45 protein-coding genes, 2 tRNA genes and 1 riboswitch are annotated in these 51,122 nt (G+C 48.4%); of the genes, 20 read left to right on the plus strand and 27 right to left on the minus strand.

All coding sequences use genetic code 11. The features are described from left to right. The first annotated feature begins 487 nt into the window (after positions 1-487). From KDK15_RS11780 to KDK15_RS11805, 6 genes are all read left to right on the plus strand, one after another. Positions 488-1,084, plus strand: a complete 597-nt coding sequence (locus KDK15_RS11780) for a hypothetical protein (protein ID WP_257295552.1) — start codon at positions 488-490, stop codon at positions 1,082-1,084. 91 nt (positions 1,085-1,175) lie between these two features. Next, positions 1,176-2,480, plus strand: a complete 1,305-nt coding sequence (locus tag KDK15_RS11785; protein WP_257295553.1) for a homoserine dehydrogenase — start codon at positions 1,176-1,178, stop codon at positions 2,478-2,480. A 77-nt stretch (positions 2,481-2,557) separates the two neighbouring features. Beyond that, positions 2,558-3,946 (plus strand): threonine synthase, encoded by a 1,389-nt coding sequence (gene thrC / locus KDK15_RS11790; protein ID WP_257295554.1) that lies wholly within the window; start codon positions 2,558-2,560, stop codon positions 3,944-3,946. A 101-nt stretch (positions 3,947-4,047) separates the two neighbouring features. After that, the gene (locus KDK15_RS11795; RefSeq protein WP_257295555.1) at positions 4,048-5,286 is read left to right on the plus strand and encodes a hypothetical protein; all 1,239 of its coding nucleotides are present in this window, start codon (positions 4,048-4,050) and stop codon (positions 5,284-5,286) included. 99 nt (positions 5,287-5,385) lie between these two features. Then, complete coding sequence (gene recJ, locus KDK15_RS11800; protein ID WP_306800322.1) at positions 5,386-7,122, plus strand: single-stranded-DNA-specific exonuclease RecJ; 1,737 nt, start codon at positions 5,386-5,388, stop codon at positions 7,120-7,122. Between the two features lie 212 nt (positions 7,123-7,334). Continuing rightward, entirely contained in the window at positions 7,335-7,955 is a 621-nt protein-coding gene (locus tag KDK15_RS11805; protein WP_257295556.1) for a paraquat-inducible protein A, read from the plus strand. Here KDK15_RS11805 and dinB read toward each other — a convergent pair. Continuing rightward, complete coding sequence (gene dinB, locus KDK15_RS11810) at positions 7,939-9,066, minus strand: DNA polymerase IV (protein ID WP_257295557.1); 1,128 nt, start codon at positions 9,064-9,066, stop codon at positions 7,939-7,941. The two genes, KDK15_RS11805 and dinB, sit on opposite strands and share 17 nt — an antisense overlap. A 247-nt stretch (positions 9,067-9,313) precedes the next feature. Here dinB and KDK15_RS11815 point away from each other — a divergent pair, with 247 nt between their 5' ends. Further along, positions 9,314-9,556 (plus strand): hypothetical protein, encoded by a 243-nt coding sequence (locus KDK15_RS11815; RefSeq protein WP_257295558.1) that lies wholly within the window; start codon positions 9,314-9,316, stop codon positions 9,554-9,556. A 102-nt stretch (positions 9,557-9,658) separates the two neighbouring features. Here KDK15_RS11815 and KDK15_RS11820 read toward each other — a convergent pair whose 3' ends face one another. After that, on the minus strand, positions 9,659-10,387 hold the full coding sequence (locus KDK15_RS11820; protein ID WP_257295559.1) for a hypothetical protein: 729 nt from the start codon (positions 10,385-10,387) through the stop codon (positions 9,659-9,661). Between the two features lie 169 nt (positions 10,388-10,556). On the opposite strand from KDK15_RS11820, the gene KDK15_RS11825 reads away from it, so the two are divergent. Then, complete coding sequence (locus KDK15_RS11825; RefSeq protein ID WP_257295560.1) at positions 10,557-11,225, plus strand: response regulator transcription factor; 669 nt, start codon at positions 10,557-10,559, stop codon at positions 11,223-11,225. Between the two features lie 5 nt (positions 11,226-11,230). On the opposite strand, the gene KDK15_RS11830 is transcribed toward KDK15_RS11825, so the two are convergent. Further along, the gene (locus KDK15_RS11830) at positions 11,231-14,725 is read right to left on the minus strand and encodes a PAS-domain containing protein (RefSeq protein ID WP_257295561.1); all 3,495 of its coding nucleotides are present in this window, start codon (positions 14,723-14,725) and stop codon (positions 11,231-11,233) included. 13 nt (positions 14,726-14,738) lie between these two features. Here KDK15_RS11830 and KDK15_RS11835 point away from each other — a divergent pair, with 13 nt between their 5' ends. The 7 genes from KDK15_RS11835 (at position 14,739) to KDK15_RS11865 (ending at position 19,734) form a co-directional block, all read left to right on the plus strand. Further along, positions 14,739-14,885 carry a hypothetical protein gene (locus KDK15_RS11835; protein ID WP_257295562.1) on the plus strand — a complete coding sequence of 49 codons (147 nt, stop codon included), beginning with the start codon at positions 14,739-14,741 and terminating at the stop codon, positions 14,883-14,885. A gap of 248 nt (positions 14,886-15,133) precedes the next feature. Then, a complete protein-coding gene (gene acs / locus KDK15_RS11840; protein WP_257295563.1) occupies positions 15,134-17,083 on the plus strand; it encodes an acetate--CoA ligase in 1,950 nt (649 codons plus the stop codon). Between the two features lie 124 nt (positions 17,084-17,207). Continuing rightward, positions 17,208-17,284, plus strand: a tRNA-Met gene (locus tag KDK15_RS11845). A gap of 59 nt (positions 17,285-17,343) precedes the next feature. After that, positions 17,344-17,420 (plus strand) — tRNA-Met (locus KDK15_RS11850). A 36-nt stretch (positions 17,421-17,456) separates the two neighbouring features. Further along, on the plus strand, positions 17,457-18,338 hold the full coding sequence (locus KDK15_RS11855; RefSeq protein WP_257295564.1) for a patatin family protein: 882 nt from the start codon (positions 17,457-17,459) through the stop codon (positions 18,336-18,338). Positions 18,339-18,622: 284 nt separating this feature from the next. Then, on the plus strand, positions 18,623-19,201 hold the full coding sequence (locus tag KDK15_RS11860) for a DJ-1 family glyoxalase III (protein WP_257295565.1): 579 nt from the start codon (positions 18,623-18,625) through the stop codon (positions 19,199-19,201). A gap of 134 nt (positions 19,202-19,335) precedes the next feature. Beyond that, positions 19,336-19,734, plus strand: a complete 399-nt coding sequence (locus KDK15_RS11865) for a hypothetical protein (RefSeq protein WP_257295566.1) — start codon at positions 19,336-19,338, stop codon at positions 19,732-19,734. Between the two features lie 130 nt (positions 19,735-19,864). On the opposite strand, the gene KDK15_RS11870 is transcribed toward KDK15_RS11865, so the two are convergent. Further along, entirely contained in the window at positions 19,865-21,565 is a 1,701-nt protein-coding gene (locus tag KDK15_RS11870; RefSeq protein ID WP_257295567.1) for an AMP-binding protein, read from the minus strand. Between the two features lie 306 nt (positions 21,566-21,871). On the opposite strand from KDK15_RS11870, the gene sctD reads away from it, so the two are divergent. The 4 genes from sctD to KDK15_RS11890 are packed head-to-tail and all read left to right on the plus strand — an operon-like array spanning position 21,872 to position 24,234. Next, positions 21,872-23,308: a type III secretion system inner membrane ring subunit SctD gene (sctD, locus tag KDK15_RS11875; protein WP_257295568.1), complete on the plus strand. Its 1,437-nt coding sequence runs from the start codon at positions 21,872-21,874 to the stop codon at positions 23,306-23,308. Further along, complete coding sequence (locus tag KDK15_RS11880) at positions 23,286-23,546, plus strand: hypothetical protein (protein WP_252025927.1); 261 nt, start codon at positions 23,286-23,288, stop codon at positions 23,544-23,546. Before sctD ends, KDK15_RS11880 begins: the two co-directional genes overlap by 23 nt. A 14-nt stretch (positions 23,547-23,560) precedes the next feature. Continuing rightward, positions 23,561-23,830 (plus strand): EscF/YscF/HrpA family type III secretion system needle major subunit, encoded by a 270-nt coding sequence (locus KDK15_RS11885; protein ID WP_209199608.1) that lies wholly within the window; start codon positions 23,561-23,563, stop codon positions 23,828-23,830. A gap of 29 nt (positions 23,831-23,859) precedes the next feature. Further along, positions 23,860-24,234, plus strand: a complete 375-nt coding sequence (locus tag KDK15_RS11890) for a M48 family metallopeptidase (RefSeq protein ID WP_257295569.1) — start codon at positions 23,860-23,862, stop codon at positions 24,232-24,234. A 1-nt stretch (position 24,235) separates the two neighbouring features. Here the strand turns inward: KDK15_RS11890 and KDK15_RS11895 are convergent, their stop codons facing one another. The 5 genes from KDK15_RS11895 to guaB all read right to left on the minus strand — a co-directional run bounded on the left by KDK15_RS11895 (position 24,236) and on the right by guaB (position 33,418). Then, entirely contained in the window at positions 24,236-27,640 is a 3,405-nt protein-coding gene (locus tag KDK15_RS11895; RefSeq protein WP_257295570.1) for a DUF4135 domain-containing protein, read from the minus strand. 56 nt (positions 27,641-27,696) lie between these two features. Continuing rightward, the gene (locus KDK15_RS11900; RefSeq protein ID WP_257295571.1) at positions 27,697-28,122 is read right to left on the minus strand and encodes a CesT family type III secretion system chaperone; all 426 of its coding nucleotides are present in this window, start codon (positions 28,120-28,122) and stop codon (positions 27,697-27,699) included. 72 nt (positions 28,123-28,194) lie between these two features. Beyond that, a complete protein-coding gene (locus KDK15_RS11905) occupies positions 28,195-29,787 on the minus strand; it encodes a Na+/H+ antiporter NhaC family protein (protein ID WP_257295572.1) in 1,593 nt (530 codons plus the stop codon). A 138-nt stretch (positions 29,788-29,925) separates the two neighbouring features. Continuing rightward, a riboswitch (Lysine riboswitch) is annotated at positions 29,926-30,096 on the minus strand. 144 nt (positions 30,097-30,240) lie between these two features. Then, positions 30,241-31,818 (minus strand): glutamine-hydrolyzing GMP synthase, encoded by a 1,578-nt coding sequence (gene guaA, locus KDK15_RS11910; RefSeq protein ID WP_257295573.1) that lies wholly within the window; start codon positions 31,816-31,818, stop codon positions 30,241-30,243. A 130-nt stretch (positions 31,819-31,948) separates the two neighbouring features. Further along, positions 31,949-33,418, minus strand: a complete 1,470-nt coding sequence (guaB, locus tag KDK15_RS11915; RefSeq protein WP_257295574.1) for an IMP dehydrogenase — start codon at positions 33,416-33,418, stop codon at positions 31,949-31,951. 125 nt (positions 33,419-33,543) lie between these two features. On the opposite strand from guaB, the gene xseA reads away from it, so the two are divergent. Further along, entirely contained in the window at positions 33,544-34,905 is a 1,362-nt protein-coding gene (gene xseA, locus KDK15_RS11920) for an exodeoxyribonuclease VII large subunit (protein WP_257295575.1), read from the plus strand. Here the strand turns inward: xseA and KDK15_RS11925 are convergent. The 18 genes from KDK15_RS11925 to iscR form a co-directional block, all read right to left on the minus strand. Further along, the gene (locus KDK15_RS11925) at positions 34,895-35,218 is read right to left on the minus strand and encodes a cupin domain-containing protein (RefSeq protein WP_257295576.1); all 324 of its coding nucleotides are present in this window, start codon (positions 35,216-35,218) and stop codon (positions 34,895-34,897) included. The two genes, xseA and KDK15_RS11925, sit on opposite strands and share 11 nt — an antisense overlap. Before the next feature lie 25 nt (positions 35,219-35,243). Continuing rightward, positions 35,244-36,668 (minus strand): ribosome biogenesis GTPase Der, encoded by a 1,425-nt coding sequence (gene der, locus KDK15_RS11930; protein WP_257295577.1) that lies wholly within the window; start codon positions 36,666-36,668, stop codon positions 35,244-35,246. Positions 36,669-36,820: 152 nt separating this feature from the next. Beyond that, the gene (gene bamB, locus KDK15_RS11935; RefSeq protein WP_257295578.1) at positions 36,821-37,984 is read right to left on the minus strand and encodes an outer membrane protein assembly factor BamB; all 1,164 of its coding nucleotides are present in this window, start codon (positions 37,982-37,984) and stop codon (positions 36,821-36,823) included. A gap of 4 nt (positions 37,985-37,988) precedes the next feature. Further along, positions 37,989-38,690: a tetratricopeptide repeat protein gene (locus KDK15_RS11940; protein WP_257295579.1), complete on the minus strand. Its 702-nt coding sequence runs from the start codon at positions 38,688-38,690 to the stop codon at positions 37,989-37,991. A 77-nt stretch (positions 38,691-38,767) separates the two neighbouring features. Continuing rightward, positions 38,768-40,060, minus strand: coding sequence for a histidine--tRNA ligase (gene hisS / locus KDK15_RS11945; protein ID WP_257295580.1), 1,293 nt, complete (start codon positions 40,058-40,060; stop codon positions 38,768-38,770). Between the two features lie 199 nt (positions 40,061-40,259). Further along, positions 40,260-41,225 (minus strand): RodZ domain-containing protein, encoded by a 966-nt coding sequence (locus KDK15_RS11950; RefSeq protein WP_257295581.1) that lies wholly within the window; start codon positions 41,223-41,225, stop codon positions 40,260-40,262. Further along, positions 41,218-41,979 (minus strand): type IV pilus biogenesis/stability protein PilW, encoded by a 762-nt coding sequence (gene pilW / locus KDK15_RS11955; protein WP_257295582.1) that lies wholly within the window; start codon positions 41,977-41,979, stop codon positions 41,218-41,220. Before pilW ends, KDK15_RS11950 begins: the two co-directional genes overlap by 8 nt. A 98-nt stretch (positions 41,980-42,077) precedes the next feature. Further along, on the minus strand, positions 42,078-43,241 hold the full coding sequence (rlmN, locus tag KDK15_RS11960) for a 23S rRNA (adenine(2503)-C(2))-methyltransferase RlmN (protein WP_257295583.1): 1,164 nt from the start codon (positions 43,239-43,241) through the stop codon (positions 42,078-42,080). A gap of 117 nt (positions 43,242-43,358) precedes the next feature. Continuing rightward, entirely contained in the window at positions 43,359-43,790 is a 432-nt protein-coding gene (ndk, locus tag KDK15_RS11965; RefSeq protein WP_257295584.1) for a nucleoside-diphosphate kinase, read from the minus strand. Positions 43,791-43,965: 175 nt separating this feature from the next. Further along, entirely contained in the window at positions 43,966-44,169 is a 204-nt protein-coding gene (iscX, locus tag KDK15_RS11970; protein WP_257295585.1) for a Fe-S cluster assembly protein IscX, read from the minus strand. A 76-nt stretch (positions 44,170-44,245) separates the two neighbouring features. Continuing rightward, a complete protein-coding gene (fdx, locus tag KDK15_RS11975; protein ID WP_257295586.1) occupies positions 44,246-44,584 on the minus strand; it encodes an ISC system 2Fe-2S type ferredoxin in 339 nt (112 codons plus the stop codon). Positions 44,585-44,586: 2 nt separating this feature from the next. Further along, complete coding sequence (hscA, locus tag KDK15_RS11980; protein ID WP_257295587.1) at positions 44,587-46,464, minus strand: Fe-S protein assembly chaperone HscA; 1,878 nt, start codon at positions 46,462-46,464, stop codon at positions 44,587-44,589. A 21-nt stretch (positions 46,465-46,485) separates the two neighbouring features. Then, on the minus strand, positions 46,486-47,028 hold the full coding sequence (gene hscB, locus KDK15_RS11985) for a Fe-S protein assembly co-chaperone HscB (protein ID WP_257295588.1): 543 nt from the start codon (positions 47,026-47,028) through the stop codon (positions 46,486-46,488). Positions 47,029-47,207: 179 nt separating this feature from the next. Further along, a complete protein-coding gene (gene iscA, locus KDK15_RS11990) occupies positions 47,208-47,543 on the minus strand; it encodes an iron-sulfur cluster assembly protein IscA (RefSeq protein WP_257295589.1) in 336 nt (111 codons plus the stop codon). A gap of 157 nt (positions 47,544-47,700) precedes the next feature. Then, positions 47,701-48,360: a porin family protein gene (locus tag KDK15_RS11995; RefSeq protein WP_257295590.1), complete on the minus strand. Its 660-nt coding sequence runs from the start codon at positions 48,358-48,360 to the stop codon at positions 47,701-47,703. Positions 48,361-48,488: 128 nt separating this feature from the next. Further along, complete coding sequence (gene iscU, locus KDK15_RS12000; protein WP_066016291.1) at positions 48,489-48,893, minus strand: Fe-S cluster assembly scaffold IscU; 405 nt, start codon at positions 48,891-48,893, stop codon at positions 48,489-48,491. 46 nt (positions 48,894-48,939) lie between these two features. Then, positions 48,940-50,154, minus strand: coding sequence for an IscS subfamily cysteine desulfurase (locus KDK15_RS12005; RefSeq protein WP_257295591.1), 1,215 nt, complete (start codon positions 50,152-50,154; stop codon positions 48,940-48,942). Between the two features lie 110 nt (positions 50,155-50,264). Then, the gene (iscR, locus tag KDK15_RS12010) at positions 50,265-50,735 is read right to left on the minus strand and encodes a Fe-S cluster assembly transcriptional regulator IscR (protein ID WP_257295592.1); all 471 of its coding nucleotides are present in this window, start codon (positions 50,733-50,735) and stop codon (positions 50,265-50,267) included. Between the last annotated feature and the right edge of the window lie 387 nt (positions 50,736-51,122).

The following is a 51,122-nucleotide window of genomic DNA, read 5'->3' on the forward strand; positions in this document are numbered from 1 at the left end:
ACTGGCATAAAGGCAGCTTGAGCCTTGGATCATAACAACGAATGTTGCGCTCGTTTCGGTTTTAATCAAGAGCACCTACTACACAAACTATCCCCAGACAAATGACCGAGCCGAAAGTCTGCTGCGATGGAAGTTTCCTTTGCGGGTTTGATACTGGCGCGGGTTTGGGTATTTTCACAGGGGTCAAAGTCACTGCCTGCACTTGCACAAATTTTGTCAAAGACTGTTGCTGCTGTCTTGGAAATCTGAAAAAAGCAGACTGCTGTTTCAAATTCAGTTCAATGACGGGCAAATTATGCGCTGTCTACGGCATATCCGCAGGAATGGCAGGAGTCGGCGGTCTGGCAGGGGCATTGACTCTGGGCTCTTTGGGGTATACGTGTGCAAATCAGGGACAGCGATCACGCTACCTTTATGATCCAATAGTCATGACTGACAGCGCATACACTGCCTGTTGTTTTTAAAACCGTTAAATGGAGTAAATCGAATGCTGAATGCACCCACTGCACAAACCATCACCAGATCCATCACCGACCCGGAAGTCAGCTGCCGTGCAGGCTCGACCTGCGGGGCCGCAGCAGGCCTTGGCTTTGGTATTTTCCAGGGTATGAAAGTCACTGGCTGCAGCGGTGCACAATGCATGTACTGCATTCAATTTGGAAATGTAACTGATTGCAACAACTGCCTTGCAGCAACAACCCTCTGTTCTCTAACCTCCCTGGGAATAACAATTGCCGGTGGGTTAACCCTCGGTGTTACGGGATATATGTGCGCGAAACAAATGCAGCGATCATCATGTCTTGCTAATAATGGCTCCATGGAAGCCAATATGCCACCTGATCAGGGCGATCCAACACCTGCCAGAGAGATTACCTGCACAACAGACCAGAAAATAACAGCCCCGGTTACTAACTCTGAAGTGATTGACAGGAAGCCCTTGCCTTACGATGCTCATTTGACTGCATCTACGGACTCAATGGCTACCCCTTCCAATCCACCGCCAACCTACGAAAAACTGTACCACGCGCCGCCGCCCACTTATGAAGAAGCTATTAAATTACTACGCGACGGTGCCCGTGAATGACACCGCCCATATCGCATCAAAAACCTGTTTAAGGTTATAATCCCCACCGGTATTACCGGGAATGATCATAACAATGAATGTGGGGAACAGTTTGAAACCGGTCAAAGTAGGTATCTGTGGACTTGGCACTGTCGGTGGTGGCACTTTCAATGTCCTTCAACGTAACGCCAGAATTATCACTGCCCGGGCCGGTCGTCCTGTGATCATTGAGCAGGTTGGCGCCCGCCGGGATAATCCTGACTGCGACACCGGGAACATCAGCGTTGCCCGGGATATTTTTGCAGTCGCTCACAACCCTGAGATTGATATTCTGGTTGAAACCATTGGTGGCTATGATGTTGCCAAAGAGCTGATTCTGACGGCAATCGAGCAGGGAAAACATGTTGTCACTGCCAACAAGGCCCTGATTGCCGAACATGGTAACCAAATCTTCGAGGCTGCCCGCAATAAAAATGTCATTGTCGCCTATGAGGCGGCCGTTGCCGGTGGCATTCCCATCATCAAGTGTCTGAGGGAAGGCCTGTCGGCGAACAGCATCAGCTGGCTGGCGGGTATTATTAATGGCACCGGCAACTATATCCTGACGGAAATGGGCGACCATAATCGTCCGTTTCAAGATGTTTTGAAAGAAGCACAAGCATTGGGTTATGCAGAAGCTGATCCAACGTTTGATGTCGAAGGTATTGATGCCTGCCACAAGCTGACCATTATGGCGTCAATCGCTTTTGGTATTCCTCTGCAATTCAACAAAGCCTATACCGAAGGCATCAGCAAAATAACGCCCAGTGACATCCAGTATGCCGCTTCTCTTGGCTTTAGGATCAAACACCTTGGTGTTGCCCGCAAGGCAGCCAATGGCATTGAACTGCGGGTTCACCCGACCCTGATTCCTTCCGATCGCCCACTGGCCAACATCAATAGTGTGATGAACTCTGTTGTGGTTCAGGGGGATGGAGTTGGCCAGACCATGTACAGTGGCCCCGGGGCTGGTGCTGAACCCACGGCATCTTCTGTCATTGCCGATATCGTCGATATTGCCAGAACCATTGACGCTCCAGACGCTGCCGTGAATGCCTTGGGCTTCTCAGCGGACAGCCTGAGCGACACAGTTCCGGTACTGCCGATTACCGAGACGGTGTGCAGCTTCTATCTGCGCATCCACGCCGACGATCACCCCGGAGTAATGAATGCCGTTACCCGGGTGCTGAGCAGCCACGGCATTAATATCGATGCTATTACCCAGAAAGTTACTCGCGAAGATGATGGCTGTGCGGATATCGTTATCCTTACCCACCGTACTCTTGAAGGCACCATGGACAAGGCCATATCGGAACTCGAAGCGTTGGAGGATATTAAATCCCCCATCACCCGAATTCGCGTTGAAACCATGACCTGAAGCTATTCGCCCACCCGCTTACCCTATGGCTGGTAAGCGATGCTGTCAGAGTAATAAACAGATATACGGAATTCCCAGTGAAATACATCAGTACCCGAGGACAGGGACACACCAAAGATTTTCAGGATGTTCTGCTGGCCGGGCTGGCGGATGACGGTGGTCTTTACGTACCAGAAACCCTGCCACAGTTCAGCGCTGAGACTATCCGGTCGCTGAAGGGACTCCCCTATAATCAGCTCGCCTTCGAAGTCATCCAGCCTTTTGTCGGCAGAACCATCCCGGACGACAAACTCAGGCAGATGATTGATGACAGTTACACCGGGTTCAGGCATCAGGCTGTCGCACCACTTCATCAACTCGGTGCCAACCAGTGGGTTATGGAACTTTTCCACGGCCCAACCCTGGCCTTCAAGGACTTTGCACTGCAACTGCTTGGTCGCCTTCTGGACCACACGCTGACTGAGCGTAATGAAAAGGCGATAGTACTGGGCGCAACTTCTGGTGATACAGGATCTGCAGCCATAGAAGGCTGTCGCCATAGCGATCATCTGGAAATATTTATTCTTCACCCTTATCAACGGGTATCAGAAGTTCAGCGTCGTCAGATGACCACGGTTCTGGACAGCAATGTTCACAACATTGCCATACAGGGCAATTTTGATGACTGTCAGGATATGGTGAAAAGATGTTTCGCCGACCAGTCGTTCCTGCCAGAAAACACCCGACTCGTTGCCGTTAACTCCATCAACTGGGCCAGAATCATGGCCCAGATTGTCTATTATTTTTACGCGGCCCTGGCTCTTGGTGCGCCGGATCAGCCTGTCAGCTTTGCAGTGCCTACTGGCAACTTTGGTGATATCTTCGCAGGCTATATCGCCCGGGGAATGGGCCTACCCATAGAAAAACTGATTGTTGCCACCAACCACAATGACATTCTCCACCGTTTCTTCCAGAACAATGACTACCGCAAGGAAGCACTGCAGCAGACACTGTCGCCCAGTATGGACATCATGGTTTCCAGTAACTTTGAACGCCTGCTGTTTGATATGCATAACCGTAATGGCGACGCTTTGGCGGAATTGATGTCTGGTTTCCGGGAAACGGGAAATATTCGTGTTGATCATGGCCCATGGCAGGCCATCAAAGAACTGTTCGATAGCAGCCGTTCTGATGATCAGCAAGTCTGCGACACGATCAGTGCCCTGTATAATAACGCCGGCTATCTTGCTGACCCCCATACAGCAACCGGTATCCGGGCAACAGAAGAAATTGAGCTGGCCAGAGAAACGCCAGTGGTAACCCTGGCAACAGCCCACCCGGTGAAATTCCCTGATGCGATCATCAAAGCGGGCCTGGACGCACCAGCACTGCCAGCTCATATGGCTGATTTGTTTGAACGGCAAGAGCGTTACGATATTCTTGACAACGAACTCTCGTCTCTCAAGACTTTCATCCAAAGCACCTGAAGTTCAAAACCATCATGCCAGCCAGCTGCAGGCTGGTTTCGACTACAATCAGTTGTGATTTTGCCGATCCAGAACAGGGAGTACCCTGGAGACTGTCCGCAATGAAACCCAATAAAACTGCCTCCTCCACAAATTCACCCTCTTCATCATACACTTCGACGAAAGAACCCAAAGGGTACCACCAGGGGCGCCAGGTAAAACGGTCTCTTGGCCAAAAGTTTACTCAGTGGATGTCATCATTAAAGATGAACTTCAAGGAAGGAATAGGATTACTCCAGCGATCAATATACCAAATTTCTCCAGCAACCCTGCCATTGATGAAGGGGCGTTACTGGGATCAAGTTCCTTTGCCCAATAACCCGGAGCAACTAAGAGAGCTGGCGATCGACTCAGCCATTGCCCAAATCCCGTACAAACTCAACCATGACCCGATCCGTTGCTGGGAAATAATCAGGGAAGCGGAAAACATTCTGACCGATAGTACTGATAACGACAGGCCAGAAGCATTGCACCATAAAGTTGAGCCCCGTTTTTTCGAAGAAATCCTTAGTTGTGCAAAAGAAGATCGTTGGTCAGAACAAAAAAAGAGTTCGCTTACCCCTGAGCAGCAAAACATGGCAAACAGTGAATGCTTCCGGAATATAACCCTGCTGCCCTCTGGCATGATCATAGATCATACGACAGGGCTGATTGCGGTTATGGCGATTAATCAAGCCACCCACAAAATAACACTGGTTTTTGGTGGAACCAATTCAGCCAATGGCGCAAGCAAACTGCTTGATGAAAACGGCCTGGAAATAGGAAAAAAACCAGGCCGACTACGAGCCCAACTAAAAGCTGACTGGCAAAACCTGGCAGGACATAAGATCCCGGACTGCTACCTTCAGGCATCCAAACTGGTGGAGTTAATCAAGAGTATGACCCATTCCAAAACAACGCTGAAAGCCATGGGGCTTGATGACTCTCTGGGTATGCTGTTTTTAGCCGGGCACTCCCTGGGTGGCGGTCTGGTTCAATACAGCGCAGCGAAAAACAAGGTACCGGGTCGAACATTCAACCCGGTAGCGCTAGGCCGCAGAGCAATGGAGGACCTGACAATAGACGAAAAGGAGCAGGCCAAAAACGGACTGATTGACAACTATCTGGTTCACCATGACCTGGTTAACACACCCTTTGGCTATCAGCGATGGCATAAGCGCCTGGCTCCAACCATCCTTGGTCGACGGACAATAATTCACGCTCATAAAGCCACGGGAAAAAATACCCTGTATGGCCGTCACAGTCGGTCACATGTGCATTATATGGCTGAACTGAAACGAAAGATAAACGCGACAAAGTAATCATTCCGGGACTTTACACGCTCTCCATTATCGCCCCCGCTAACCGGAAACTGTGTTAATCTGACACTTTATTTCTGTTCATCACCTGTTATTCCATTTATGCCCGTCAATATAATCCGCCGAACCTACAACCTCTCAACCTGTTGCTTCACGCCAGAGATGGATCCTCTGCTGGCCAGAATTTACAGTGCCCGAGGCGTTAAAACTCAGGATGAACTGCCACGTCAGCTGCAACAGTTAAGCGACTACCGGCAACTCAAGGATATCGATAAAGCCGCTGACATTCTGGCCGAGGCTATTATCAACCAGCAACGCATGTTAATTGTTGGAGACTTCGATTGTGATGGTGCCACCAGCAGTGCTCTCGCGGTTCTGGCCCTGAAAAGCATGGGTGGCCATGCCGATTTTCTGGTACCCAACCGCTTTGACTATGGTTATGGTCTGACTCCTGAAATTGTTGAAGCCACCTTGCCCTTTCAACCCGATGTATTAATCACCGTTGATAATGGCATCTCCAGCATTGCCGGTGTACTGGCAGCAAAAAACAGAGGAATGAAAGTTGTGGTTACCGATCACCATCTGGCTGGCCGCGAACTGCCTGAAGCCGATGCGATTGTTAACCCTAATCAACCAGACTGCCCGTTTCCCGGCAAAAATACCGCCGGGGTAGGCGTTATTTTCTACCTGATGTGTGCCTTGCGAACCCTGTTGCGGTCACGGGGTTATTTTCAGGAGAAAACAGAGCCCAATCTGGCCGAACTTCTCGACCTTGTTGCCCTCGGCACAGTGGCTGATGTGGTCAAGCTGGACAGCAATAACCGCATACTGGTATTCCAGGGGCTTGCCCGTATCCGCTCCGGCCGCTGCCGACCGGGCATTACAGCGCTGATTGAGGTATCCGGTAGAAATGCTGGAAAGCTGGTCGCTTCAGACCTCGGCTTTGCCCTTGGCCCAAGGCTGAATGCGGCTGGACGTCTGGATGATATGTCGATTGGTATCGAATTACTCCTTTGTGACGATATGAACCAGGCAAGGGAGTTAGCCGTTGAGCTGGACGGTCTTAACCGTGACCGAAAAGCCATTGAGGGCAGTATGCACAGCCAGGCCATGGCAGAACTGGAGAAAATCCGGTTTAACCAGCAAACAGATCTGCCATGGGGCGTCAGTTTGTTTCAGGAAAGCTGGCACCAGGGCGTGGTTGGCATTCTGGCTTCCCGGGTAAAAGAGAAACTGAACCGCCCGGTGATCGCTTTTGCGCAAGCCGATAACCTTGAGGGAGAGCCAGAACTGAAAGGTTCTGCCAGGTCGATTCAGGGACTGCATATGCGTGATGCACTGGACACTATTGCCAGAAATAACCCCGGACTTATCATTAAATTTGGTGGTCACGCCATGGCCGCAGGGCTATCCATACCAAAAGCAAAATTCAGCGCATTTCAAGCGGCTTTTGATCTTGAAGTCAGAAAACTATTGACCGCCGAGGACCTTCAGGCAGAAATGCATACTGACGGTGAACTGATGCCCGGTCAGGTAACCATGGCAACCGCTTATACCCTTCGCGAGGGCGGCCCGTGGGGACAAAGTTTTCCTGAGCCCTGCTTTGATGGCCAATTTCAAATTATTCAGCAGAAACTGGTGGGAGAGAAGCACCTCAAAATGGTACTCAAGATACCCGGCAGCGAGTTATGGCTGGATGCTATTGCCTTCAATATCGATAACCGGGTGTGGCCAGATCCCAATATTCGTCAGATCAAGGCTGTCTATAAACTCGATATCAATGAATTCCGTGGTCAGCACAACCTACAGCTGATGGTTGAACATTTTGAACCGGCATGAAATGGACCAATTGCCATTGGTAAGCTGACAAACGCCACACCTTAGACCAAACTGAGCTGTCAGAGTCTATTCCTTATTAAGGAGAACACCATTAGCCATGTGATCAGAAGTACCGTCAGTGATTATTGCAGTTGGACAGCCGGTTCCATAAGCTAATTGCATCCCTCAGTCTATGGCAGAGAACGCACTTTAAAATAACAATGAGGACACTGATGACAGCTTCCAGATGGCTACTCACGCTGATGATTATCACCTCTCTTTGCCTGCTGATTCCGGGAGTGACTCAACCTATGATGACCATCAAGGCAGATCTTGATCGTCAGGCAATGCTGAATGAGGCAAAGCGTATCGTTCAGCAGCAGAACCTTCATCCTGCTATGGCAGGTCTGGCTACCCAGTTCCTTGATCGTCTGGAGGTTAAAGGAACATCCACTGTTTATGAAAAGAAGCGTTCCATTCTCGGTACCGCTGAAAACCTCTGGAACAGTGGCTATTATTTTGTGGCAGTACTGATTGTCACCTTCAGCCTGGTGATACCTGTCACAAAACTGGGATGCCTGTTGCTGGCTAATTTTGTCAAGAAAAACCAAATACTGCTTAGGCTGAACAGTTTACTGAGCAAATGGTCCATGGCTGATGTGTTTGCCATTGGTATATTCATCGCCTTTCTGGCGGCAAATGCCACGACTGCTGAAAATGTCGGCTCTTCACAGATTGTGCAATTTGATGCAGCACTGCACTCTGGCTTTTATTGGTTCGTGGCTTATTGTCTTGTCAGTAATTTGATGGGACAACTGGCAGAAAAAAAACAGGCGCCTACCTCAGCCCCATAATTCTCTTCTCAAAAAGCTCAAGCTGTTCAAGCGCTCTTTCTTCACGGAGATCCACAAGCCTGACCCCTAATCCGAGAAGCCTGACCGGACGGCCTCCCCGTTCCCAGGCTCTTACCAGCAGCTGAGTAAAATGTTCTGTAACAGTTTCACCGGTTGTCGGCAGACTTTCCTCAAGGGTGGTCTGAGTAAAATCGGCAAACTTCACCTTAACAAAGTGCTTATGCACTTCATATTCCTTTTCAATCCGCTGGTAACGTTCCTGAAGTTCTCCAAGCAAAGGAATAACCTGAGCTGTAATATCCTCAGGCTCCGACAAATCTTTATCATAAGTATGTTCAACAGAAAGGGATTTCCTGCGCTGGCTGGTCTGCACCTCACGATCATCCCGGCCCCGGGAAAGCTCCCACAACCGTTCACCAAAACTCCCAAACCAGCGACTTAACTCAAGAATGGAATACTGGCGTAATTGACCACAGGTAATGATGCCTTTTTTGTGCAGTTTCCCGGCGGTAACCCGCCCTACCCCATGAATTTTTTTCACGGGCAGATCGAAAATGAAATCATCCACCTGTTCCGGAGTGATCACAAAAAGGCCATTGGGTTTATTCCAGTCACTGGCAATTTTGGCCAGAAACTTATTCATCGCAACGCCGGCAGATACGGTGACATGCAATTTTTGAAAAATTTTCTGCCGGATTTCCTCGGCAATCAAGGTGGCACTGCCTCGACAAAGATGAGTTCCGGTGACATCCAGATAAGCCTCATCCAGGGACAAAGGTTCAATTAAATCAGTATATTGGCGAAAAATAGCATGAGCTTCAGAAGACGCTGCACGATAAACTGAAAAGCGGGGAGGAATGATCTTCAGCTCCGGGCAGAGTCTCATCGCCTGCGCTGAAGACATGGCTGAGTGTACGCCAAATCGACGCGCCTCATAATTACAGGTGGCAATCACCCCTCTGCGATCAGAAGCGCCCCCAACAGCAACGGCCTTCCCTGACAACCTCGGATTATCACGTATTTCAATACTGGCAAAGAAGGCGTCAAAATCGATATGTATGATTTTTCTCTGGACCACCTTTTGCTCAAGACTGGCATTACTTTCCATCATGTTCCAATTAGCTCCGGGATAAGCACTGTATATACATACAGAACGCTTTTGGCAAGCAATTCCTTGCCTGTTAACCAGTCCCCCAGATGGGAGGGATTCCACTGGATCGAAATGGCACAGGTGCAGAAGAGGCAGCCTGGTGGAACAGGCGGTCTGTACATTCAAGCAGCACAGAAAGCTAGGCCTGGTTATATGCCCTGAAGGTACCCGGACACGTGGCGAGCGGTGGCACACAGGCTTCTACCATATGGCAAAAAATGCCGGCATCCCCATTGTACTTGCCTTTCTGGATTTCAAGGACAGAACCGGAGGATTTGGTCCTGTTATCGAGCCCGGGGAGGACATCGAAAAAGACCTTTCGGAAATACAGGCATTTTACACAGAGATTTATGGCAAACATCCCGAATGCTTCAGTCCGGTATCACCAAAATGCACAAAACGAAAGTTTCAGAATCATCACAAGCAACAACCGCATAATGTCTGCGATTGATTACGCCCTACCCAGATTCAGCTGAGAGTGCATCTGGTGCTTTACAACAGATGACATTGAGCATCTGCAAAAGCAGCAGGGAAAAATCAATGTCCTTTATCATCAGCCAGCCAGAACCGCTAAATCCTTGACAAAAATCTGGCTGGCATCCACTTGAGCAGCAATTCGATCATGAAGAGTTAAAGGAGTTCTTTTTATGCCCGCAGCCCAATCATCAAATTTTTGCCATAAATAGTGCTGTGCACTCAGCTTAACTGAAAAATTTCCCGGGCCATCGATGAACTGCTCGACATTTTTGGCGTTATTGTTTTTAAAGTCATTATAAATAAAGGGTGATAATAAGGTTCCCGCAGCCAGTCCGCCCAGGATGATATTAACAGGTTCCACAACTGCTACCATGAGTCCAAAACCCACAATATATCGACATGCAAGGTCTGTAACCCGGTTATAAATAAAATTACTCAGTTTGTTTGCTGGAGTAATCGTATATTCCAGGAACGACTTGGTATTTTCTCTTCCCGAAAAATGGTCCACAGCCTTCATAAAGGGCGCATAAACACAAAAGCCAAAAACACCACCCACCAGAGCAGATGGAAGCGCAAAAACAACATGGCCAAAAATGCTACCAGCCAGTTGTCCAATCTGAGAAACTGCCGTAAGAGAAGAAACTGCAATAGTCTTGACCGTATTCCATCCGGGATTCTTTTCCCGGTCCTCTTTTAATTCAGCCAGTCTTTGAGCCTTTGATTCATAATCCTCAAAATACTCCTGAGTGTATTTACCTTGATCAACAGCAACTGGAACTGAAGAAAAATTGACCGAACCAACCATTTAGAGCCCTTAATTCTATGAATACCTATCGTGTATGACCGCCCCAACAGAGAATAGTTCCATCCTATGAAATCGATTTACTTATACTTTAAATAAATCTCTGAATCTTTGACGGGTTCACAGAGCTTATTTAATTGACCGATCAAACAGATAATGGCAATCTCAAAAAATGGACTACACAATAATTATTGCCGATGACCACCCCTTATTCCGGACTGCTCTCAAGTCCTCAGTTGGTCACGCGCTTAAGGAACCGGCGATCTTCGAGGCTGGCTCAATCGCTGAACTGCAAATACTTCTGGGAAACAATGCCTCACCGGATCTGATCTTGCTGGATCTGCATATGCCAGGCGCACATGGACTGTCCGGGTTGATATTTCTCAGAGGGCAATATCCGGATGTTCCTGTTGTCGTTGTTTCAGCTTCTGATGACCAGCAGATCATACAGAAAACCAAAAACCATGGAGCCAGTGGTTTCATTCCAAAGTCTACGCCGCTGGATGACCTGAAAACAGCCATTATCAAAGTTCTGGATGGTGAACACTGGTGGCCGGATAACTTCCAACCTGTCGAATCTCAGCAAAGCAGTGATATGGAAGCCAGACTGGCGACCCTGACACCTCAGCAGTTCAGAGTTCTGGGCATGATCAGTGAAGGCCTGTTGAATAAGCAGATTGCCTATGACCTGAATGTATCGGAAGCGACGATCAAGGCTCATGTGACCGCCATTTTCAAAAAGCTGGGGGTCAGAAGCAGGACCCAGGCGGTAATCGCCATCAAAGCGCTGGAAATTGAGATGCCCGGTCAGGACTCACAAGATCAGAAAACCGAAGACTAAACCGTCTATGCCTGGTATTTTTCAACGTCATAACGATTCAGAATGGCCCTCATGGCAGCTGGCTTGACGGGCTTTCTCAAATAGCTGATATTCAGCTCCCGACATTGCTGCCGCAGGTCATCCTGTTGATTCGCCGTGACCAGAACAGCACCTATTTGATAACCTGATCTCCCACGGATACGTTCTATCAACTCAATACCGCTGACCTGATCGCCCATCTGGTAATCAACCATCAATAAATCAGGTGTCATGACCTCAAGCGACTGGATGGCCTCATGATGACTTTGCGCAGTCCCCACCCTGCACCCCCAACGAGTTAACAGACTGGCCATACCTTTGATAATGTCCGGCTCATCATCGACACATAGAACCTTCAATCCGATGTTACCCTGATCAGGATCACAAGATACCACTGCGGGATCCACAATGTTTCCAGTGACCAAAGGAACCACAACGGAAAAAACAGCCCCCTCTCCCGGCGATGATGACACAGAAATTGTTGCCTCAAGGATCTGTGCTATGCCTTTGGCAATGGAGAGCCCAAGCCCCAGCCCATTCACGGCTGTCGATAAGCGCTCAAACTCTGCAAAAATCAGTGCCTGCTTGTCTTGTGGTATACCCTGCCCATTATCCCTTACCTCAAGTCTAAGCTGTTGATTGTTCATCAAACGACACCCCAGCAGCACTTTTCCTGTTCTATGGGTGTTGGCAACATAACGAAACGCATTGGTCAGAAAATTTTGTAAGATTCTTCTCAGGAGCACCGGATCGGTTTTAATCCGCCGATCAGAACTCACAACCCTGAATATCAGCCCACCTTCTTTCGACAACAGCGAAAATTCGGACTTCAGGGGCTCTAAAACCTCCATTACAGGGACATCCCGAAGATTTACCGCCACCTTTCCGGCTTCGATTCGCGACATATCTAACAAATCTGTCAACAAATGCTCCGCAGACCTTAATGAGTTACTGATATTTTGTGCCAGTTCTTCATGCACAGTTCCCTTTGCTTCCAGTTCCATGGAGGCAGTAAATAGTCGAGCCGCATTCATTGGCTGCATAAGGTCATGACTGATCGCCGCAAAAAAACGTGAGCGCAAATGGTTTGCTTTCTCTGCCTGTGACTTTGCCCCCAACAGTTGCACATTTAACAAAGACAGCTCTTTTGTCCGCTCCTGTACCCTATGCTCCAGGCTTTCATTTACTTCTTTCAGGGCCTGCTCAACCTGACGGAACCCGGTAATATCGGTGAACGCCATAACAAATCCACCTCCAGGCATGGGATTCCCCTGAATTTGAATCACCCTGCCATCCTGTCGCCGCCTTTCTGAGCGATGGGCCGTCCCATTCCTCATATATGACAGCCGTTTATTGACGTGATGGTCCACATCCCCGGCTCCGCAAAGTCCATTTAAGGCATTATGCCGAATCATATCTGCAATGGGACGCCCAACCTTAATCAGGTCATTCGGATAGTCAAACAACTGCAGATACTGCTGATTCCAGGCAACTAACTCCAGGTTACGATCAACCACGCTGATCCCCATACTGATATGCTCAATCGCTCCCTGAAGCAGTTCCCGGTTGAACTGAAACACTTCAGAGGCCTCATCCACCATAGCCTGAACTTCTTCAAGCCCGACATTCCCATGCGCCAGAGACTTCATAACAATACGGGCCGATGATGCACCCAGCGTTCCTGCCAGCAAGCGTTCAATCGCTGCTACCAGCTCTGGCTCTGCCTGCTTATGACTATCCAGCGCCCCAAATAGAAGCCCTCTGTCCCCAGACTCAAAACTCTGAATAACACCCTGTACCCGGTTTTTACTGACAAAGCGGCTGGCCAGCTGCTCAAGCTCTTCTACCGTAATTGCTGCATTCGGGAAAACACCATCTTCAGAAAGGACCGCATCGACAAACTTCCGGGACTGCCTTCTCTCTTCAATACCTGGCCTCAGGTAAAGACACCCACAAAGATAGACAAAGGTATTCAGAGACAGCGCAACCAGTGTCGCTCCAGTGACCGTACCGGTAAAACCCAGACCAAAAAGATTATCCGGCTTAAGCCACTTATAACCAAAAACACCGTAATGAACAACACTGGAGCCCAGCCATGAGACATCAACCAGCACAGGTACCACCAGGCAGAAAAGCCAGACCATGAAACCCGCTATTAAGCCACCGGCGGCTGCCTTGGCATTGCTTTCCCTGATGTAGAGACTACCCAGCAACACCGGGACGAGTTGAGCAACGGCCGAAAATGACATCTGACCGATAGCAGCCAGAGAACCAGCGCCTTCCAGAAGACGATAAACAACCCAAGACATCATCAATAAAATGACAATCGCCGTACGTCTTACCGTCAGCAATAGGCCACTGAACCGGTAAAAATCATTACTGCCCCTGTAGCTGTGATTATTTCTGCGCAGCAGTAACGGCATTAAAATTTCATTGGATACCATGGTGGTCAAAGCAAGTGTTGCCACAATCACCATGCTGATGGCAGCAGACACGCCTCCCAGAAAAGCAAGCACAGCCATGGGTAAGTTGCCCATCAGCTTTGGCAGTTCAATCAAATAGGCATCACCGGGCACAGCGCTGCCCAATAGTTGATTGCCAGCCAACGCCAGTGGAATCACGAACAGAGCCAGCAATAACAAATAGGCAGGAAAAAGCCATCGAGCCTTGTAGAAATCATCAATACTGCTGTTTTCAACCACCGTGACATGAAACTGTCGAGGCAGACACAGTATGGCTGCCATGGCCATTACCGTAGGCATGATAATACTATCAAACCAGCTGACCTCTGCATTCTCGTTCCTCGGCTGGATGATGGCATCAAAATTAACGTGATCCACAGCAGCCCACGAAACCCAGATTCCCACCAACAGAAAGACCGAGAGCTTAACCATAGACTCAAAGGCAATGGCCGTCATAATGCCGTTCTGGTGCTCGGTAGCATCCAGCTTTCGGGTACCAAACATAATGACAAACACGCTCAGGGTTAAGGTAATGGCTAATGCCAGATCTTCCCGAGACCACCGGCCAGACCCAAGACTGTCATCCGTCAGCTGAGCAAAGCCCATGACAATGGCTTTTAGCTGCAGTGCTATGTAGGGAAGCACACCAATGACCAGAATGAGGGTCACCAGAATCGCCATAAAGTGGGAACGACCATGGCGGGAAGCGATAAAGTCGGCAATAGAAGTAATATTCTCCTGTTTACTGACAGTAATCAGCTTAACCAGAAGTTTCCAGAAAAGAACAAAAACCAGGATGGGACCAAGATAGATGGGAATAAATGACCACAGGTTTTCACTGGCCTGCCCCACGGCACCGAAAAAAGTCCAGGAAGTACAGTAAACAGCCAGGGAAAGGCTGTAAATCAAGGGCTGCCAGCGTTTCCTGAAAGTAGCCCCCCGATAATCACCAAACCAGGCGGCAACAAACAGACAGACGACGTACACCGTTGCAATAAGGGCCAGTATCCATCCAGACATAGTTATTATTCTTATGAGTCATTCTTTAGCAGCCAGAGCAGCCAAAGCAGCCAGAGCAGCCAGAGCAGCCAAAGCAGAGTTTTATGTGGCTTTTCTCAGCGAAATATACACCGCTAACCCTGAAATGTCGCCCCTGATCTTACATTGGTCAGAAGGCTGATACTTTCGATATTTCTGGAAATAGTGATAGGGTTATTATTTACACAAAACCCGGACCGGATACTTTATCTGATAAAAGTTAAGACCAAAGTCTAATACCAGAAATCCCTGCAAATCCTAAACTGAGAGCACTTCAATAAATACGTTCATAGTCGTTTTATTGAGCAATCACTCAACCTGAACAAAATAAAAAGAACCGCCCTGAGTCATTTTGAACTAAATAACAATAACAAAACTAAGGGAAGTGATATGTCTGACATCTCCGTTTATCCAGTAAAACCTGCTGCTCTTGAGAACACATTGGTTAACAACGACCAGTATCTGGAAATGTATCAACAATCCATCATTAACCCTGAAGGCTTCTGGCGCGAACACGGTCAACGCATCGACTGGTTCCAGCCTTTCTCCAAAGTGAGAAAAGTCTCTTTTGACGACCACTTCGTCAGTATCAACTGGTTTTATGATGGTACTACCAATGCTTCACACAACTGCCTTGACCGGCACCTGAAAGAGCGAGGTGACCAGCTGGCCATTATCTGGGAGCCGGATGATGAAGGTGAAGCCAGAAAGGTGACCTACCGGGAACTGCATGAACTTGTCTGCCACTTTGCTAATGCCTTGAAGAGTCAGGGTGTTCGCAAAGGTGATGTCGTCGCAATCTATATGCCCATGGTCATCGAAGCCACCGTTGCCATGCTGGCCTGCAGCCGTATAGGGGCAATTCATTCCGTAGTGTTTGGTGGATTCTCACCGGAAGCACTGGCAGGAAGAATCATTGACTCAAAAGCAAAGATTGTCGTTACTGCCGATGAAGGTGTTCGAGGCGGGCGAACAGTGCCTCTTAAAAACAACGTCGATGAAGCACTGACACACCCCGACACGCACACCATTGAGAAAGTCATTGTTCTCAAGCACACAGGCGCTGATATTGCCTGGCATCGTCACCGTGATGTCTGGTGGCAGGAGTTAACGGCACTGACTTCACCACACTGCGAAGCCAGGGAGATGAATGCCGAGGATCCACTCTTTATTCTCTATACCTCAGGCTCTACCGGAAAACCAAAAGGCGTCATGCATACCACAGGTGGCTACCTGGTATACGCTTCCATGACCCATCAATATGTATTTGACTATCAACCCGGCGAAGTATTCTGGTGTAATGCTGACGTTGGCTGGATTACCGGTCATTCATACGTTACTTATGGCCCTTTGTTGAATGGCGCAACCATTGTGATGCATGAGGGGTTGCCTAACTATCCACAAACCAATCGCATCAGCAAAATCATCGATAAACACGGTGTGAATATTCTTTACATCGCACCAACGGCTATTCGCGCATTAATGGCAGAAGGCAATGCTGTGATTAAAGACACTCATCGAAGCTCACTGAGATTGCTGGGCTCTGTAGGCGAGCCCATTAACCCTGAGGCCTGGAGCTGGTACTACTCAACCATTGGTGAAGAGCGCTGCCCTATCGTCGACACCTGGTGGCAGACCGAAACAGGTGCTGCGATGCTGACTCCACTTCCGGGAGCCACTGACCTTAAGCCGGGTTCAGCAACACGACCATTCTTTGGTGTACAGCCTGCCCTGGTAGATAACATGGGTCGTCTTATCCATGGCCCCGGAGAAGGCAATCTTGTCATCCTGGATAGCTGGCCCGGACAGGCCAGAACCGTCTATGGAGACCATGAACGCTTTGTTCAAACCTACTTCTCATCTTTTAAAGGCATGTATACAACAGGTGACGGAGCTCGAAGGGATGAAGATGGCTATTACTGGATCACCGGTCGTGTGGATGATGTCATCAATGTTTCCGGCCATCGTATGGGAACGGCAGAAATAGAATCAGCAATGGTAGCCCATCAGCAGGTAGCGGAAGCTGCGGTTGTTGGTTTCCCACACCATATCAAGGGCCAGGGGATCTATGTTTATGTCACACTCAATAGTGGGACAGACACCAGTGAAGATCTGAAAAAGAGCCTGAAGGACTGGGTCAGAAAAGAAATAGGGCCAATTGCGACCCCGGATATTATTCAGTGGGCCCCGGGACTTCCCAAAACCCGGTCTGGAAAAATCATGAGGCGGATTCTCCGGAAAATAGCCGCTGACGAGTATGATAACCTTGGCGATACTTCAACGCTGGCAGATCCTGAAGTCGTGAACCAGTTGATCGCGAATAAAGCGGTAGCCAGCTAGTAATTGTCAACTGTCGTGCGGTATTCCTGCATAACCAATACCGCATGCGCTTTTACCTTCTTCTTTTACCGCAGGTAATCCTTGACATTATAACCAGCGTCCCTATAATTCGCCTCTCTTTCGACGCGGGATGGAGCAGCCTGGTAGCTCGTCGGGCTCATAACCCGAAGGTCGTCGGTTCGAATCCGGCTCCCGCAACCATTTTTTGTAAAGCAGTTGATGCCTCTTTCTTTTTGCAAGGATCAGCTGAACAGTTTTGTCGCGGGATGGAGCAGTCTGGTAGCTCGTCGGGCTCATAACCCGAAGGTCGTTGGTTCGAATCCGGCTCCCGCAACCATTTTATCTCAATATTAAGAACCTCATAACTCCAACCATGCAACACATCGCCCCTTCCTCATCCATTAAAAGAGCGCTGGTTGTTGAAGGTGGTGGTATGCGTGGAATTTTCACCGCTGGCATTCTGGACGCTTTTCTTGATAAAAGAGTCAAAGCTTACGACGGCTACCATGGCGTATTTTCTGGCGCACTGAATCTCATTTCATTTATTGCGGGTCAACGTGGACGCAATCTGGATATCTATACCAATCTATGCCTTGACTCTGGGTTTATCAGTATTCTGCGTCACATCAGGGGCGGAGATCTGTTTGATCTTGACTGGTTTTTCCTGAAGCTTTCACAACAAAACGCTTTAAATGTTGACCGTTTCAGAAAAAGGCTGAACACTCAACGCTTTACCGTTGTCAGCACATGTATTGATAGCGGAAAACCCGTTTATCACAGCATAGATAGCAATACACCAAATGAGGTTATCAACGACACATTGAAGGCAAGCAGCGCCTTACCCATGATTTACCGAAAGCCGGTATTTGTTAATAACCATGCCTTAACCGATGGCAGCTTATCAGATCCCTTGCCGATACAAAAAGCGATTGATGACGGCCATAATCAGATTGTTGTACTTAGAACAAGGCAAACAAACTTTCGTAAAAGCTCTGCAACCGGATCAAAGATTTATGCTTGGCAAAATCGTCAAATGCCAGCTGTGTCAACGCTAATAAAAGATCAGAACACTATTTACAATCAGGCGGCAGACTTTGCGGAATCAGTTGCACAGGACACAAGCGTACAACTGGTTCATATCTCGCCAGTGAAGCCACTGAACACCTCCAGAGGAACAAGACACAGAAATCACCTTGTGTCTGATTACCACAGTGGCTACACCCTCGGCTACAACCTTGCAGGACAACTGGCATAATAACAATTCATTATCAAATTTATCTCACCAGTCTCAACTATCTGCTAGATTAAGTTCTGTCGGTATAAGAGCCTGTTTAAACATCTTAATGCGAACTGAAAACGACGATAAAACAATCCTGTTATTCATTCTTTCTCATTTTGTAGTCTGATTCTGCGCAGAAGAAAGCCAATATACAGAAGCTTTATCTCTCAGTTTTAACTACCCGCACAAGATCCTATACGGCCTTTAGCTGCAGACACTTCACATTTACCTAATACCCCACCTTCTAATGAGGGTCTACCATGCCAAGACAGGTTCTCATCCCAATTGCTGATGGCTCTGAAGACATTGAAGTTGTAACTATCATAGATACACTCAGGAGAGCGGGCGCACAAGTCACTATTGCCAGCTGCCTTCCTGATGGAAAGCTGGCCATCACCGCCTCACATCAAACACAGATCACAGCAGATGTGCACATAGAAGCCTGCACAGGTAAGTCGTTTCACCTGATCACCCTTCCCGGCGGTATGCCCGGTGCCGAGAACCTGAAGAACTGCACAACGCTTATAACGCTGCTGCATGATCAGCAAAAAGCCGGGAAATGGTATGCCGCTATATGCGCCTCGCCTGCGGTAGTTCTTGCTCATCACGGTTTACTGGATAACGTCCAAGCGACATGCTACCCCAGCTTTATGGAGCAGATGGAAGGTGCTCTGCCACATCCCGGAAACACCATAGTAGTGGATGAAAAAAAACGGGTTATAACAGCCCAGGGCCCAGGCAATGCCATGGGATTTTCATTTAAATTAGTTGATGCACTCTATGGAAAAGATGCTTATCGGCCGATAGCCAAGCAGATGATTGCAGACTGGGCCTTGTAACCCTTCTCCAGTTAACACCTCAATCTCATCGGCGATGTTAATTGAACATAGTTGTACAAATGCGTATAGAATACATATAAGGGTTTTCCGAAGCCGCAGGGAAGCCCAGTGCATTAACCCACGAGGTATGAAAAATGGAAAGCTTTATCCTGATTGTGGCTAGCATTTTTGCACTGTATTACCTGAGTCAAAAACAGGACATTATGGCAAACAAGATGTTTGGTCACGAATTCAACCGTTTCGAGCGGATTTACCACAACACCACCTACTCTTGTCAAAATTCCACCATTGTCAGAAAGCAACTAACCAGCGGAATGCCCCTGCCCTTCATTCCAGCAACCAGCTACTCAGTAAGAGCCTTATGTCTTACTGAAGACAATCACTGGTTCTGGTTTGATGCCTCTATACGTCGTATGAAACTGGATAGAACCAGCATCACACCAACCGATGCCAAAGAAGCATTTAATGCCTTGAAAGACGACCCTGAAATTCTGCACCGTTACTTCTCAAACCATGACCAGCAGTCAGCATAACTGACTGCCAAAATCGCCTTGAAATATAAACGTCATATGAAAAACATCCTGTAACCCTGATTACTGGGGATTACAGGACTTATGATAAAGAGACTGTTCTTCCGGGTGGACCCCGCCAAAATATAACAGGTTAATTCACAACCTCTGACTGCCGAAGGTCTTTTCGCAAAATCTTGCCAACAGGTGTCATTGGCAATTCATCACGAAATTCACACACTTTGGGCACTTTATAGGCCGTCAAGTAATCACGACACCAGCTTAGTAACTCGTCGGATGTAAGACTGTCATCTGACTTGATAACAAACAACTTAACCTTCTCCCCAGAGTTCTCATCGGGAACACCAATGGCCGCGCAGTTTGCCACCTTGGGGTGGCCGGAAACAACGTCCTCAATTTCATTCGGATAGACATTAAAACCGGAAACCAGAATCATATCCTTGATGCGATCAACAATTCTGACAAATCCATCTTCCTGGATCACAGCTACATCACCGGTTTTTAGCCAACCATCCGCACTGAGCACTTCTGCTGTTGCTTCAGCTCGCTGCCAGTATCCGGACATAACCTGCGGCCCCCTGACACAAAGCTCTCCTGGCTCACCTACCGCTGTCTCATCACCATTCTCGTCTATGGTTTTCAGCTCTGTGGAAGGTATTGGCAGGCCCGCAGTACCTGGCTGTGACAAATCACCGGCTGGATTCATACAAACGGCGGGAGAACACTCTGTTAACCCATAAGCTTCAGAAACAATACACCCGGTCTCTTTATGCCACCTTTGAGCCGTTGCCTCTTGCAGCGCAGTCCCTCCGGATAAAGTTACCTTTAAACCTGAAAGGTCACACTCTTTAAATTTTGGATGATTCAACAAGCTGGCAAATAATGTATTCAGACCAATAAAGGCAGTAAAACGCCACGGCTTAATCAACTTAATGAATGTGCCTGTATCTCTCGGGTTAGCTATCAGAATACTGTGATTCCCCATAAACGGCATACACATTAAATGCACTGTGAAGGCATATATGTGATAAAGAGGTAAAGGCGCTATAAGAGTTTCCTGTCCCGCTTTTAAGATTTTCTGCCCCTGTTTATCCACTTGAGACAGCATCTCTTGGGACTGAAGCATATTTGCTATCAAATTTCTGTTAGTAAGAATGGCACCTTTGGCAACCCCGGTAGTACCACCAGTATATTGAAGTACCACAGGATCAGAAAGCTTACCCTCTCGAACCGGCTGATAGTCACAGGCTTTTCCAGCTCTGAAGGTGTCAAGCAGCGGAACCGCTTTGGGTAAGGAATACCTTGGCACCATCTTCTTAACATATTTGACCAGGAAATTAACAACCTGTCGTTTCGGAGCTGGAACCATATCAGCAAGCCGGGTCACAAAAAGATACTTTATATCTGTCTGACCAACCACCTCTTCAACGAGATCGCCAAAGTTTTCAAAAAATACTAATGCCTTTGCTCCCGAGTCTTTGAACTGGTGCAACATTTCCCGGGCAGTATAAAGCGGATTGGTATTTACAATAACCAACCCTGCTCTCAACGCTCCATAAACGACAATTGGGTACTGTAGAAGATTGGGCATCTGAATCGCAATTCGATCCCCCGGTTGCAGATCAGTATTTCTTTGGATATATGCTGCAAACTGCTGACTATAAAGATCAATGTCAGAATAGGTCAGTGTATGACCAATGCCCGTAAATGCCGGATGCGAGCTATTCTCATTTAAAAAAGCATTGATCACAGATAAAATACTGGAATATTCATCAGGGTTAACAGCATTACCAACCCCCGGAGGCCTTTTACCATTCCAGAATGATGCATCCATAACACTGCGCCTCTTATTTTTATGGTTATTGTTATTAGGGCTATTCAACCTTTTCAGGTAATATTACCCAACATTTTATCGACAGGCATCTATTTAGTGACGAATTTGCCGAATAATTATTATGTAATCTCTGGCAATGACGTTTTTTTTACCTTAATCTATTTTTAGGACTCAATTTACGCAGGTAGTCAGAGCACGTAAAGACACCAGTAATAACTACGGACAGAATCAACAGGATGTTGACCATAAAACCGTCTAAGAGCCCAGTCAGATCATTTTCTGCTATAGCGTGGCAGGAGGTAATTTATGACTGAATTTTACCTGAAAATACTCTCCGGTAATCATATTGGTGCCGAGATTCCCATCGAGCCGGGCAGGTACTCCTTAGGAAAAGATGATGGTTGTGACCTTGTCTTAACCGACGACAACCTGAATGATATCGAGCTCATTATTGAGATTTCTAATGATGGCAAGGTCAAAATCCAATCAAGCACAGCGGATACTCATCTATATGTAAATGGCGAGCCCGCTGGCTCGAGTATTCAGTATCGCCACTTTGATATTGTTACCTCAAGCAGCCTTTTCATAGCTATTGGCCCTGCTGATGCAGAGTGGCCATCTCTTGCACTTCCGAAAATAGCGCCACCCCCAACACAGGAACTGACTGTCAACGAGGACGAGCAGCCACCTGAAGCAGATGAGCCTGATCTATCTGGATCTGACTTTGAGCAGTCACTGTCAGATGATGAAGATGAAGATGAGGATGAAGACGAGGAGGATGAATTTGATGATACATCCTTTTTAGCAAGTATTGATAAAAGATGGCTTGCCGCTATTCCAGTCGCACTGCTACTAGTGATAGCCAGCATGGGTCTGATTATTTCCAACACGGATACCGATGTACAAAAATTAACAAACATCCCGGGAGTTCTCGAAATCTCGGCAAAGGCCAGAGAGCAACTTGGACTCAAAGAGGTAAAGTTCAAACAGCTGCCCGACAAATCATTGCTCGCTTCAGGTTATACACAAACACTTCAGGACAAACTTGAACTGCAAAAATTTCTCAGAAAGCAGGGTATTCCTTTTAATTCGCAAGTCATTGTTATGAATGAAATGCGTGATAACGCTGAAATACTCCTCAGAGACCGTGGCTATGACAAACTTGAGCTTGAGCTGGATAATACCCCCGGGTCACTGGTGTTAACCGGATATGTTTCAACTTCTGATGAACTTGATAGCATTATCAGCATGCTCAAACAGGAGATTTATGGACTTATTTCGGTTGTTGATCAGGTTGAAAACCAGATTAGTCGGGTAAATACTCTCAAATCCATGCTTCGGGAAAAAGGGCTGATACCAAGAATTCATGTTGTCGTCCGGGATCAAACGGTGATCCTGAAAGGGCATCTGTTGGATGAAGGACAAGTTTATGACCTGCAAACGGTAGTAACCAAGTTTCAGAAAAAATACGCCAACAACCCATCCATTGAATTAGCCACTAAGTACGCAGGAGGTACGCTAACCGACAGTCAGTCACCTTTATCGTTAAATATACGCGGTATCAGTATGGGCAAAGTGCCTTACGTGATACTGATAGATGGTTCCAAGTACCTGATAGGGGCAAAACTTTCTAATGGGTATATAATTGAAGATATTAACCTTGAGTATCTTTTACTAGCTAACGGAACTGACAGAATCAAATACCGTCTTGGAGGGAACCGTGACGGACAAATCAAAAAATGAAGAGAATATTCTTCTCTCAACAACTGAAGAACAGTTGATTCAAGATAAGGACGGCTCTTACCGGGATCAGATCCTTAATCATTTGCTCTCTGAAGCGACTCGCCTGAAAGGATTAAAAGATAAAGGCGCAGCTCCGGAAGATTTTTCAAAAATCGACAGTCTGCTAACCGCTGTAGTTGCGGCTATGGAGGTTGTTGATAAGAGCTGGAAACAGCATCACGGTCAATCAAAAGCCTGAGAGGGAACTCAGCCATGGCATACCAGGATACCTACAACCCGAATTACAATCAGCCAGGAAGCGCCGGTTTCAGCTTTGACAAAGTATCTGAAACATTCGGAAGTCAGGCAGAAGCACTTGATACTGCACTGAAAAACCGTGTCGCCAATATGGATCCTAACAGTACCAAGGACATGGTTGAGTTCCAGGTAGAGTTCAACAAATACATGATTGTTGAAGGTCTTCGTTCAAGTATCGTCAAATCCATCAAGGATACGATACAGAGTATTATTCAGAAGCTCTAAACTAATTTTATGGATGGAGATAGTCAGCAATGATTGATGACAAGCTTTTAAAAACTCTGGCAGATATTGGCTTTATGGCCAGTGGCACCGGACTGCCAAAACATGCTTTTGGTATTTTCAACGGTATTGAAGCTGCCAGACCTGACAGCCCACTTAGCACCATTGGTTTTGCCCTTGAGTTCATGAATCGAAAACGTCATCAGGAAGCTATTGACCTGTTGCACAAGGAAGGTCTGGCAAAGCACCCTGATGACCCTACTATCAAGGCTTTTCTGGGATTAGCTTTGATGTTCGAGGGACGAAATAAAGAAAGTGAAGACTATCTAAAACCACTGATGTCTTCAAAAGAGGTGGAACCCGCTGAAATGGCCAGGGAACTTCTTGCCAACATCCACGGCCAATAGCTTATTCCGGAAGCTTGTCTCGCAAAGCTTCCGGGAAGCCTTTCCCCGGCACAGCTTTTTCAATCATCCACTGCTTTACTACCGCCGTAATAAACGTTAAAAAACGCTCCATTTTCTCGGGATTTTCCGACATATTCTGCACCAGACGGACAGACTTGCTTAACGTATCAACTGAAAAATAATGATCAGAAATCATCTTTTCAGATAGCCTGGAACCAGACTCACCGAATATCCCCTTCCCTCCAACTTCACGCCTGAACTCTGTAATTGAACCAGAAAGCAAATTTTTCACCAACTCGTCTGACAGCTCTGTTGCAGGTTCAAACCACTCAGGTTCACCCCAGCGTTGAATCTCTTCTGCACCTTGACATAACCGTCTTATCACCCTGTCAAAATAACCTCTGAGACGCTTTCCTGAAAATGCCTGAAAGCCATTAAAAGTCCATAGATTCACTTTCTGTTGCCAATAAAATTGCTGATCTAAACGCGGTAAGTGACAAACAGTCATTTCTTTACAACCTTCCAAAAGCGCACACCAGTCATCGTGATGATCCACGACGACCCTGAACGTAGCATCAAGGCCTTTCTCAAAAGCGCTGGCATATTGACTACAAAGAAATGGCTTGATATTCGATAACGAGTCACTCTCACTGGTACGAACCAAATTATTGATAACCAGACTCTCTTCAACCAGTGGCATCTCGATCAACTCACCATTAACCAACTGGAATAAGCAATCCCGATAACCATTAAAGTGAAACTGTTCAAAAACGCTCCAAAGAGACGTGAGCATAAAGCTGTTATCCATGCCACAGAAGGCTCTCTGGGGATCATTCAACTCAGACTCGAACGCTTTTATAACACCTGGACAGAAAGCGGCTTTAACATCCACGAGGTAAGGTATGCCATTTCTGGATACAACATTCCGGTTATGAACATCTCCCATTCCCAACAGGATCGATAGACCAGCAATAACTCCCAGGCGCTGGTAATAATCGTTTATCTGCTGGTCATCCAGCGCCTCATTGAGACCTTTATCAACAAACTCACAATAGCCGTAAGCGCCATCAGAAGATCCTGACAATATCCTTATGGTTGCCAGCCCGGGCTGCCCACCCAGCCATTGGTTAAGCTTACCGGCGATATTACTATTATCAGCAGTATGCCCGATAATCTGACGTTCGACAGCCAAATCCCTGTTTTTATAAACCAGCTTCTCGCCATTATCGCAACTGATAATTGCAATCATGCAAGAAGACGAAGTACTTAATGGAAAATCAAGGCGGGCAATACTCTGCGCTGGCTGTTGCCAACGATCAGAAAACAGCTGATTTACATCCCCAAGATCTCTGTAAAACCGGGCAAATAATTTTTTAAAGTCTTTCAGTGCACGGATAACCCATAAGCGATTCAAACGATACCACAAAGGAAATTCAGCACTCAGGAATACCAGCCCGCCCTGCTCAATGACATAGTCCAACACATCGGTATATTGCATAGTTTCCTTTATCTCAGCAACCCAGGCAATCGCCTGTAACAGCTGGCCATCCAGCTTTGCAGCAAAAGGCTTTAGCAGGCTCGCTCGAAACTCAGGATTTTCTGGCTGGTTATGGTAAAACGCCAGCTGCAAATCCAGCCAGCGAAGCAAAGGCTCCAGAAGTCTGAAACGATGAGGTTCGGCACAATCAAGATGCACCGTCACCTCAGCCGGTAGCCTTTGCTCTTCAGGCCACCATCTTTTTTGATTGTTAGCCTGCTTTATTAACGGTTTATCGGTAAGGGTTAGCAGTTGATATTTACACATCCACATAATATTCAACAGAAGTGCCGGTTCCTGAGAAAACCTCCCCTTCAAGTCCGTCAAATGGCAACCGGATAAACAAATAGAGGCTATCTGCTCAATCAGGTCCGTTTTTAACAATGAGTCCATCTCGGTATAGTGAACAAACTGCTCGGATCTTAGCAACAATCTAACGCCTCGATCCGTTGTCTTAAGAAACTGGTCATCTGCCAACTGACTGGCAGGGTAATGCTCAAATATCTGATGATAAGGAAGTCCCACAGGCCTTTTATTTAGTCGGAAAATCTGATCAGCGTCTTTATTCAGGCCACTCACCAATTGATGATATTCATCAACAATGGCTTCCCATCGATAATTCTCAAATACTCTCTGCCTTCCCCGCTCTCCCATGGTCGACAGAAGCTCAGGCTCCTGAATCAGCTGATGAATTTTCTCTGAACATTGGCTCAAATTAACCGCCGTCCCCTGGGCTTGAAGCAAATGAGCATGGTCCGTTAATAATGAACCAAGCGGACGGGCAAGATCATCCAAATCTGTCGATAAGGTTTCAATCAAACAGCCACTGACACCATCCTCAACCAGTTCCGAATAACCATTCCAGTCAGATAAAACAATAGCCTTGCCATTAACCATTGCTTCCAGTGGTACGATGCCAAAACTTTCCTGAATATTATCCGAAAGCGTCAGAACCAGATCACAGGCTGACAGCCATTGATGTTTACGGTCATCTGCAATTTCCAGCTCAAAGCGAACACAGCCTTCAAGATTTAAATCATAGGCTTGTTTTAACAGGGACTGCACAGTTGAACTGCCCGCATCTCCTGCACCCGCAATGATCCACTTGATATTTCGGTGTCCATAACCCTCCACCAGATCATTCATTACCAGCAATACCGGATGGAGATCCATCTTGTTTGAAGGAGCAATCCGGCCAAGGGTTAAAATGAGAAAAGACTCATGATCAACACCCAATAATCCCCTGGCTTCCTCTTTACTACCTGCATAGAATTCATCAGGCTCTATCCCCAGGTGCAGCTTCACAACACTCCCTTTATAGGGTATAGCCACACCAATATGATCAGAAATACTGGAACTAGCTGCAGACAACAAACGCATCATCACTTTTTTCTGCGCTTCGCTGCTGCATAAAATTGCGTCACAGCTTTTTAGCGGTGACAACAGAAGATCGCGAGTATTTGACATATTTGAGTCTGTACTCAGCGTATGTGCCCGACCCGTAATAGGAAATGGTTCTACACAGTAAGCATCACGAAGCGCTGCGAGATGACCAACCCAGGGATCCCCCTGATGAAAAACCTGATACCTGATCCCGGAAAAATACCGGTTTAACTCATGAGCCGGTAAGAAATGGATTGCTTTATCACTGCCGTAATGCTGAAGAAAAGATTCCCAGCCGGATCTCAACTCCGGCAATAACGACTGAGGGGAAAATATATGTATCTCTTTGAATCGACTGTAACGAATGATTGCTTTCAGAAATCCGTCATTGGCACGCCGGAGTCCGTTGAAATAGGCAGCTTCAGTACTGGCAACCAGGCAACCAAATACTGAGGAACCAGTGGATTGCTGCTTTTTCGAAGGCATATCGAACAACTCTAATCATTGACATACCTTATATATCGAACTGACAGCGGCTTCTATTAGGGCATGAACATCATGGCAGAGCCTGAAGGGGGGGCACTTTGACCAATCCATTTTACAAAAAGTTCATGATTATTAGCCAATGCTACAATTGCCTCTTCAATAACATCAACACTGAGACTCTTTATCGGAGCAGAAGCATATAGAGCCAGTGCATTTTCATCAGGGTCGATACACAATGAAACACGCTCATAGGCAACCAGAGCCAGATTTTTTTCCAGCAGCCTGATCAACAGTTCTTCACGCTTACTATTTTCCTCAGGCAGCTTTGCAATGATGCTATAAGCATAAAAGCGGCCATTGACCTGAAAACAGGCAGCCTCTACCCGATCATTAACCACCAGAGAATATCTGTCGTTTTCATACTCCAGTTTACCCATCTGCTGACGAGCGGCGTATGAATTCATCAATTGTTCAAAGCTCATATCATCCATGCCCTTGATTTAAATAAGTTCAAAAAAGCTTCCCTGCCTCTCTTTAAGCATAGTGCAGCTTAATTACTTGACCAGATGACCGGAAGCTGGCGCCAATGAGCGGGATTTCAAAGAAATTCTTCTGAACAGAATAACAAGGCCTGTAAACGCCACGAGTGATGCAACAAAGCCTAACGAAATCGAGTGAGTGATCCCCATTACCAGGTATCCGAACATTGCTACAGCCGCTATGCTAAGCGCGTAAAGAAGCTGAGTATTGACGTGATCCATATGGTGACAGGATGCCCCGGTGGACGAAAGGATTGTCGTGTCAGAAATCGGAGAGCAGTGATCACCAAACACAGCACCGGCCAGTACAGAAGCCAACATGGGTAGCATCATGGCTATGTCAGCTGCAGCCGCCATATCTCCGGCAATTGGTAGCATGATACCAAAGGTGCCCCAACTGGTTCCGGTAGCAAAGGCCATCACGCCAGAGACAATAAAAAGCATCATGGGCAGGAAACTGGGAGAAATATTCCCACTAACCAGGCCAGCCAGATACTTACCGGTCTCCAGCTGGCCAATTATTCCAGTCAGAACCCAGGCAAACACAAGAATATAAATAGCTGGCAACATTGACCTGCTGCCCTCAACGATCGCTTTCTTCCTGGTGTTACCAGAGATATTTCGGCTCAGCAACCGGGCTATCGAAAACAGGAGACCAATCATACCACCACTGATCAATGATAACGTAACATCGGTCTTCTCAAATGCGCCCAGAATGGAAAATGCCTGATTATCACCAGCAAGAGCGGTATACCCCGTCCAGATCATGGCAGCCATCGTTGCCAGTACCAACACCAGAATCGGTGAAACCAGGTCAGCCACACGGCCATTTTTATCTTCTTCCAAAGCAGGAGCCCCCGGAGGGTTACCCTTATTGGCATCAAACAGAGTGCTAGCAAGCGCTGCACTCTCATGCCTAGCCATGGGACCAACATTAAGATCCATGGCTGCGGTACAGAAAACAAGCGCCAGCGCAAAAATTGCATAAAGGTTCATGGGAACCATGGCCAGGAATGAAAAGACCGGGCTATCACCGCCAACACCGCGGGTCGCCATAATAGTACCCACCAGGGCAATGATATAAGCACCCCAGCTTGAAATTGGCATAATTACGCAGATTGGGGCAGCGGTCGAATCAATCAAATAAGCGAGCTTGGCTCTTGAGACTTTGTGTCGATCAGTAAGCGGCTTACTGATACTCCCCACGGCAAGACTGTTGAAATAATCATCAATAAAGATGATAACACCGAGAAAAACCGTCAGTACCTGTGAGCCCTGACGGGTCTTGACACGTTGACAAGCCCACTCACCAAAGGCCCTGGCTCCACCAGAAATACTGATCAGACTGGTGATCACACCCAGAACCAGCAAAAACAACAGAATATAGATATTGCTTAAATTAAGGCCCTCATCCCAAAACACACCCACAAACCCATCAAAAATTCGGCGAATGGTGATAAGCGGGTTCAAGCCGGTCAGCAGTAAAGCACCGGTGACAATACCTGCGCCCAGAGACCATAATACTTTCCGGGTTATTACTGCCAGAAAAATTGCGATGGCTGGGGCCAGTAAAGATAACGACGAATCACTGAAACTGGTTATTTCCATAAAACTGATCTCGTTTATTGATCACCCATGCCCGTTATTCCAATGCTTATCAGGATGAGTGAACCAGTTGTAATTAGATCAGGAGGCAAGCGTACATGGAGGAAGCGCGTTTAAAGAAAACCTCATCAGCGCTCTCTGGTACCCGTTAGCTCTCCACAGTAAAAACTGTGACAGTAGTACACCTATTCGACGCACTACCAGCGAGGCTGATAGACCACCAGCCTCACTTCGGCGCCATTTCCTTTCAACCGGACTACGGACGTCACCCTATTCCGATTTACTGATAAACAGCGCGCCTCTAACTAGGGAAAGAGGATCACAGGCAGGAACATAGCAAGAATGTACTCACTACATCACCCCTGAATGGGCGCATTATGCACCATTGCTCCCGATATAAATACCCAAAGCAAATATAAGGACAGGGATTATATATTACATTTAGTAATAACTGTATCACTCCCACTCAATCGTAGCCGGTGGCTTACTGGATACATCATAGGTCACCCTTGAAACATGCTCAATTTCATTGATGATCCGATTAGAGACTTTCTCCAGCAGATCATAAGGCAGGTGAGCCCAGCGAGCGGTCATAAAGTCGATGGTTTCCACCGCTCTCAGGGCAATAACATACTCATAGCGGCGACCATCTCCCACCACGCCAACGGATTTCACCGGCAGGAATACAGCAAAAGCCTGGCTGGTCTTCTGATACCAGTCGGCCTTACGCAGTTCTTCAATAAAAACAGCATCCGCCTGGCGAAGAATATCCGCATATTCCTTCATAACTTCACCCAGGATACGAACACCGAGCCCAGGCCCCGGGAATGGGTGACGGTATACCATGTCATAAGGCAGACCCAGTTCCAGACCAATGGTACGAACCTCATCCTTAAACAGCTCACGCAGAGGCTCGACCAACTCCATCTTCATATCTTCCGGCAGCCCACCCACATTATGATGGGACTTGATGACATGCGCCTTACCGGTTGTTGAGCCAGCAGATTCAATAACATCCGGATAGATGGTGCCCTGGGCCAGAAAAGCGATGTTGTCCAGCGCACCGGCATGTTCATCAAACACTTCGATAAAGGTATTGCCAATAATCTTGCGCTTGTCTTCAGGGTCCTGAACACCGCTCAGACGACTCAGGAACAGCGCTTCTGAATCCGCACGAATGACCCGAACCCCCATATTTTCTGCAAACATGGCCATAACCTGATCGCCCTCATGGAGACGCAGCAGACCATTATCAACAAAAACGCAGACCAGCTGATCACCAATAGCCTTATGCAGCAGCGCCGCTACTACACTGGAATCAACGCCACCAGAGAGTCCCAGCAACACCCTCTGGTCGCCCACCTGCTCACGAATACGGGCAATAGCATCATCGATGATCTTGCCTGGCGTCCACAGCTTCTGACACCCGGCAATATCAACCACAAAGCGCTCTAGAATTCGTAATCCCTGGGTGGTATGTGTCACTTCAGGGTGGAACTGAACGCCGTAATAGTGCTTTTCTTCACAAGCCATGGCAGCAACCGGGCAGGAACCGGTCGAAGCAGCAACCACAAAGCCATCAGGTATGTCGGTCACTTTATCACCATGACTCATCCAGACATCCAGGGTAAGATGGCCACCTTCACAGACATGGTCTTCGATGCCATCAAAAAGGCGCACTTTCTCTTCCAGCTGAACCTGGGCATAACCAAACTCACGCAGATCAGAGGTACTGACCTTGCCCCCCATCTGCTCAGCCATGGTCTGCATGCCATAACAGATGCCCAGCACAGGAACGCCGAGATGAAAAACAATGTCAGCGGCTTTTGGGGAGTTATCACCGGTTACAGATTCAGGACCGCCGGACAAAATGATCGCTTTCGGGTTGAACTCCCCAATAGCGCCATCATCCATATCGTAAGGATGAAGTTCACAATAAACGCCGATCTCACGAACTCTTCGGGCGATAAGCTGGGTGTACTGGGAACCAAAATCAAGAATCAGAATGCGGTCTGAATGGATATCCTGGGACATGATTAATCTCTAAGTCCTGTGATCAGCAAGGCCGGGAGATTTACCCTTACTGAAAGTAAGCAGCCGGTCAGAAGCTATCGCATTTCTGTCCGGCTGCAAGTTTCAAGATGAACAACACTGTGAAGCAGTCTTAACCGACACGGTAGTTAGGCGCTTCTTTGGTAATCGTTACATCGTGAACATGGGATTCGGCCATACCGGCATTGGTCACGCGAACAAACTGTGGCCGTGTACGCATGGTTTCCATATCAGCAGAACCGGTATAACCCATCGCGGCACGCAAGCCACCCACCATCTGATGGATAATGGCATGGAGAGGCCCCTTGTAAGGTACACGGCCTTCAATACCTTCCGGAACCAGCTTTTCAGCACCCCCTTCCGCGCTCTGGAAATAACGGTCACTGGAACCGGAAGCCTGAGACATTGCCCCCAGAGAGCCCATACCACGATAGGCTTTGTAGCTTCGCCCCTGGTAAAGTTCCACTTCACCCGGCGCTTCTTCAGTACCTGCCAGCATACTGCCCAGCATGACGGTGCTGGCACCGGCAACAATCGCTTTTGCCAGGTCACCGGAAAAACGGATACCACCATCGGCAATAACAGGGACTCCGGTATCTTTCAGCGCTTCAACCACATTGGCAACCGCACTGATCTGAGGCACACCAATACCGGTCACAATACGGGTAGTACAGATAGAGCCCGGACCAATGCCCACTTTAACACCATCAGCACCTGCTTCGACCAAGGCCCTGCCTGCCTCGGCGGTGGCAATATTACCGCCGATCACCTGAACCTGCGGGTAGTTTTCCTTCACCCACTTCACTCGCTCAATCACACCACGGGAATGGCCATGAGCCGTGTCTACGATAATGACATCAACGCCAGCAACCACCAGGGCAGCAACACGTTCAGGCGTTTCCGCCCCGGTACCGACCGCTGCCCCCACTCTCAACTGCCCCTGACTGTCTTTCGACGCATTCGGGTACTGCTGGGCCTTTTTGATGTCCTTAACGGTCATCATACCGGTGAGATTGAACTGACCATCAACCACCAGCACTTTTTCAATACGATGCTTGTGCAGAAGCTGGCGAACGGTCTCCGGATCAGTGCCTTCCTGAACCGTCACCAGACGGTCTTTCCGGGTCATGATCTCGGAAACGGCTTTATCCAGATTGGAGACAAACCGGACGTCACGACTGGTAACAATACCCACCAGATCGCTGTCAGACAGCACGGGAACACCGGAGATATTATGTCTGGAGGTCAGCTCCAGAAGATCTCTGACGGTGGCACTGGCATCAATGGTAATCGGGTCTTTGACCACACCACTTTCGTGCTTCTTAACCTTGCGAACTTCAGCGGCCTGCTGCTCGGGCGGCATATTCTTGTGAATAATCCCAATCCCGCCTTCCTGAGCCATGGCAATGGCCAGAGACGCTTCGGTAACGGTATCCATCGCTGCAGAAATCAGCGGAATATTCAACTCGATACCGCGAGTCAGTTTCGTTTTCAGGGAGACATCTTTGGGGAGGACTTCGGAGTAGCCGGGCAGTAGGAGGACATCATCGAAGGTGAGTGCATCTTGTGCAATTCTCAGCATTGCCTGTTACCAAGAGTTTATGGGAAAAAAATTCGGACAACTATACCCTATAGTTCACCTTCAGCTAAACCACTTATTCAGGCAGAATATCAAAAAACCAATAATCTCCTGCCAGGCTTTGATCCATGCACCACTTTACAGATACACCGACGCAAAACGCCAAGGCATCCGCAAAAGCCCTCTCTGTTACGGAGTTAAATGGTAAAGTCAGGCGATTGCTGGAGATGAATTTCAATAATGTCCGTGTTCAGGGCGAAATATCCGGACTGGCCCGTCCCAGCTCCGGGCATTGGTATTTCACCCTGAAGGACAAACAGTCACAGATCCGCTGCGCCATGTTCCGCAACCGTAACCAGGCGCTTAAGTTTGTCCCTGCTGAAGGCATGCTGCTTATGGTAAGAGGGCGTGTGAGCCTGTATGAAGGGAGAGGCGACTATCAACTGATTGTTGAACACATGGATAATGCCGGTACCGGCGACCTCCAGAAAGCCTTTGAGGTTCTCAAGACAAAACTGGCCACTGAAGGCCTGTTCGACATCACGCGCAAACAACCCCTGCCCGCTCACCCAAAACATATCGGAGTGATCACCTCACCCACCGGAGCAGCCATTCGGGATATTCTAACCGTACTGAAAAGACGCTTTCCTGCCATACCGATCACCATTATTCCCAGCTCAGTTCAGGGAGAGCAGGCGAAACACGAACTGGTCACTGCATTAAAACTGGCAGAAAGCGCTAACCGGTTTGATGTACTGATTATTGGTCGTGGTGGTGGCTCATTGGAAGATTTGTGGCCATTTAATGAAGAACTGGTCGCCAGAGCGATTGCAGACTGCCCTATCCCTATTGTCAGTGCCGTTGGTCATGAAATTGATTTCACCATTGCTGACTTTGTTGCTGATCACCGGGCCGCGACCCCATCAGCAGCGGCGGAAATCCTCAGCCCGGATCGCGAAACCCTATTAAATCAGCTTAACCTGATCAGCAGAAAGCTCACGACACTGACACGCCATAAGCTGCAATTAAGCCAGAGAGAGTTTGATAACCTGCAAAAACGGTTAAGACACCCCGGAGAGCGTCTGAGAGACAATAGCCAGCGGCTGGATGATCTGGAAATCCGGTTAAAACAGGCCATTACCCTGACACTGGAACGGGCTCAATCAAGCCTGGGCCGGGTCAGAAATCGGGCACATCAGCAGAACCCCCAACGCAAATTGGAACTGCTGAAAAACCGTAATGAACACATGGGGCAAAAGCTGATTCAGCTCATATCGAATAGCCTGGAAAAACGCCAACTGAAGCTGGAGAAAGTTTCGGGAGAATTGAACGCTGTGAGCCCTCTGGCAACCCTTTCCAGGGGCTATGCTATCACCATGGCTGGCGATGCGATTATCAGAAGCAGCCAGCAGCTGCGTGAAGGCGATCTGGTGACCACACGATTCTTTGAGGGCGAGGCTATCAGCAAAGTGGAAAAAATCACAAACTAATATGAACAGCTAGCCAGATGGAATCAACATCGGGTTCAGTCCAGGCGACCCGATGCCTGCAGCCGGAAGGCAGCATAAGATAATCACCGGCATGGAGAGTGACAGAAGCTCTTTCCCCATCAAATTCCAGCACAGCTGAACCACTTAACAGTATCACCCACTCATCCCAGGACTGGTCATACCACTCCCCTATTGCCGTCGTATGACCACGGGAAACAATCCGTTCTATCTTAACGCCACCGGATTCCTGCAGAGTCTCAAACAGCTCTTCAGGTAGTTCTTCAGGTATGTGTTCGAACAGATTGTTTTTCATCGATTACCCCGAGCATTCTGGGCAGTCAGGAACGTTTTGTCTTACGCTTTTCTTTGGCAAACTGTGCAGATTTTTCAACTCTGCGCTTTCGATGAGCCTGCCTTTGATCAAGCTCTTTGGTTTCCGCATACGGGTTATCACCCGAGCGGAACTCAATTCGAATAGGCGTCCCCATAATCTTCAGCACTTTACGGAAGGTATTTTCCAGATAACGTCGATAAGCCGCCGGTACCCGCTCAGTCTGGTTACCATGAATAATAATCGTTGGCGGATTCATGGCACCAGCATGACAGTAACGCAGCTTAATACGGCGATTATTGACCATGGGCGGTTGATGCTCCTTAACGGCATCCTCCAGAATTCGCGTCAGACGATTGGTCGACAGTTTGCTGGTCGCCGCTTCATAAGCCTCTTCAATAGAGTCATAAAGATTGCCGACACCGGTACCGTGTTTTGCCGAAATCATATGAATGCGGGCATAATTGATAAACCCGAGTCGACGCTTCAGCTCTGCCTTTACCTGCGTTTTATGATCTTCTTCCATGCCATCCCACTTGTTCAGTGCAATGACCACAGCACGACCTGCGTCCAGAACAAAGCCCAGTAGATGCAGATCCTGCTCTACAATACCTTCACGGGCATCCAGAACCAGAACCACCACATTGGCATCTTCAATCGCCTGCAGCGTCTTGATGACCGAAAACTTTTCAATAGATTCGGACACCTTTCCCCGTCTGCGAACACCTGCCGTATCAATCAGTGTATAGTCCTGACCAAAACGCTCATAAGGAATGTAAACACTGTCACGGGTGGTTCCCGCCTGGTCGTAAACAACAACACGCTCCTCGCCTAACAAGCGGTTAACCAGGGTAGATTTACCCACATTGGGACGACCAACGATACCAATTTTGATACCTCTTGGCCTGGTTGACAGCTCATCAGATTCTTCAGCCTCACCGTCAGCACACGCCAGCAGCACGTCATTGATCATATTGCTGACGCCCCGCCCATGCACGGCGGCAATATGATAGGCATCACCAATACCCAGGGAAGCAAAATCCGCCTCGGCCTGCTCAGCATCGACCCTGTCCACCTTATTAAGTACCAGGTGATACTGTTTGCCCTGCTTGCGAAGGTGCAAAGCAATCATTTCATCAGCAGCTGTCAATCCGGCCCTGGCATCCACCAGAAACAGGACAACATCCGCCTCATTGATGGCCGCCAGAGATTGTTCTGCCATGGCAGAGTCAATCCCCGCTTCATCACCGGAGATACCGCCGGTATCCACGACAATATAGGGATGTGAACCAATCTTGCCCTCACCGTATTTCCGGTCGCGGGTCAACCCGGCCACATTGGCTACCAAAGCATCCCGGGAACGGGTCAGACGGTTAAAAAGAGTGGACTTGCCAACATTGGGCCGACCCACCAGGGCAATTACAGGAACCATAAGATTTACCAAAATTACAAAGTACGCAGCGGCGGAACCATCCAGAACAAGACGCTCCCAGCGCATCGGTCGTCAGACCGAAATTGAAAACGGGCTGAACCCTTTTAAAGATTCAGCCCGACAACATTCTTAAATCAGCAATTTGCTTCCGCTTACCCGGAAGCTTTTTCCTTCAAAGCAACCAGCTCACCATCAGCCGACAACACCAGGATCAATTCACCATCCACCAGGGGCTGAGCTTTAATTGCAGAAGAGTCAGCCTTGAACCGTCCAGCCTGACTGCCATCAACCTGTGACAACAGATGCACATAACCCTCACCATCACCGACCACAACATAACTGCTGAACGCCGCTGGCGCTGATAGTTGACGGAACTCAAAATCTTCCTGTCGCCAGTTAGAGGCACCGGTTCTCTGGTCAATGGAACTGACATAACTCGCTTCACTGGTCAGATAGATAGAACCAAAACCTTCTGTCATGGATTCATAACTGGACAGCTCTTTTGACCAGCGAACCCGACCACTATAAAGATCCAGCCCGGCCACATTACCCTGGAAGCTGACAAAGAAAATGGTGTCTCCAACGATCAGCGGAGTACCCTTGATATCAACCATCCGTTCCAGCTCAGTACTGCCCTTAGGAGCAGCAACCCTGGAACTCCACAGCGGCGCTCCATTTTTCAGACGGAAGGCTTTTGCTTCGCCACTGGCAAACCCGGCAAACACCGCTTCACTGAAGATCAGTGGTGCAGCTGAACCTCTTAACGTCAGTGCCGGCTGCAGCGCTTCCTGACGCCAGAGATACTGGCCGCTCTCAGCATCCAGCACGGTGAGCCGGTCATCAATACTCTGCACAGCGACATAGAAACCATCCGTTACCGGCGCACTGAGAATCTCGCTACTGACTCGCTCTCGCCAAAGTTCATCACCATTCTCCTGGTTCAGGGCAATCACTTCACCATTCAGCGTACCTAGCAGCACCATACCCGCTGCGGCACTGACACCACCAATACGGGTATGGAGTTTTTTCTTCCAGACTTCCTTTCCGGTATCACGCACAAGGGCAAAAACAGTACCTTCTGCACCAGAAACAAAGACTTTATCACCATCCAACGCTGGCTTCAGGCTTTCGAATCGCTTCCCAACCCCTTTGCCAACACCCCTGGACCACACTTCAACCAGCTTGACCTTTTCCTCAGCAATCGCCTGGAGAGGTTTGGCAGTTCTCACCTCCTCTTCATCCGATGAAAAAAGACTGCAGGCAGAAAGCCCCAGCATCAGCAGAAGAATCAAAGAGCCTTTGAGTAACCTCTCCATTTTATTATCCCTCCTGAGGTGCCATTGCGGCCAGATCGTCCAGCTTGAGTTGCAGCAACGGACGATTCAGACCATTATCCTGTGCGGCATCGACCGCTTTGCGGTATGCCGTCTCTGCCTGCTTACGGTCACCAAGCGCAAGGTAAGCATCCCCTTTTGCTGACTCAACAGTTGCCTCATAAGACTTGCCAGCATTCAGTTTGGTCAGGATATCAAGCGCCTGTTGACCATTCCCGGAAGACTCACTGATCAGCACCCTTGCCAGCCGGACACTGGCCATTGTCTGAACTTCAGCTGCAGGTTTCCGGGCCAGAACCCACTCCAGGGAAGCCCGGGCAGCACTTAACTGGTTATCCTGCACCTGCTGCCGGGCCAGAAAAAGCGTTGCAAACGCGGCATACTGGCTACTGCCATGATCATTTTGCAATGAAGCAACAACGTGGCTTACCGTTGCTTTTTGCTCCTCAGTCAGAGGCGCTGAAAACTGGGCCTGCTGATCCAGAGACGATCCATTGGAAATAGTATCCAGCAAGTTCTGATAAAGCGCTGAAGCTTCAGCGATTTCCTGCTTCTGCATCTTCTGCCAGTACTGGTAACCGGAAACCGCTGCCAGTGTAATGGCAACACCCAGCACAACCGGCTGACCATAGTCTTTCCATAGATTCTTGAGCAGTTGGACCTGCTCTTCATCAGATTGGTAACTCACCCTTTACTCCTGACTTCTTTCCTGAAGCCGTTAATAGTACTAACGTATCAACGAGCGGTTTACTGAACAGCGGTATTCTATAGTACTTTTTGCAAATATCTGGCTTGCAAATGTCCTGCCACATCGGCGATTGGCAGTTGCTGCTGGGCTTCATCAGTCCTCAGGGATTTCACAGTAACCATCCCTGCACCCAACTCATCCTCACCCAGAATGAGAGCATAGGCAGCACCACTGCGATCTGCACGTTTCATTTGCGCTTTAAAGCTGCCACCGCCGCAATTCATCAGAATCTTCAGTTCCGGCAATCCATCACGAAGCCTTTCCACTACCGGAAGCACTCTGTGGCCAACACCCTCACCAACAGCAACCACCACTACATCCACCCGGTTAGAGACGGATTCCGGCAGTAACTGAAGCGTTTCCAGCATCAACACCAGACGCTCTATACCCATGGCAAAGCCTACGGCAGGTGTCGGCTTGCCACCTAACATCTCAACCAGGGCATCATAACGACCACCGGCACACACAGTACCCTGGGCACCCAGGCTTTCTGTCACCCATTCAAAAACGGTTCTGCCATAATAATCGAGGCCGCGCACCAGTCTTGGATTAACGCGATAAGCAACACCCGCCTCATCCAGAATATGCTTTAACTGTGCAAAGTGTTTCCGTGACTCTTCATCCAGGTAGTCGAACAGCCCGGGGGCACCGGCAACAATTTTCTGTGTATTTTGATCCTTACTGTCCAGAATTCTCAGCGGGTTGATGGTCAGACGACGGCGGCTATCATCATCAAGCTCTGACTCATAATCCTTGAGATAAGCCACCAGAGCTTCACGATAACGGATGCGGGCTTCCAGAGTACCCAGGGTATTCAGCTCCAGAGTAACCTGCTTTGACAGACCAAGCTTCTGCCAGAACCGTGCAGTCATCATGATCATTTCCGCATCGATATCCGGACCTGTCATCCCATAGGCTTCTACACTGATTTGATGAAACTGACGATAACGGCCCTTTTGAGGACGCTCATAACGGAACATCGGGCCGAAAGTCCACAACCGCTGAATCTGGTTGTAAAACAGGCCCTGCTGAATGCCTGCGCGAACAACCCCGGCAGTAGCCTCAGGACGAAGGGAAAGCTTGTCACCATTACGATCTTCAAAGGTGTACATCTCTTTCTCAACAATATCCGTACCAGAGCCAATACCCCGACTGAACAGAGCAGAACTTTCCACAATCGGAACCCGGATTTCCTGATAACCATAAGTGCTCAGGACAGAGCGTACCTGCTGCTCAAGGTACTGCCAGACAGGGGTCTGTTCGGGAAGAATATCATTCATCCCACGGATGGCTTGAAGCTGCTTGCCCAAGTTCAAATGTCCTCTACCTAAAGCACCACACAACATCACCCGGTTCGTCAGGAACAGGAGATTTGGCGGTTCGCAATCAAAAGCAGGCAACTATAACCGTTAACGCCTTTGTGTGACAATCCCACAGCTCTCATTAGAGAGCGCCCATCACTGCAGGGAGTTTATTCACCGAAGGGAAAGAGTTTTAAGGATTATTTGTTTACCCCTGACCGTTGCCTGTCAACAAAACACTGGCCACTCGAGTACTTGAGCTGGGTTTGGCTACCGGCTTGCCATCCAGCAGGATACTGTCGACACCGGGCGTATTACCGAACCGCAGATTAACTGGAGGAAAAACATTGAGATTAATGGAAGATCCGGCTTTCTGTAAGGCCGAAATCAGCACTTCACCGGTAGCATCCTTTATTTCAACCCAGCAATCTTCTGAGAAATTAATAACAAGAGGCTTGATCAAATCAGCAACCGGTGAATTTGGCTCATTCGTCGCATCAACAACCTCGGAACTGGCCATGGCAATTGGAAGAAACTCTGGCTTGGCCGCTTCCAGAACAGGTTCATCTTTTTCCAGTCTCGATTCTTCTTTTACAATGGTGGCGTCATAAGCTGGAATATCGTCTTCCTCCACGCTCTCGCTAATCTCCACGACAGAGGGAACAGGAACAAAAGTATCAGAATTTACCAGGGGTTCAGCCTCCTCTTCAGATAAGCCTTCACTAATGGCCACCTCGGCGACTGGTTCGATACCCAGCCAGTTATTCCACAAGTAATAACCAAACCCTCCCAGCGACACAAGCAACAAAAGCGCAAGAGCATGGACTGGGGATGGCGCACTGTGGGCTCGCAGCGGTTTCAACTTCTTTGAACCCTGCAAACGCGGAGATTCCAGGCTATCGATACCAATAAAATGATCAAAGTCCTTAACCAGATCTTCGCCATTAAGCCCCACCAGTTTCGCATAATTACGAATGTAGCCACGGACAAATGCCGCCTGCGGCAGCATATCAAACGTACTCTCCTCAATAGCCTTTACATAACTTTCGGTAATCTTCAGGCTTTCAGCCACTTCAAGGATAGATAGCCCCTGACAGTTACGGGCCTTAGCAAGTACAGCACCGGGAGCAAACGTCTGAATAGCTTCTTCCTGCTGAGCATCCTGTTCACTCATGACCCAATCGACTCCGATATTGCTTCAGCTCCATAGAGCCGGGATACAATCTTTCCAGCTTCAACGCATAACCGGCCGCTTTACCTTGAGCCCGGTTTGCCGTTGCCAGCTCAATGCCCAGTAACAAGCTGCGGGCACTCTGTTCAGCCGTCTCATCAAAGGCCTGGTAGTGCTGCCATCCTGTGTAGAGATCGCCTTGCTCTTTGTAGATAGCGGCCAGCTCAAGATTAGCTCTTGGTAAGTTACTGTTAAGACGAAGAGCCCGGGTAAAGTGATCAACAGCCAAGGAAGACTGGCCCATCCGCAAAGCAACAATCCCCAGGTTTTCAAAGGTTCGGCTGCGCTGGGAATAAGCAACATCCTTCGAAGCCAGTTCAAACTGACGATAAGCGTCCTGAAGTCGGTTTCTGGAGAACAGGAAAGCACCAAGGTTATTGCGTATGTCCGAGGCATCAGGGTCAATGGCCAGCGCCCTGTTGAATGCCTGCTCGGCAAGCTGATCTTCCCCCTGACGCTGATAAGCCATACCCAACATACCATGGACACTGGCCGAATATGGCTCGATCTCAAGGGCTCTTTCAAGAGGCCTTATCGCTTTTTCCGAGTAACCTTCCTGAAGATAACCTCTGGCAAGATTAATATAATCCACCACTACCCTGTTCTCATTCACAGGCCGACTGTCAGTGGTGACACAGCCTGTCAGTGCCAGAGATACAGAAAACAGTAGTACGATGGGCCTCAATTTGACTCCCATGCTGATCCCCACATTTGCAATTTATAAATATATCCGGGACGCCGTCGAGAATAGCAACCTCCAGGAGCCTGCCGGATGACAGATGCATCCCGAACAGCTTATACCTGTCTGGCTGCTATGTAGCGCTCACTGCGCCGGGTCTTATCCATTACATTGCCCACTAACTGACCGCAGGCAGCGTCAATATCATCACCTCTTGTCTTTCTTACGGTGACATTAAAACCAGCCAGCTGCAAACTTTCCTGAAAACGTCTCACTGCATTATTGCTGGGTCTTTCATATCCTGAATGAGGAAATGGATTGAAAGGAATAAGGTTTATCTTACAGGGCAGATTTTTCAGCAAAGCAATCAGCTGCTGTGCCTGTTCAGGTTGATCATTAACACCGGCAAGCAACGTATACTCGATCGTAACGACCCGCTTACTGTCCGTCAAACTGTTCATGTAGTGATGTATGGCATCAAGCAGCTGATCCAGCGGGTACTTCCGGTTAATCGGCACCAGTTGATTTCTCAGCTCATCATTTGGCGCATGCAGTGACACTGCCAGCGAGACATTAGAAACCTCACTTAACTTTCTCAGCGCAGGAACGACACCGGATGTACTCAACGTTACCCGCCGCTTTGAAAGCCCATAGCCAAGGTCGTCCATCATCAGGCCCATGGCATCAACGACATTATCAAAGTTCATCAATGGCTCGCCCATACCCATCATGACCACATTGGTAATGGAGCGATCCATCTTTGCCGGTACATTGCCAAAGTGACGGGCTGCAACCCACACCTGGCCAATGATTTCAGCCACCGTCAGGTCAGAGTTAAAGCCCTGCTTACCCGTAGAACAGAAACTGCAATCCAGGGAACAGCCTGCCTGTGAGGAGACACATAGTGTTCCGCGCCCATTTTCAGGGATAAATACCGTTTCAACACAGCTGCCACTGGCAACCAGCACAACCCACTTACAGGTTCCATCCTCAGAAAAATGGCTGCTGACCACCTCAGGACCGCGAATTTCAGCATTGACTTTAAGCCGCTCACGAAGGGATTTACTGATATTGGTCATATCATCGAAATTATCAACCCGATGATGATGAATCCACTTCAAAACCTGCTCAGCACGGAATTTTTTCTCACCAATAGTGAGAAAGAAGGCTTCCATTTTTTTTCGTGAAAGCCCCAGCAAATTGACTTTTGCTGCTTGACTGGACAGCTCGCCAGCCAGCTCACTGGCCTGATCGATAGATGGCTCGATCAATTCTGACATCTTATTAATACCTCAAAGCCATCAGAAGGCCTGCCTTCTGATGGCTTATATTCTCATGTTCACCCAGAACACGGTCAGACCAGGGCAAACTGACAACTTGCCAGCAAGCTGATTCCATTAACGCGTTCTGGGGCAAATCTCTGAACCTTCGAAGAAGTAGGCCACTTCACGTTCAGCAGATGCTACTGAGTCAGATCCATGAACCGCATTTTCATCGATAGTTTCTGCAAAATCAGCCCGAATAGTGCCTTCTGCCGCTTCTTTCGGGTTAGTAGCGCCCATCAGCTCACGATTCAGGGCTACGGCATTCTCACCTTCAAGGACGGATACCACAACAGGCCCTGACGTCATAAAAGCAACCAGGTCCTGATAAAATGGACGTTCCTTGTGCTCAGCGTAAAAACCACCGGCCTGCTCATCAGAAAGATGAATCATCCTGGTCGCTAAAACATTTAACCCGGCCTGTTCAAAACGAGCAAGAATTTTACCGATGACACTCTTGGCTACTGCATCAGGTTTTATAATGGATAACGTGCGTTCTACCGCCATTACGATCTCCAGATTGTCATTTTCGTGCCCTTTCGGGATTGTTATTACTTATTAAAAACGTACGACTCTCTCAGCTTTCCATGTGTTAGCTCTGGCAGTCCATAGCAGGAGTCCTGGCAGCATTGTATACAATAGAGTCGATAGTGTCAGTTCTTTCAGCCTCAAAGCCAAAAAATCAGTCTTCAGACTCTTCAATCCAAGCCATCTGTATGGCCTCAAGCACCTTTTCACCACAACGCTCAGGATCATCTTCAAAACTGTCCAGCGCCAGAACCCAGCTTCTCAGATCAACAAAATTGACATACCTGGGATCCACATCCGGATAAGCCTCATAAAGCTCAATGGCGATATCATAAACATCTGCCCACTTTAAACTCATTGCCCCACTCCATGATCATTGAGCTGTTCTGTTAAGGACAAAGCAGCAAACAGCCCAAACAGACCAGCCACACAAATCAACGACGTTCAGAAACCTGGTTAATGGTGTACTTGGGAATCTCTACCACCAACTCCTCATCGCCCACGACAGCCTGACAGCTCAGCCGGGACTCAGGTTCAAGCCCCCAGGCCTTGTCCAGCATATCTTCTTCGAGCTCATCCGGCTCTTCCATACTGTCGAAGCCTTCTCTGACAATGACATGACAGGTGGTGCAGGCACAGGACTTTTCACAGGCGTGTTCAATTTCAATACCATTCTGCAAAGCTGCGTCACACACTGTAACTCCGGGCTCAACTTCGATAACAGCACCTTCCGGGCACAACTCATCGTGAGGTAGAAAAACGATACGAGTCATTATCAGAACTCCTCCAAATCATCTAACTTCTGTCCGGAAAGAGCCTGACGAATACCTTGATTCATTCGACGGGCAGCAAATTCTTCACTGGACTTACCAATACGTTCAATTTCACTGGCAATGGACCTGGCATCGCCGGTTTCACGACACTGTTTCAGCGACTCAACATCTGCCAGCAATGAACTGTATTCATCTTTATCAAGCAGTGTTTGACCATCCTTATCCAGCGCAACTACCAGCGCCTCAACAACCCGATCAGCCTCAACCTGCTGCTCGAGCAACGCCCTTGCATCACGATCATCGCTGGCATGGGCAAACGAATCTTTCAGCATTCGGGAGATATCAGAATCACTGAGACCATAAGAAGGCTTCACCTGAATACTGCTCTTAACCCCGGTGGACAGTTCCTCTGCAGCAACACTGAGCAAGCCATCAGCATCCACCTGAAAGGTCACACGGATTTTAGCACCGCCTGCTGGAATGGCAGGAATTCCACGCAACTCAAACCGGGCAAGGGAGCGGTTATCGCGAATCAATTCACGCTCCCCCTGAAAGACATGAATGACCATGGCCGTCTGGCCATCCTTGTAAGTGGTAAACTCCTGGGCTCGACATACGGGAATAGTGGTATTGCGATGGATCACCCTCTCCATCAGACCGCCCATGGTTTCCAACCCCAGTGAGAGCGGGATAACATCCAGCAGAAGCATATCTTCTGCCGATTTATTGCCAGCCAGAACATTAGCCTGAAGGGCTGCACCAACGGCCACGACCCGATCAGGGTCAATGGATGTCAAGGGTTGCCTGCCGGAAAACGCCTCAACCCTTTCACGAACCCTTGGCACGCGGGTAGACCCCCCCACCATAACCACTTCATCAATCTCATTGGCTTTCAGCCCGGCATCCCGAAGTGATCGCCTGAATGCCCGGATGGTACGATCAATCAAAGAGTCTACCAGTTCGTTAAACTGCCCACGGGACAGCGTACCTCGCCACTCACCAAAGTTGACTTCCACTTCAGATCCGGCGGTCAAAGCTTCCTTAACCCGACAAGCCTCAACCATCGCTTCCCGAAGCTGCAATGGGTTAATTGAGGACTCATCAATCTGCGCCTCACGAAGTATCCAGCGCGCCACCAGCCGGTCAAAATCATCACCACCCAGGGCAGTATCACCACCGGTGGCCATCACTTCAAATACGCCTTTTTCCAGACGCAAAATCGAGATATCAAAAGTGCCACCACCAAGATCGTAAACAGCGATAATGCCTTCCCCCCCCTGATCCAGACCATAGGCAACGGCTGCAGCAGTGGGCTCATTCAGCAGACGATACACTTTCAGGCCTGCAAGTTTGGCAGCATCTTTGGTTGCCTGTCGCTGGGCATCATCAAAATACGCCGGTACGGTAATCACTGCACCATCCAGATCGCCACCTAATGTCTCTTGTGCACGACCAACCAGGGAACGGAGAATCTCGGCAGACACTTCAACCGGACTGACTTCACCGCATCGGGTTTTGATGAACGGCATTCCTTCGCTTTTTCCCGAAGTGTCGGTAACAAACTGGTAGGGCAACACACCGCCAAGGGCATCAACATCCTCAATCCCGCGCCCCATCATGCGTTTGACGGATACAATGGTATTTCCAGGGTCAACCAGCGCACTGGCTTTTGCGCTGTTGCCGACATCATTCCCGTGCTCGCCATAGTGAACAACAGAAGGTAAGGTATGATTGCCATCGATATCAGGAAGCGTCTCAGCAACACCTGATCGAACAGCAGCGACCAGGGAGTTGGTGGTACCCAGGTCAATGCCTACAGCACGCTTGTATTGATGAGGTTCCGGAGCCTGTCCCGGCTCGGAGATCTGCAGTAACGCCATATCTGCCTCTTCTCTTCCTGATTATTCGTCCAACAACTCGGATTCCAGCTGTTCCAGTTCAGCCGCCAGCTTCACCATGAACTGCATCTTTCTGACAACCGTTTCTGCCTGATCAAGATCCTGTTCAGCCCCAGACACCCAGAAACCTTCGAACTGCTGAAGATATCGATGAATATCAGCATCTACCTGATTCGCCAGTCGCTCAACTTCCTGCTCAGGCTTTGATATGGACTTGATCTCCGCAACAGCCTCACGCAACTCCATCTGCTCCATCAGAAATCCGGGATCCATGATGGCGTTGCGCTCCATATCAACATCACGACCTGCCAGCTTCAACAAATAGATCGCTCTGGGCAACGGCTGTTTCAGGGTGTTAAATGCCTCATTAACATGGGAAGCATACTGGATAGAGAGGCGCTGCTGACGCTCATCACCACCGGCAAACCGGTCAGGATGCACTGCCCGTTGCAGCGCACGGTACTGACTGGACAGGCGTTGCTGGTCAACCTGGCAGGAAACAGGCAACTCAAAAAGCTCAAAATAGTTTTTGGTTAAATCAACCACAATGCAATCAATTCCCAAGTCAGAAATGACATACCCGAAGCATTCAACATCAAAAAATGAACGCTCCTTAAATAAGTAAGGCCCGACCAGTGGGAACCAGCCGGGCCGGAAGGCAAATCAAAAGTGTCAGCCAACTTCTTTATCAGTATTAACGAAGCCGGAAAGCTTCAAAATTACCGTCAGCCAGCATCAACAACATTAAAGCTTTCACCGCAACCACACTCACTGGCAGCATTCGGATTGTTAAACTGCAAACCTTCATTGAGCCCTTCCTTTACCAGGTCCAGCTCTGTGCCATCCAGATAAACCAGACTTTTCGGGTCAACAAACACTTTGACTTCGTGATCTTCAAAAACCTGATCACCTTCATCAACCACATCCACAAACTCAAGGACGTAGGCCATACCAGAGCATCCCGAAGTACGTACACCCAGCCTTATGCCGAGCCCCTTACCTCTTCGGGAAAGCTGCCCTCTGATATGACGGGCAGCCGCAATGGTTACGGTAATTGCCATTTAATTCTCCATCCACTTCCGGGAAACCAACCAATTCCACCGGCACATTCACGGCCAACTAAAAAGACTAAATCCAACTGGGGGATGGCGGTCATTGCCATTACGCCCGCTTGGTGCGGTCAAAAAAGAGAAGCCATGCCTTATGACAGGCGCTGTTTTAGAAGGAGTAACTTAAGCCCACCTTCAAGCTGTTCAGGTTGAGATCGTTAGGGTTGATCTTGCCCGGCACCGCCACTTCAGGAAGGGGTTTAAAGTCCAGATCATTGATCGCGGTGTATTCACCAATCACCGACAGCTGATCAGACAAGTCGTAAGCCATGCCAAAGCCGTAGCTGAGTTCAGTTTCATCACGAGAGCCCTGACGCATTGGTGGTGCAAACGGATAGGAGTTAGCCAGATCAAAACTCACACGGGTCGCACCGATAAAGCCATACATAGAGAAGAACTCCGCGACATCAAAACCCAGCTTCACATTAGCACCATAGGTTGAGTCCAGTTCCACCTCAGTCTGCAGCAAGTTATTTAGATTGCGGGTCCGCACGTCTTCTTTGTTGTAAAAGCCTTCCAAAGTAACAAACAGATTTTCATCCACGTGCATCTTATAGCCGACAGCCAAGCCATAACCCAAGCCGGTCTCGTCATCTTGGGTGGTGATGCTCGGTGTTGACATGCTGCCGGAATCGCGTTGAATGGTGTGTTCTAGCGTGGAGTTATTGATGAAGCCAGTCAGGTAGAAACCATCTTTGGCCATAACCCATGTAGACACGGCCGCACTTCCCAGTAGAACCATCAGTTGGCGAATTTTATGCGCTTTCAAAACAAACCTCCTTTCCAAATTGTGAGTTTTTCAAGGTGTGGCTGCTCGCTCATACCAAACAACCTGATGAAAAACTCTCCGCTTCTATTTTACCACAGAACTTCTGCATATAAATGCACGGAACCGCATCAGGCAGCTGGGGCTGCATCATCATGCTTCTGCTTGGCTCGATAGTCGTCAATTGCTGCCTTGATGGCATCTTCAGCCAGAACCGAACAATGAATTTTTACAGGTGGCAGTGCAAGCTCTTCAGCAATATCAGTATTCTTGATGGTTGCCGCTTCATCCAGCGTCTTGCCCTTCATCCACTCTGTTGCCAGAGAACTGGAAGCAATAGCAGAGCCACACCCATAGGTTTTGAAACGCGCGTCTTCAATGACACCTTCATCGTTAACCTGAATCTGAAGACGCATTACGTCTCCGCAGGCTGGAGCACCAACCATGCCGGTACCCACGCTCTGAGAATCCTGGTCAAGTTTACCTACGTTGCGCGGATTCTCGTAGTGATCGATAACCTTTTCGCTGTATGCCATTTTTCTCTCCTCTGAAGTTTTGCTGGTGGCAAAACTCCATAAAAAATCAGTGTGCGACCCATTCAACCTGACTGAGGTCAACGCCATCCTTGTACATATCCCATAGCGGTGACAGCTCTCTCAGTTTTGCAACCGCTTCTCTGATCTCTGCTACTGCATGATCCACTTCAGCCTCTGTAGTAAATCGACCCAGACTGATCCTCAGGGAACTATGGGCAAGCTCATCACTTAAACCCAGAGCCCTCAGCACATAAGAAGGCTCAAGGCTGGCAGAGGTACATGCCGAGCCAGAAGAGATAGCAAGGTCTTTCAGGGACATCATCAAAGACTCCCCTTCAACAAAGGCAAAGCTGATATTCAAAATCCCCGGAACTCTCTGTTCAAGAGAGCCATTAACATGAACTTCTTCCAGATCGGTCAGCTGGGAAAGCACTCTCTCTTTCAGCACAGCCAGACGCGCTCTTTCTGAATCCATCTCCGCAGCAGCAATACGGCACGCCTCACCCATCCCAACGATCTGGTGAGTCGCCAAAGTACCGGAGCGCATACCCCGCTCGTGACCACCACCGTGCATCTGGGCTTCCAGGCGAATACGGGGCTTGCGGCGAACATAAAGGACACCGATGCCTTTAGGGCCATAGAGTTTATGGGCAGAAATGGACAGCAGATCAATGTTCATCGTTTCCATATTCAGCGGAATTTTGCCGACGCTTTGTGCTGCATCCACATGAAAGACAATCTTGCGTGAACGGGTGAGATCACCAATCGCTTCAATATCGTTGATCACACCAATCTCATTATTGACGTGCATCAAACTCACCAGAATGGTGTCATCACGCAGAGCCTTTTCCACCATTTCAGGTGTAATCAGGCCATCGCTATCAGGGTCCAGGTAAGTAACTTCAAACCCTTCACGCTCCAGCTGACGACAAGGGTCTAATACCGCCTTATGCTCGATTCGGGATGTGATAATGTGCTTGCCCTTTTTGCTGTAAAAATGAGCAACACCTTTAATGGCCAGATTATCGGATTCGGTGGCTCCGGATGTCCAGACAATCTCTCTTGGATCGGCATGAATAAGATCGGCAACCTGACGACGGGCATCTTCGACAACCTCTTCAGCACGCCAGCCGAAAACATGAGAGCGGGAAGCCGGGTTACCGAAATTACCTTCAAGAGAGAGGCACTGAATCATCTTCTCAGCCACTCGCGGATCTACCGGTGTTGTTGCGGAATAATCGAGATAAATAGGTAATTTCATCTGGTACATCTCCAAGCGGTCAGTACGCTCAATACCCTTGATTTTCAAGGGTTAAAATCATCATGCAGCTACACTTTGAACTTCTTTAAAAACACTTTAAAAAAGATTCCTTACAGGATGGTGTCAGCGGCAATTTTGTTGTCTTGCTGCTCATCCTGACGAATGGCAACATTTTGCACTTCCCTGCGCGCAACAAGATCAGCGAGGCTGATCCCTCCAAGAAACGAATGAATCTGCTCACTCAGGTCCTGCCACAAGTGATGGGTCAGACAGGTTGCACCTTTCTGGCAACCTCCTGCTCCCTTGCACTTGGTTGCGTCTACGGATTCATTAACGGCATCGATCACCTGAGCAACATAAATAGCTTCACTGCAACGACTGAGTCGGTACCCTCCCCCGGGCCCCCGCACACTGCAAACCAGATCACCACGACGGAGCTTGGAAAACAGTTGCTCCAGGTAAGAGAGAGAAATTTCCTGACGATCCGATATATCTGCGAGAGAAACCGGCCCCTGCTCGGCATGAAGCGCCAGATCCAGCATGGCGGTCACTGCATAACGTCCTTTGGTCGTCAATCTCATACAGATTCTCTCTTGCTATTCAGGCAGGGTTATCACTCTTGTATCAATTCCTGATCACTAATAAGTCTATGATTCTAAGCCGCGACTCTCCCGACAGCAGGATATATACAGACTTAAGGTATCTGCGTGCAATTATGAAATACCTTAGCAATTTAGTCAACTATTAGTGTTAAAACAGAGGCAATTTGTCAAATAAAGCGGGAATAAAAAAAAGATTTTAAAAAGCGGTTTTATATAATTTTTCGGCATTTTATAGAAACAGGAGCCAACTTTCAAAATTACCTCACCCATCAATCAAACAGCCAAAACCAACTTTAATGAAATCAATATTACTAGCCCGGATATTTCATAAACGTGCTCCCGCTCTCGCTTGTCCTTTGTCGCTCT

This window comes from Endozoicomonas sp. YOMI1, from assembly GCF_024606345.1.
GTDB lineage: Bacteria > Pseudomonadota > Gammaproteobacteria > Pseudomonadales > Endozoicomonadaceae > Endozoicomonas.

Coding starts and splice junctions, on each gene's coding strand:
- hscA (WP_257295587.1), bottom strand. CDS start 46,464: ATGGCGTTACTGCAGATCTCCGAGCCGGGACAGGCTCCGGAACCTCAT.
- KDK15_RS11815 (WP_257295558.1), top strand. CDS start 9,314: ATGGCAAAAAATGCCGGCATCCCCATTGTACTTGCCTTTCTGGATTTC.
- KDK15_RS11865 (WP_257295566.1), top strand. CDS start 19,336: ATGGAAAGCTTTATCCTGATTGTGGCTAGCATTTTTGCACTGTATTAC.
- KDK15_RS11830 (WP_257295561.1), bottom strand. CDS start 14,725: ATGTCTGGATGGATACTGGCCCTTATTGCAACGGTGTACGTCGTCTGT.
- KDK15_RS11895 (WP_257295570.1), bottom strand. CDS start 27,640: ATGCCTTCGAAAAAGCAGCAATCCACTGGTTCCTCAGTATTTGGTTGC.
- guaB (WP_257295574.1), bottom strand. CDS start 33,418: ATGCTGAGAATTGCACAAGATGCACTCACCTTCGATGATGTCCTCCTA.
- KDK15_RS11925 (WP_257295576.1), bottom strand. CDS start 35,218: ATGAAAAACAATCTGTTCGAACACATACCTGAAGAACTACCTGAAGAG.
- sctD (WP_257295568.1), top strand. CDS start 21,872: ATGACTGAATTTTACCTGAAAATACTCTCCGGTAATCATATTGGTGCC.
- KDK15_RS11855 (WP_257295564.1), top strand. CDS start 17,457: ATGCAACACATCGCCCCTTCCTCATCCATTAAAAGAGCGCTGGTTGTT.
- KDK15_RS11900 (WP_257295571.1), bottom strand. CDS start 28,122: ATGAGCTTTGAACAATTGATGAATTCATACGCCGCTCGTCAGCAGATG.
- KDK15_RS11795 (WP_257295555.1), top strand. CDS start 4,048: ATGAAACCCAATAAAACTGCCTCCTCCACAAATTCACCCTCTTCATCA.
- KDK15_RS11950 (WP_257295581.1), bottom strand. CDS start 41,225: ATGAGTGAACAGGATGCTCAGCAGGAAGAAGCTATTCAGACGTTTGCT.
- KDK15_RS11820 (WP_257295559.1), bottom strand. CDS start 10,387: ATGGTTGGTTCGGTCAATTTTTCTTCAGTTCCAGTTGCTGTTGATCAA.
- der (WP_257295577.1), bottom strand. CDS start 36,668: ATGGTTCCTGTAATTGCCCTGGTGGGTCGGCCCAATGTTGGCAAGTCC.
- dinB (WP_257295557.1), bottom strand. CDS start 9,066: ATGATGGAAAGTAATGCCAGTCTTGAGCAAAAGGTGGTCCAGAGAAAA.
- KDK15_RS11890 (WP_257295569.1), top strand. CDS start 23,860: ATGATTGATGACAAGCTTTTAAAAACTCTGGCAGATATTGGCTTTATG.
- KDK15_RS11825 (WP_257295560.1), top strand. CDS start 10,557: ATGGACTACACAATAATTATTGCCGATGACCACCCCTTATTCCGGACT.
- iscR (WP_257295592.1), bottom strand. CDS start 50,735: ATGAGATTGACGACCAAAGGACGTTATGCAGTGACCGCCATGCTGGAT.
- KDK15_RS11835 (WP_257295562.1), top strand. CDS start 14,739: ATGAGTCATTCTTTAGCAGCCAGAGCAGCCAAAGCAGCCAGAGCAGCC.
- guaA (WP_257295573.1), bottom strand. CDS start 31,818: ATGTCCCAGGATATCCATTCAGACCGCATTCTGATTCTTGATTTTGGT.
- KDK15_RS11780 (WP_257295552.1), top strand. CDS start 488: ATGCTGAATGCACCCACTGCACAAACCATCACCAGATCCATCACCGAC.
- KDK15_RS11870 (WP_257295567.1), bottom strand. CDS start 21,565: ATGGATGCATCATTCTGGAATGGTAAAAGGCCTCCGGGGGTTGGTAAT.
- iscX (WP_257295585.1), bottom strand. CDS start 44,169: ATGAGTTTAAAGTGGGCAGATGTTTATGATATCGCCATTGAGCTTTAT.
- KDK15_RS12005 (WP_257295591.1), bottom strand. CDS start 50,154: ATGAAATTACCTATTTATCTCGATTATTCCGCAACAACACCGGTAGAT.
- xseA (WP_257295575.1), top strand. CDS start 33,544: ATGCACCACTTTACAGATACACCGACGCAAAACGCCAAGGCATCCGCA.
- bamB (WP_257295578.1), bottom strand. CDS start 37,984: ATGGAGAGGTTACTCAAAGGCTCTTTGATTCTTCTGCTGATGCTGGGG.
- recJ (WP_306800322.1), top strand. CDS start 5,386: ATGCCCGTCAATATAATCCGCCGAACCTACAACCTCTCAACCTGTTGC.
- KDK15_RS11860 (WP_257295565.1), top strand. CDS start 18,623: ATGCCAAGACAGGTTCTCATCCCAATTGCTGATGGCTCTGAAGACATT.
- iscU (WP_066016291.1), bottom strand. CDS start 48,893: ATGGCATACAGCGAAAAGGTTATCGATCACTACGAGAATCCGCGCAAC.
- KDK15_RS11905 (WP_257295572.1), bottom strand. CDS start 29,787: ATGGAAATAACCAGTTTCAGTGATTCGTCGTTATCTTTACTGGCCCCA.
- KDK15_RS11805 (WP_257295556.1), top strand. CDS start 7,335: ATGACAGCTTCCAGATGGCTACTCACGCTGATGATTATCACCTCTCTT.
- ndk (WP_257295584.1), bottom strand. CDS start 43,790: ATGGCGGTAGAACGCACGTTATCCATTATAAAACCTGATGCAGTAGCC.
- KDK15_RS11885 (WP_209199608.1), top strand. CDS start 23,561: ATGGCATACCAGGATACCTACAACCCGAATTACAATCAGCCAGGAAGC.
- fdx (WP_257295586.1), bottom strand. CDS start 44,584: ATGACTCGTATCGTTTTTCTACCTCACGATGAGTTGTGCCCGGAAGGT.
- iscA (WP_257295589.1), bottom strand. CDS start 47,543: ATGGCAATTACCGTAACCATTGCGGCTGCCCGTCATATCAGAGGGCAG.
- rlmN (WP_257295583.1), bottom strand. CDS start 43,241: ATGTCAGAATTGATCGAGCCATCTATCGATCAGGCCAGTGAGCTGGCT.
- acs (WP_257295563.1), top strand. CDS start 15,134: ATGTCTGACATCTCCGTTTATCCAGTAAAACCTGCTGCTCTTGAGAAC.
- pilW (WP_257295582.1), bottom strand. CDS start 41,979: ATGGGAGTCAAATTGAGGCCCATCGTACTACTGTTTTCTGTATCTCTG.